The organism is Paenibacillus sp. FW104-T2 (genome assembly GCF_058789975.1).
The window spans coordinates 115,343-173,013 of record NZ_JBYTCE010000009.1; the positions used below are offsets into that span (position 1 = coordinate 115,343).

Here is a 57,671-nt window from a genome sequence, read left to right on the forward strand (position 1 = left end):
CAGTCGATCATGCGATCAGTTGTCCCGTCCTCCCAGCCGTACAGAGGATTATAGTTCATGAAATCGAAGCCGCGGATGGCCGGATATTTACCGGATAGATCATGAATCCATTCGAACTCCAATTCGGTATCTCCATTATTTCCGCCTCCGTAAATCTCTTGCTGTCCCGAAATAATGTGGTTGCCGTAAACATCGGTCAAATAATTCATTAGAAGCTGGGTTTCCGGTGTAGCTTGAGGATCGGTGAGGACAGGCTGCACATCTAGAGGATCTAGATCGGCATGATCCACAGTGAAGGTGTCAAAATAAGTGAAGCCCCAGCCTGCTTTAACTTGTATGGTGTTGGTTCCCTGGTTCAGCTTATGAAATCCAAAATCGTATTTGGACCATGTTGTCGAGTAGGGGAGCATATACGAGCCCTTGGTAACGCCATTAACAGTTAGGTATTGCAGCCTGCCATCAGGACTCAGTTCTTGCATGTACTGAGTGGAGATAGCGTACATGCCGGTTTCTGGAACAGTCACATTAAATGTGATCGTGCCGGAATTCTGCATCCAGACAAATCCGCTTCCGGAGAAGCCTGGTTTGGGTTGTCCGTAAATTTCAGTAACGACATGCAGATCGGACGTCAGCTGAGCGTTTTCACTTTCCATGGTGAAGAGTGGAGGGTCTGCATGAACAGGCATGTTCATCCATCCGAACAAGAGGGTAAATGCCAACAGCATTGCGCTTGCCTTTGTGAGCTGATTTTTCATTCCCATCTCCCTTTTCATGTGAAATAAGATCAAGAATTCTCAATAAAACCAGTAATGGATGCGCTTTCATAAAAAACATAACATAGGAAACAATTTTTGTAAATATATGGAATATAAAGTTGGAGTTTGACTTGTTTTTGCGTTTATTAGTTGGTCCTTGTGCACATCAGTGACACGTGATCTTCGTCCATTCCAACTTGTGGTGGTATAATACAAAGGTTGCAGTTTTTAATTCAATAAAGGAATGATGATTACATGACAGATTCGCTGAGACAGGACATCCGGGATCGATTAGCCCAAAAGGATTACCATTGCGAGAAAGAGTATACGTTATCGATCCTTAGCGGCAAATGGAAAGTAGTTATTTTATGGCATTTGGGAGTCGAAGGACCTCATCGGTTTAGCGATTTGCAAAAGCTCTTTCCTAAAATTTCACATAAAATGTTGACAAGCCAGCTGCGTGAGCTAATTGAGGATGGCATAGTCCATAGAGAAGTCTATCCGGATGTCCCTCCCAAGGTTGAATATTCGATGACAGAAGTAGGAATGAGCATACTGCCCATCGTTGAAATGATGTATACTTGGGGTCTGAATCGGCTAAGTCAGCTTAAGGATGAAATCAAGTAAATGGATGTGGCAGTTACCGTTTGGTAACCACCGCACCAAAAAGTGCATGCTTTTCATTTAAAGTAAGGGCAGTTAGAATGGAATAGAAGTTGAGAACGATTGTTTTTAACTCTAGGTTTTAATTCAATTTAACTTATCTAAGATTCAAAGGAGCGAACAATAATATGCAGTCCATAGCAGGAAAAGTAGCATTAATTACAGGAGCGGGTCGCGGGATTGGTCGCGCGATTGCCATTGCATTTGCACAAGAGGGCATTCACGTAGGCCTTGTAGGCCGTACGCTTGAGAATTTGCAAAAGGTCAAGGAAGAACTTAAACCGTACAATGTGAACGTAGCGATTGCTGCAGCTGATGTGGCCGATCTGGATTCCATTACAGCAGCAGTAGAGTCTGTACGGGGAGAGCTCGGAGCGATCGATATTCTAATCAACAATGCGGGCATTGGCAAATTCGGCGGATTCATGGAGTTAACACCGGAAGAATGGACCAATATCATTGATGTCAATGTGAAGGGTGTATATTACACGACCCGTGCGGTATTGCCAGAGATGATGGAGCGCAACGCAGGTGATATCATTAACATTTCATCTACGGCTGGACAAAAAGGGGCGCCGCTTACGAGCGCGTATACTGCATCTAAAGCGGCTGTGAATGGACTCACCGAGTCCTTGATGCTTGAAGTACGCAAGAAAAACATTCGTGTCACGGCTCTGACTCCTAGTACCGTTGCTACGGATATGGCAGTCGAGCTCAAGTTGACGGACGGCAATCCGGACAAGGTGATGCAGCCTGAAGATCTTGCAGACCTGATTGTGGCACAACTGAAGCTGCACCCACGCGTATTGTTGAAGCATGCGGGTCTATGGTCAACAAATCCGTAAACGGATAGAAGCAAAAGTGCATTGTAAAAATTAAAACTGTACACTAGGAATACAAAAATAAGTCGCTGCTTAAGCGGCTTATTTTTGTTTTTGCAACGTTCTGGCCTAGTCACACAAATACCCGATAATATTTTCTACTGTACAAGGTGTTCCAGTTCAGGCTGCAGTTTATTTCGCAGCATAAACATCATGGCCGCACCAACGAGGAAAGCAACAGCATCCGCAATAACAAGTGACCAGACCACGCCATGGAAGCCGTTCATATGACTCGCAATGAAAAGCACAGGAATCAATGTAACTCCTTGAATAATGGACATAACAAAAGCAGCGGTTCCTTGGGCAGTTGCCTGGAAAATGCCTGTGAACAGCGTCGTCATTCCTGAGATGAACAGGGACAGAAATGTCACATGCAGAATATAGCTTCCCATTTCAATGAGCTGCGGATCACTCGTGAATAGTCCGATTAAATGATCAGAGATCAGATAAACGATGATGCCGAACCCGGCGGCTAGAACGAGAATGCTTTTAATCGTAAATCCAATGGTTTGTTTCATACGCAGCTTGTTTGCCGTAAACGTGAAAGCAATTAATGGCACAACTCCTTCACATAACCCCATTAGAATAAATTCAGGAAACTGCAGCAAACGTGATGCTATCCCGTATCCAGCTACAGCCTGATCCCCATAGTCGGCAAGAAAATGGTTTAAGAAAAGCGACATGGCCCCCAGAAAGATACTCATGATAAAGACAGGAACACCAATTTTGAATACATTGCTCAGGATGTCTTTGCTTGCCTTGAACCATTTGGCGGAAATGGTTAGTAAACGGCTTCTATTCCCCATATGAAAGGCATAGAATGCACTCGCAACCAGGTTGGAGATCACGGTAGCAGAGGCTACACCAATAACGCCCCAGTGAAAGACGTAGATGACTACCGCATCAAGTATGATATTAACGACAACACTGAGGATCATGCCGACCATCGACGTGATGGCCGCTCCTTCGGAACGTACGATATTTTCCAGTGTGAAAAACAGGATTACGAATGGCGAGCCAATCAGCATAACGGTGACATACTCTTTTGTGAATCCAAATGCTTCTGTTGTTGCGCCCAGGCCATGAACGATGGGATCGACCAATGGAAGACCGATGGCCATGACCAGCAAACCGAGAGCTAAACTGCTGTAGAACGCAAAGGAAGACACATGTTTTACGTCTTCATATTTCTGCTCGCCCAGCAAACGGGAAATAAAGGTGCCACTCCCTATGCCAATCAAGTTACCTAACGCCATGATGGCGGCAAACAAAGGCAAGGTTAGCGCAAGAGCGGTTAACATCGCAGTATTGCCCAGCGTACCTAGAAAATAGGCGTTCAAGATGGAGTATATAACGTTCATTGACGTGCCGAGCATCATGGGGATGGCAAAGTGAGCTACGGCTTTGGTGATTGGTGCCTTTTCGAAATAATGGAGGTTTTCTGCATCCATGTGGGTCACTACCTTCTTCATGTAATTTGGTATTGCTGACAATCTAACAGTGTTAGTTTGTGCCTTACAGTGTAAGATGATATCATGAGCGTATGAACCTGTAAAGTAAAACTTACACTGTTAGATAAAGGGCGGATATAAATGAAAAAACAACAGCCACAAATTTCGGAAGATAAAATATTGGAAGCCTCGTGGGGACTTTTGGGAGAAGAGGGCATTGAGAAATTCAGCATGAGACGATTAGCCGATCGTCTGGGGATTCAAGCGCCTTCTATTTACTGGTATTTCAAGAGCAAACAGAATCTCTATCAACGACTGGCTAACCAGATATCGAAAATCATTCTGGACGAGTTCAATTCGGAGGGGAATTGGAAAGAGCAGTTGGAGGAATTAGCCATAACCATGCGAAGAGTGTTGAGTCATTATCCCTGCTCAACGCAGCTCATGATGATGACGCTGCCCCATGAACCTGACATGATTCAATTCACCAACCGTATGTTGCTTTGCGTGGAATCGACCCCACTTGAGCAAGAGCAGAAATTGCAAGCCGTTATAACGCTTACAAACTATGTGTTCTATTTCGTTCTGGATGATTATCAACATCAGCGTAATATTGCCGTGATGCAGGAGGACGAGGTAGAATTTCCAGGCGGGCAAATGAACGAACTTCTGGACTCTATGACAGAGGCACAAGCGGGACTTTTCCGAGGAATGTACAAAAGCGGACTTTTTGAGGTCATGTGGACCGATCAGGCTTTTGAATTTGGTTTGAAGCTGATTCTGATGGGGATTGAGCAGGTAATCAAGGAGCATGAGAAGTAAATCGATATTCACTGCTCATCTGGGGATGAAGTTGCCCCGGCAGACCTTACGATGCGCTGCGCATAACGTGCAACGAAATAGAGACAGTCTATATTAGAGAAGTGACTGCCAAGGTACATTCCCTTGTTGGATTGTAAACTGAAAAAGCTGATGCGGGTGATAAGACCGTATCAGCTTTTTTTATGTTGAACGCCCATAATTCGACTCTTTAATGAGTGTCCGCAACCAATCGTTAACAGCAGAATCCCTTTTCAACCTTACCGTTTAATGCCCTTTTCGTGGACAAATTTCTTCAGTACCGAAAAATCCTCTGTCACCTTCTTAAAAGGCAAAGTTACCAGCACTTGTTCCCGGTAATTCTTCCTGGCTGCTGCGCTAAGACGAGAGTCAAGGATGCTGAGCACGCCAAGGTCCGTTTCGCTGCGAATCAATCGTCCCGTTCCTTGCCGTAACCGAAGAAGCATGTCCGGTACAAACACGTCCATGAACGAATTGTCCGATAAAGTGGACTTATACTCATAGATGGGATCGGACGGAACAGGGAAGGGCAGACGAAAAACAATGACTTGTGACAGGTCAGGACCTTCGATATTTACACCTTCCCAGAAAACGCCTGTACTAAGCAGCACACCTTTACTTCCCCGGAATTCAGCGATTACTCCATCTTGGGAAGATCCCTCCTTCTGAACATGTAGCGCCCATGGATATTTACTCTTATCTGAGATCAACTTCTGATGAACATACTTCATGTCTTCCTTGGCAGAAAAAAGGACTAGTGTTCTACCTTGGGTTAGATTACAGAGTTGAATCATTTCGTGGTAGGCTGCTTCAAGATACAGCTCGCGCTGATCGTAATGATAGGTTGGAACCTTGTTCGAGATGTACATCATGGCATGGTTCGTGTAATCAAATGGAGAGGGTTTGCGGTCCATATAATCGCCCCTGTAACCAAGCGATTGTGTTAAATAAGAATATTGTTCCTCCAGTGTTTCTCCGCCTTGACACATCGTGGCCGACGTGAGAATCACAGACGTCTTGCCGTTAAATAACGTGTGTTTCAGAAACTGGCTTATATCTTTGGGACAGATGCTGATCGTGGTTGCGCGAAGTGTCCTGCTTGCCCAACTAAGATGATTTTCCTCTGTGTTAGCCAAGACATCCATAAGAGATATAAGCCCGTTCATAGCTTCATAAACTTCGTCAATCTCCCGCTCGTTGCGTGAGGTCAGAACCGCTAAGCGAAGACTAAGGTCCTTCAAATGTTGGGAGACTTGGCGAAATGGTATGCCTTGCATCTCAGAAATCTGGATACGGTCACTATCCTGTTTGGCTTCTCGGAGCAGGTCAGCGTCGATTTGTTTGAAAATATGCTGAGCATATCTTTTGATAAATTTGGATTGGGAAAGGAGAGTCTTGTCCATAGACTGCTTCATGAGCAATTGCACAGCGTCGTCCATGGTACGGCAGATGCCTCTTAACGTGAACTCGAGCGTTCTTGCGTCTCTAACTTTGGCCTCCAGATTATGAGCTTCATCAATAATGATTAGAGCCGGTCTTTCGGTAATGATGCCCCGTGTTCCTTCTTTTTTCTTCATCAGATCCCGGATAAGCAGGTCCTGATTCACAATTATAAAATCAATCTCGCTTGGCCTTGCATTAATTTTGGCACGCATTTCGTAAAATAAGCATCCATTTTTATGATGACAACGTTCGAATTGGCAATCATTTACGGACACGTTAGACCATTCAGTATCACTAATTCCACCTTGGATGTCTGCTCTTTCATCAATTTCATAATTGATTACTCGCTGAGCAAGGGCGGACAAGGGGGAATTTGGATCATCTGGCTTGAACAACTCCGCAGCCCTGTTTCGGCAAGCATACTGGCCCATGCCTTTCCCTACGACAGAGCGAACTGTAGTGAAGCCGAGCCGGCTGCCGATGACGCGAAGATCCTTATGTATCTGTTCCGAAAGCTGAATGGAGGATGTGGCGATAATAATGGGCTGTTGTGAAACCTGATTAATGAGCAGACTGGGGATGAGATATCCAAAAGACTTGCCTATACCCACGCCAGCTTCAATCATGGCATTACGCCCGTTAACATAGGCATCCGTTATATCCAGAGACATATCCTGCTGCCCAATCCGCTCGCGAAGACCCATTCGGGGAAAACGGTCATACACCCGAAAGATGCCTTCCACAAGCGAGCGTTCGAGGTCCTTTTTCGGTTTGCGTTTCTGTACTTTAGAGAGTTCATTTAACCAGTTCAAAACAATCACCTCACTTCCAATGTAAAATCTTCCTCTTCGGCTATTTTTAGTGAAACCCTAATTATCTTAGATGCGTCATTTACAGTCAAGTGTACATAAGCGATGATTAAGTCCATGGCTATAAAACGCAACTAAACGGATATCAATAGCGTCTATTTATCTTACATAGAACAGCAACAGGAGTGAAACAAATGCAGCTAAAAATGATAGGCATATTCGGCGCCGTTCTCGGCTCTATGCTCATATGGGCGGGGAATGCAGCAGCGGAAGAGCGGTTTAACGACCTACAGTATTCGAAGTGGGCAGAAGACGGTATTGAATATATGGCGAAGCGGGGAACTGTCGCAGGGTATGGAGATGGGAAATTTAAACCCGCAGGGCTTGTCACAAGGGCCCAAGCTGTCACCTTCCTGGTGCGGGAGCTATATCCGGAACAGCTTGAGAAGCCCGCTGAAGGTACGACTTACTCGGATGTTCCAAAGACACACGCCTTTAATAAAGAAATAGCGATAGCTTCTAAAAATGGACTTGCCAGCGGATTCCCGGACGGCTCCTTCCGTCCGGATGCACCGCTAAGCCGCGCTGAAACTGCAGCTTTCTTAACACGCGCATATTCTCTATCGGAAGGCAAGCAAACCGCCAATTGGTCCGATACGGAAAATCATTGGGCAGCAGCGCCCATCCTCGTCATGAGCTCCAATGGTTTGGTCGGCGGATATTCAGATGGCACCTATCGTCCGAATCAAACGGTCACGCGAGCAGAATATGCCGTATTTATGTCACGATTAATTCAGTTCGAACGCCAGTCAGCCATTCAGGCACAGGATTGGGAAAAGCTGATTTCTTATATGACCGTGAGTGAGCAGGTCGGTCAAATGCTCATGCCTGACATTCGGCAGTGGAATGGTAGAGTGACCACGACAGTTAATGAAGGGTTGAAAAGCAGCATCCATAATCAGGATCTGGGCGGCTTAATCCTTTTTGATAAAAATATTGTAGACACTCGGCAGGTCACAACATTTACGCACAATCTGCAAATGGAAGCTGGGGACATTCCGATGTTTCTTGGCATTGACCAGGAGGGAGGCGTTATTAAGCGAATCCCTGGCGGCACCAATTTGCCGGGTCAAATGGCTCTAGGCGCAACCGGAGATTCAGCCCTGGCCGAAGCGGCCGGACAGCTGACGGGAGAAGAGCTGAACGCACTGGGGCTGAGCATCAACTTTGCGCCAGTACTCGATATTAACAGCAATCCGGACAATCCGATCATTGGAATGCGATCATTCAGTTCAGATGCAGATTTGGTCACCAGACTTGGTCTCGCAACGATAACAGGGCTGCGTCAATCGGGCGTCATTGCAGCAGTTAAACATTTTCCAGGACACGGGGACACGACGGTGGATTCCCATCTCGGATTGCCAGTCCTGACGCATAACCGCGAGCGGCTCGATGCGGTGGAGCTGAAACCTTTTCAGGCTGCAATCGAGAACGGCGTGGAGATGATCATGACTGCACACATTGCTTTTCCTGCCATAGATAGCGAACAGGTCACATCGCTTAAAGACGGACAACGCGTGCCTGTTCCTGCCACGTTATCCAAAAAGGTATTGAATGGTCTGCTTCGGGAAGAGCTGGGATATGAGGGGATCATCATTTCAGACGCGTTCACTATGGATGGGATAGCGGAGCATTTTGGCGAAGACCTAGCGGTAGAACGGGCGGTCAACGCAGGTGTGGATATCATTCTAATGCCGCAGGATTCTGCAGCTGCTCATCAAACACTGGTGAACGCGGTGAAGAACGGAACGATTCCGATGGAAACCATCCATGCTTCAGTCGAGCGTATTTTGGAGCTGAAAGCGAAGTATGGCTTGTTTGAACGCAGTGAAAGCCTTACGTCTAAGCTGGCCGAGCTTAACAATGTTATCGGTTCACAGGGACATCGCGAGGTGGAGCGGGAAATTGCAGAGCGAGCAGTGACCCTGTTGGCCAGCCGTGACGGTATGCATCCGGATTCATTCCAACGAGGAGATCGGGTTGTCATTGTTGCAGCGGAGGAAGAGCAAGCCAAGCAGCTTGAGAGACAGTTGAAGCAGGCTTCAAGTAACCTGTTGTTAAAGACGGAAATTGCCCTAATTGGACAAGCACAAATGAAAGAGACGGTTGCCAAAGCCGATTATGTCATCCTGACTTCCTACCAGTTCCGTAACGTGGCCAGCCAGTTTGGATGGACCGCTTATCAAGCCTTAATCAATGAGATGAACACTCGAAATCAGCGCTACACATTGTTGTCACTCGGCAACCCTTATGAAACGATATATCTGAAGAACATTCGATCAGGACTTGCTGTCTATGGCAAGCAGGAGCCCAATACGGAAGCAGGAATCAAAGTGCTGCTTGGGCATCAAGAAGCTACCGGCAAATTGCCAGTGAAAACGAATTAAAAATACTGATAATTATCAAAAAAAATCAAAAGACGGATTCCAGCATACGGAGTCCGTCTTTTGATTTTTGATCTTTGGATTCACCAGTGGAAATGATTAATTGATATTTTTGTAATAAACCAAATGGTCCGTCCATTCATCATATTCGTGTATGAAGCCTTTACGTATACATTCAAATTCCATACCTACGTGTTCAGCAAGTTTTATCGAAGGGGTATTATCCAAGTTAATATGGGCTTCTATACGGTGAAATTTCAAATGTTCAAATGCCATATTCAGAGCTTCTTTTACTGCTTCTTTGCCGTATCCTTGCCTCCAGTATTGATTATGGATTGTATAGCCGAAGCTTGCCCATTGAAAATTAGCTCTTGCTAAGGTTGCAATATCAATTGTACCCAGATGTGTACCATCTTCCTTTCTAAACACCCCAAATACATAAACCGCATCCGTGCATGCTAGCTCTTGATGTCGATCTACCAGATGATGGAACCAATCCCGTGTACATTCAGTCATGTCCACTTTCCCTTGATCATGACGGTGTTGGGAGGGGAGGCGGTGTTCGAATTCATTCAACCAATTGATATAATCGTCTTTCTGTAAAGGTCTGATGATTAATCGCTCTGTCTCTGATCTATAATCAAATTTCTCCATAGTCAATTTTAATGTGACATCTCCTTTTAGATTGCATTGCTGCTTCCATGAACGATTTTGTTTAGAGAATCAAGTTTATATGCCATGGTCATCACACCTTTCAGACTTTAACCAGATCAAGCAAAGCCAGTTTATCACAGGATGGATCTGTTGAGAACAAGGTTGTAAGGATAATTGTTAACGGAAGATATGAAGGGCTATTTATGGTGAAAACATGAAAAAGGTCTAAGAAGAAAAGTTAATTATATGACTGTTTTTTGTGTTTGGATAATAATGACATTGACATCTTCGGCATTTTCCAAAATAATAGAACGTAATTGAATACTGGTACCTTTAATTCAGTCCAGAGAGGCTGGCAAGGGCAGCGGATTTTTATAATCACGCGTGAAACAGGGCATATTCCGTTCAGGGATGCTCTGCGTCTTCGCGCGGGTTATGATGCAAAAAAGAGGCTACTTGTCAGTTTTGACCTGACGAGTAGCCTCTTTTTTCTGCTTTTTGGTATCAGGACACTTTAAGTTGGGGGTATTCTGATGAGCAAACAAGATCAAGAATTTTCATGGCAGGCAGTGCCAAAAACGCAGAGAAACCATTTTTGGAAGACGTTGTCCGTTATGCTGGGGTTCACGTTCTTCTCAGCAAGCATGCTGGCAGGAGGGACGCTTGGTGTTAGCTTAACGTTTATGGAGTTCATTGGTATCGTGCTTGCGGGTAATTTGGTGCTCGGGATCTATACGGGAGCACTGGCACATATCGCGGCGAAGACAGGCTTGTCCACACATTTGCTGGCCAAATATGCATTCGGTGAGAAAGGGTCGTATCTGCCTTCCTTCCTGCTCGGCTTCACACAGGTTGGATGGTTCGGTGTCGGCGTAGCGATGTTCGCAATTCCCGTCGCCAAAGCGATGGATTGGAATGTGTACCTGTTAATCTTTGTGTTTGGTCTCGCTATGACGGCATCTGCAATCTTCGGTATGAAGTCACTTGTCATTTTGGGTTATATCGCGGTTCCAGCCATTGCCATTCTAGGGAGTTACTCCATGTTCGAAGGTGCAGACACGCTGGGTGGTCTGCAAGGATTGTTTGATTACACGCCGGCACAGTCGCTCACTGCAGCAGCTGCACTTACCATTTGTATCGGATCATTTATCAGCGGTGGAACATTAACGCCTGACTTTGCCCGCTTTGCCCGTACGTCACGCCAGGCAGTTACCGCAACTGTCATTGCATTCTTCCTGGGCAACTCGCTCATGTTTCTGTTCGGTGCAGTCGGCGCCATGGCCTATAACCTGGCAGACATTTCGGAAGTCATGTTCCTGCAAGGGTTGATCATTCCTGCGATCATCGTTCTGGGATTGAATATCTGGACAACAAACGACAATGCTCTGTATGCTTCGGGACTTGGTTTTGCCAACATCACTAAAATTTCGAAAAAATTCTTCGTCGTCGTCAACGGCATCGTGGGTACCATCTTTGCAATGTGGATGTACAACAACTTTGTTGGTTTCCTGAATGTACTCGGCGCAGCCGTACCGTCTATAGGAGCCATCATCATTGCAGACTACTTCTTCGTGAAGCGCAGAAATTATAAACCATTTGCCGAGATGACTTTTAAAACGGTAAACTGGATAGCGATGGTCGCTTGGGCGATCGGCGTGGCATTCGCTCAATTGGCACCAGGAGTAACGCCGTTGAATGCACTTCTTGGTACAGCGGTGGCTTACATTGTACTCATGTTGATCGTTTCTGCGAAAGAATCCAAAGAAAAGGGGAAAATGAATGATTATACAGAACGCGAAATTGCGGGGTAAAGACGGTCTATGGAATATCGTTGTAAAGGACGGAAAATTCGAACAAATCACGCAGGAGCCAGCTGCTACTGCGAATGAGGAAGTTATCGACGTAGGCGGTTCGCTTGTACTGCCACCGTTCATTGAGCCTCATATTCATCTGGATACAACATTAACGGCAGGTGAGCCGGAATGGAATTTGAGCGGTACGCTGTTCGAAGGCATTCAGCGGTGGTCCGAACGCAAAGCATTTCTGACGCAGGAAGACGTTAAAACACGTTCCAAAACGGCGCTGAAATGGCAAATGGCGCAGGGCATCCAGCATGTGCGGACACATGTGGACGTAACGGATCCAAGCCTGACGGCAGTTAAAGCGATGCTTGAAGTAAAAGAAGAGATGGCGCCTTACATTGACATCCAGCTTGTCGCTTTCCCGCAGGAAGGTATTCATTCCTATCCCAACGGTGTGGAACTGCTTGAAGAATCGCTGAAAATGGGCGTTGACGTCGTGGGAGGCATTCCCCACTTCGAATTCACACGAGAATACGGCGTCGATTCAATGAAGGTTGCATTTGACCTTGCTGAGAAATATGACCGTCTAATCGACATTCACTGTGATGAAATCGATGATGAGCAATCCCGTTTTGTAGAAGTCGTTGCCAAGGAAGCCTACGAACGTGGACTGGGTTCCCGTACGACAGCGAGTCATACGACGGCAATGGGGTCATACAATGATGCATATACGTACAAGCTGTTCAGATTGCTGAAAATGGCTGACCTGAACTTCGTATCCAACCCGCTGGTTAACATCCACCTGCAGGGACGCTTTGACACGTATCCGAAAAGAAGAGGACTGACTCGTGTCAAAGAGCTGCAGGAAGCAGGTCTGAACGTGTGCTTCGGTCACGATGACATCTTCGATCCATGGTATCCACTCGGTACGGGTAACATGCTTCAGGTGCTGCATATGGGTATCCATGCTTCGCAGCTGCTTGGTTACGATCAGATCGTGAATTCCATTGACCTGATTACCAAAAACAGCGCAAGAACGCTCCACATCGAGGATGTGTACGGCATTGAAGAAGGCAAGCCAGCCAACTTCATCGTTCTGGAAGCAGAGAATGAATATGAAGCCATCCGCAAACAAGCTGGCGTGCTCTACTCGTTCAGAGGCGGCCGCAAAATCGCGGAAACGAAACCACGGGATACGTCGATCATTCTTGAAGACGGTTTGGAGAAGGTAACATTTAACAAATAAGCAATGAGAATGTAATGAAATAGGAAATAGGCACATTATACATTAAGCAATGCCTAGCATTAATCAAAAAATCCCCTCGGGGTGACAGGATCAATCAGAAAGCACACGTAATCGTGAATTCTTCCTGCCACACATGAGGGGATTTTTTACTGTTAGTAAAGAGACAGTGCCTCATGATGAGACTAGTCCGTTACAGCTTTTTGTAATCTCGCTACACCTTCCTGTATTTGTGCATCTGACAAATGGGCAAATGATAAATAAATACCAACCTTTATGCCATCCGAGGTTGAGCTGCTGACTTCCGAGTAGTGGACCCCTTCCGATCTGGCGGATGCCCGAAAGGCTTCATAAGCTGAGGCTTCTCCTCGCCACCAGCCGAATACGTGCAGACCCGCTTCATTTTCCACCCAATCAAACCATGTAGAGAGCTGCTGGTTCAACAGTTTGAGTAACATATGGAACTTGCGGCTGTACAGACGATTCATCCTGCGCAGATGACGTTCATACTGACCGCTTGTCATAAATGATGCGAGCGCCCGCTGTTCAATTAGATTGACAGGTCTTGGCTCATATAAAGCCTGAGCCTTTCTAAAGGTATCTGCCAGGGTGGGAGGGAGGACCACATAACCCAGCCTTACTTCAAAAGGCAATGTTTTGGTGAAGCTTCCAAGGTAAATGACGCGCCCTTCTTTATCGAGTGTTTTCAGAGGTTCAACATGCATACCGCGGTATCGGAACTCACTGTCGTAATCATCTTCGACAATCATGGCATCCCGGCGATGCGCCCAGTCCAGCAGGGTTTGTCTGCGTTCAAGACTAAGCATTTCGCCTGTTGGAAATTGCCTTGACGGCGTGACAAACAACATACGTGCATCCCAGTTTTGGGGGACCAGTCCCTGACCATCGAGACTCGCTTCAATCAACTTGGCGCCTGCAGCCATAATGGCTTGAGAAATCCCGACATAACAAGGGCTTTCCGTCACAACATGGTCGCCAGGGTCTGCGAGCAATTGAGTGAGCAGCGCTATAGCCTGCATGGAACCTGCAGTAACGGCGATATGATCCGCATCTACATGAATCCCCCGCATTCTCCGCAGGTAGGCAGCAATGGCTTCTCTTAATTTCGGGTCTCCTGTTGAGCTAACAAAGGCGGAAGCATGGATAACGTTCTCCTCACGATGCCGTATCTCTGCATACAATCGATTATTCCATTCATCGTAAGGGAACTTGGAAAGATCCGGCTGATATTTGCTGAAGTCGATCACTTCCCTATTCTCTTTGCTATGATCACGAACCTGTACCGTTTGTTGAGGGGTCTGCTGCTCAAGCTGCTGGATACGGTTTCCCCAAGCTGACAAGTGATGAGTACAGGATTTTACCTGGTACTCCTCATGGCTTAAATCCGCTTGATAAGCAACAAAGGTACCTCTTCCGTGCTCTGACTGAAGGTAACCTTGGGCAGTTAACGTATCATAGACCTGATTCACGGTTCCTCGGGAAATGTGATATGACGCTGCTAACTCCCTTGTGGAAGGTAACTTTTCGCCGTATACGAGATTACCATCATGAATAGCGTCCCGAACCGCATGATAGAGAGCCTTCATTTTAGTATATTGTCGGTTCAAATATGAACTGTACGCTAGATGAAATTGCATAGATCCTCCAATGGTAGTATAAAGTGGTTCAATATATTCAAAGTGGTACAATAAAATCCGGTGATATTGGATCTTTTTATGTATCCATTCTCATTTTATACTAATTCATAGTTTAAGGGGAAACAATAGTGGCATCGAAAAATAGATCATTTACTTTGTTGAAATAAGATGTCCTTTTTGAAATTATCAAAAGTTAAACTGGGAGGATTACAATCATGCAAACAGGTACAGATCGTGTTAAAAGAGGAATGGCTGAAATGCAAAAAGGTGGCGTCATCATGGACGTCATGAATGCAGAACAAGCTAAAATTGCGGAAGCGGCTGGGGCAACAGCTGTTATGGCTCTTGAGCGGGTACCTTCTGATATTCGCGCAGCCGGCGGTGTAGCTCGCATGGCAGATCCAACAATCGTTGAAGAGGTTATGAAAGTGGTATCCATTCCGGTGATGGCCAAAGCGCGTATCGGTCATTACATCGAAGCTAAAGTGCTTGAATCCCTTGGCGTGGACTATCTCGATGAGAGTGAAGTACTGACACCTGCAGACGAAGTATTCCATATTGATAAACATGAGTTCACTGTACCATTTGTATGTGGAGCCAAAGATCTGGGAGAGGCTCTTCGCCGCATTGGTGAAGGAGCATCCATGATTCGTACCAAAGGTGAGCCTGGAACAGGCAATATTGTGGAAGCTGTTCGCCATATGCGTCTGATTAACAGCCAAATCCGCAAAGCCCAAAACATGTCCAAGGACGAATTGTATGCTGAAGCGAAAAACCTGGGTGTATCTTATGAGCTTTTGCTTGAAGTACATGAGAATGGCAAACTTCCAGTCGTTAACTTTGCTGCAGGCGGTGTAGCCACTCCGGCAGATGCTGCACTTATGATGCATTTGGGCGCAGACGGCGTATTCGTTGGATCCGGTATTTTCAAATCGGATAGCCCTGAGAAATTCGCTCGTGCCATTGTCGAAGCGACAACACATTACACGGATTACAAACTGATTGCCGAAGTATCCAAAAACCTGGGTGCGCCAATGAAAGGGATCGAGATTTCCAAACTGTCTGCGGATGAGCGCATGTCCGACCGCGGTTGGTAAGATATAAGGGATTTCGATAAGTAGTAGGTAGTCTGAATAGTGAGGAAAAAAGCTGATCAGTTGAGTATAATTGATCGGCTTTTTTGTTATTCTTAAAGAACAACGTACGGATGTTCCAAAAGGCAGACAGTGAATGTAACGGACGTGAAATTGACCTGCACATTGATATCTTCAAAATGCTGTGTCTATAATAAGCGGTATGAAGGAAGGTGCAGACCATTCGCTATCTATATGAGTTTATTCAACATCACGACGATCTGCCTATGAAACTCTTCGTGAACTCAGTAAAACATATTGATTTCCATTGGCATAAGGAAGTGGAGGTTGTCTATGTTCTCCATGGTTCAATCAACATGTATCTGGACCAGCAGCAGTATACGTTGCATGAAGATGATTTGATTGTGGTAAACAGCATGTCCGTCCACAAGATAGAACGAACCAATCAGGACAACGTGTTATTAACATTGCAGTTTGGTCCGGAGTTGATGAACAATAATGCTTTTATCTCCTGTAACTCTGCCCTGAACGTGGAGCAGGACGTTCCCCGGCTGCTTAGCATCAAACAACATCTCGCGCAGATGGTGTGGGAGATCAACAAAAACACGCCGGGGTATCAAAATTTCACCATGGGCAGATTACAGATGTTATGCGGCTTCCTGCAGAGGTATTTTTCAAATGGAACGAATCCGACGTTGGAAGAAGGAAGCAGGGACTATGACTATAAAAGGCTGAACAGGGTCCTCACATATATTGATATTCACTATAATGAGAAGATTACGCTGCAGGATATGGCAGATTCCGAGCATTTAAGCTTGCATTATTTTTCCCACTTTTTTACGGACAAGATCGGGATACCTTTCCAAAAGTATCTGACCCTCATTCGCCTGGAGAAAGCTCAGGCGCAACTGGCAGCAAACGATAAAAATATTTCGGAGATCGCGCTGGATTGCGGATTTGCCAATGTGAAGCTGTTTAACAAATACTTCAAGGAAAAGTATGGCTGCACGCCCGGTTCCTATCGGGAAGCTTCGCGTACACCGGAACCTCATCAGTTGAATGTGAACCGCAAGCCCAAAACGTATGAGGAATCTTCTAGCGGAGATTATTACGAGATGGAAACGTTGAATGCGATTGGCTCGTTGTATCGATATTTGGATCCCAAAGGCGACGCAGATCAGGAGATGCTCCCTGTATCACCTGCACATCTGTCAGACCAAACTAGCATCGAGGTTCGTGCGGATCAGACATCGTTCGTCTACGAAAAGCACTGGAATATCACCATGACGGCGGGAAGAGCCATCGAAGGTTTGCGTGAAGATTGGCGGAAGCAGCTGTCTGCTTTGAAAGGCAAAGTACCTTTTAAGTACATTCGATTTCACGGCATATTTAATGATGAGATGATGGTGTACAGCGAAACGGATCAAGGCACTCCTATCTATAACTGGTCTTATGTGGACAAGTTGTATGATTTCCTGCTGGATCAGGGAGTTCGGCCATTCGTGGAATTAAGCTTTATGCCGAGCCAGCTGGCGAGATCCAAGGAAACGTTGTTTTGGTGGAGGGGGAATATTAGCCCGCCATCCGACCCCACCAAGTGGCAGGCACTTGTTCGTGAATTCATTAGGCACTGCTTGAATCGTTATGGGGCGGAAGAAGTGAAGAAGTGGTACTTTGAAGTCTGGAACGAGCCTGACCTGGCTGGTGTTTGTTGGGCAGGAAGCAAGGAAGAATATTTCGCTTTTTACGAATTGACCGCCCATGCCATCAAAACGGTATTGCCCGATCTGAGAGTGGGAGGCCCAGCTATGGGTTATGGATCTCTTTGGAACGACACCTGGGCTGAGGAGTTTCTATCATATTGCAGGAAGCATGAAGCTGCTCTCGACTTTTTCTCGTTCCATATCTATTCGGAGTATCCCAAGCTAAAAGTTGAAGAGGATCGATTAACTCAAATCATGCCGCCTTCTTTCTATAAGGAAAGCATTGATCTTCTTCGGCAGAAAATGAAGGCGTCTTCGTACGGACATGCTGAACTCCATGTCACCGAGTGGAATTTTTCGCTGTATGACCGTAACTTGCTGCACGATACCATGTTCATGGCTCCGTTCGTCATTTATCACACGATGAATACACTCGGTGATGTGAAAGCCATGGCTTTTTGGTCTTTTACCGATGTATTCGAAGAAAGTATCGTTCCAACTTCTCCTTTCTATGGGGGCTTTGGCCTGATCAATCGCGATGGTCTGAAGAAACCTAGCTATTATGCATTTGAGCTTATGGAGAAGCTGGGTGATGAGCTGCTAATCAAGGGGGACGGTTATGTCGGAACGCGAAAAAGTGACGGAAGCATGCAATTTCTGTTCTATCATTATGTGCATGTAGATCAGTTGTTTGCGAGTGGAGATTGGTCCGAATTATCCTGTTCAACCCGTTATGACGTATTTGAGGAGAAGGGCAGCAAAGCCTTTGAACTCACGCTTAACAAGCTTCCAGGGCCTTATAAATGCACCAGTTATCAACTCGATCGGGATCATGGCTCCGTTTTTGATGAGTGGACACGCATGGGATCACCATACTCTTTAACGGAAGAAGAGATCTCTTATCTGGAAGGCAGGAGCGGACCCTTCATGAGGACAGAGATCATTAGGGATGAGTGTTGGCGCAGGGAGATTTTGCTCCCGCCACATGGCGTGTTGCTGCTCATTTTGAATAGACAATATTAAAAAAAGTATCCTTAAGGCATCCTTCCAGAAATGGAGGGATGTTTTTTGTTGTTTAATTCTTGTACAGGCAGGCAAGCTAGAAAGAAGGATTAGAAATGGGCAAAAAACGAACCATGAAGAGGCAAGTTCCAACAAGAAAGCGTTCACACAAATCGATATACTATGGTTGTGGCAGCAAAGAGGAAGACAGGGGGAGTTTTGGATGAAGCGTTTCATGAAATGGATGACAGATTCGTTTGCGCCAAGATTGGAGGCGTTTACGAACAATATTTGGGTTTCTTCGATTCAAGAAGCCATCATGGTCGCCATTCCGATGATTTTCATCGGTTCAATTATTACATTGATTTCGATTTTGCAGGATTTCATTCCTGGTATGCCGGACCTGACACCGATCACGACATTCAGTTTCGGTTTGCTTGGGTTGTTTATTGCTTTCTTGACGCCTTATGTGGTGATGGAAAAAAGAGAAAGACACAAAATCAAGCTGCTGGCGGGAATGACGGGGATATCTCTGTTCGTCATGCTGCTTAACCCGACGGTAAACGAAGACGGTACCATTCAGTTCATCCTTGAACGATTTGGGCCCTCGGGGATGATTACAGCACTTCTGGTAGGTGTATTCGTCGCTCTTGTCATGATCTTGTGCAACAAATTTTCGTTCTTCAAAAAGGGATCTTCACTTCCCGAATTCATTATGGACTGGTTCGATTTTCTCGTCCCGATCGCCCTGGTATTAACAACAGGATGGGTGCTTGTATATCAGCTTCATTTTGATATTTTTGGCCTGATCGTGAACGTATTTGAGCCAATCAATGCCGTGGGACAAAGTTTAACCGGATTTTTATTGTTCAACTTTATCGGCGTCGTGCTGTATTCCTTCGGCGTAAGCCCGTGGGTCATGACACCGATCTGGTATGCAATCTGGATACCTGCAATTGAAGAAAATGCAGCTCTTGTCGCAGCGGGACAAGATCCGGTCAATATCAACACATTTGAAACCTTTTTCTCCGGCTGGCTTGGTATTGGCGGTATGGGTGCGACCTTGCCATTAGTTGTTTGGTTCCTGATGGCACGTTCGAAAAAGCTGAAATCTGTCGGCAAGGCGACTATTATCCCGTCCTTGTTCAACATTAATGAACCTGTCGTGTACGGAGCACCGATTGCCTTTAATCCATTACTCATGGTGCCGATGTGGATTAACGCACTTATCACGCCAGTGATTGTTTACTTGGCTCTCGACTGGGGTTGGGTACGAATTCCGAGCCAGATCTTCCAGTTATGGTATACACCGATCGGCCTGTCCACCTACATTATGTCCGGATTCAATGGGCTTATCTTGCTGGCGGTTGTCCTGGTGATTGTATTTATTGTCTGGTTTCCGTTTTTCAAACTGTATGATGCACAGGAACTGAAGAAAGAACAGGAACAAAATTGATATCAGAAGGGTGAGTACTATGGATAAATCAATTAATGAATTGTTATCGGAATTGACGCTGGCCGAGAAAGCTTCACTCTGCGCAGGCTTGAATATGTGGATGACGAAAGGAATTGAGCGGTTAAACATTCCGCCAGTTCATATGTACGATGGGACAAACGGCATCCGTAAAACGAACAGCGATGAAGAAATGGGTATTACAACGGAAAATGTCCCCGCAACCTGTTACCCTACGGGTTCAGCCATCGGTTCTTCGTGGAATACGGAATTGTTGTATGAAGTCGGTGTGGCACTGGGACGTGAATCAAAAACGATGGACGTCGAGCTTCTGCTTGGACCTGGTGTAAATATGAAAAGAACGCCGCTTGGCGGAAGAAACTTCGAATACTACTCGGAAGACCCATACTTGACGGGCGAGCTTGGTGCAGCGTTTATAAACGGGATCCAAAGCGAAGGCGTGGGCGCTTCTGTCAAACACTTTGCCGGCAACAATCAGGAGTTCGAGAAAATGGTGACCAGTTCGGAAATCGACGAGCGGACGCTTCGCGAAATTTACCTGAGCGCCTTTGAACGGATTATTAAGAAATCCGACCCATGGACGGTCATGTGTTCCTATAATTTATTGAATGGAACATATACGAGTGAGAACGAACATTTGCTGCATGACATTTTGAGAGAAGAGTGGGGCTATGAAGGTGTTGTCCTATCCGACTGGACAGCTGTCAATGATCGTATACGCGGACTGAAGGCCGGGCTTGATCTGGAAATGCCGGGTCCCGCCAATTACAATGCCAAAGCGATTATTGAAGCGGTTCAGAACGGAAGCCTGTCTGAAGAACAGTTGAATCAAAGCGTGAGTCGTATTTTGAAGCTGGTTGAGCGGGTAACGGGCAAAAAAGACATGGATTCTTCTCCAGATGCGGACTATCATGCACTCGCACGTAAAGCGGCAGCCGAAAGTATTGTGCTTCTGAAAAATGAGAACGCGATTCTTCCCCTGCAGCCGGAATCGGTGGGATCCATTGCCGTGATCGGACGGTTTGCCAAAAAACCGAGAATTCAGGGAGCGGGCAGTGCGAAGGTAACACCTACAAAAGTTGATATTCCATGGGACGAGATAAAGAATCTGGCTGGTGATGCCATGACCATGAACTATGCAGAAGGGTACCCGGAGGATGACTCTATCAATGATGAGCTAATTCAGGAAAGCGTCTCATTAGCTATGAATTCCGATGTTGCTGTTCTGTTTGTTGGGCAACCGGAATATGCCGAATCAGAGATGCATGATCTGCAAGGCATTGATCTTCCTGAGCATCAGGTAAAATTGATTCTTGCGGTAGCCGCGGTTCAGCCCAAGTGCATTGTTGTGACGAGCAGCGGCTCCGCACTGGCGATGCGTCCATGGGTACAGCATGTACCTGGGGTGATTCATTCGTGGTTGTCGGGTCAAGGCATGGGTAAAGTGATTGCAGATGTATTGTTCGGACAGACGAACCCATCAGGCAAGCTGTCTGAGACTTTCCCTGTCAAACTGTCGGACAACCCTTCACATATGCGAATTCGCGGAGAGAACGGCAAGCTGTATTATCGCGAAGGCCTTTTCGTGGGTTATCGATATTATGACCGGAAAGAACTGGCACCTCAATTCCCGTTTGGACACGGATTGTCTTACACATCGTTTTTGTATACGGATCTGGAAGTGGCTCAGACCCATACCGGTGTTACGGTGTCCTTCCAATTGAAAAATACCGGTAAGCGCAAGGGGAAAGAAGTTGTTCAACTGTATGTTCACGATGAAGAGTGCACATGGACCCGTCCAGAGAAAGAATTGAAAGCTTTTGCCAAAGTTGAACTGGAGCCCGGTGAAAAACGCAAGATTACTTTTGAACTGGAAGAGAGAGATTTTGCATACTACAACACCAAGTATAACCGTTGGGTGGCAGAGACCGGCTTTTTCCAAATTTCACTTGGCAGCTCGTCCAAAGATCTCCGAATCACAGAACGATTGCATTGTGACTTTGGTAAGGAAGAAATCACGTTCCACAAATTCAGTCTGCTCAGTGAGTGGATGAGTGATCCTGCAGCGAAAAAGGAATTGGAGCATTGCCTGAATGAAATGAACGAGCACGTTACGGACAAGGTATATCTTAACGAGGAGTTTGTGGGGTTCTGGGCAGATTTCCCGATGATCAAAGTATTCCAAATGTTCGGTCAACAATGGATGGATGAACGTTCCCCTGATGAAATTATTCATGAACTTATCGCCAAGGTTAACCAGGCACGGAAATAATAGATAAGGTAAAGAAAAACCAAGTTCGATCCCGTAAAAAGGACATGAACTTGGTTTTTCTATCGTTCCGGGACATACCGTTTACGAGCAGCCGAATGTTATGCAGAGCTTGGTCGATTCACGATGTAAATGCCGATCGACACGAACAGGAGGGCAACCAGATTCTTCAGTTCCATAATACTTTCTCCCAAAAATAGAGCAGAAAGTAATGCGCCAAACACGGGGATCAGGAAGTTATACACCGACACTTTCCCGACTTTGTTGTATTTCAGAAGCAGATTCCATAGACAGAATGCCGCTGATGACAACAGAACCAAATAAACTAAGTTACTGGTGGATTCCAGGGTGAAATGTGTAACCTGTCCGCCAAGCAAGAGGCCCAACAGACCAAGCATCAATCCGCCGACAAACAAGCTGAATCCCGTAACGACCAATACATCCATGGAAGATGTTAGATGCTTTGCGTAGATGGCCGTAATGGAAAATATAAAAGCAGCCACAATCACGAAGCCTTCACCTGTAAATGTAAAAGAAAATGCAAATAGATCTGTGTTGAAGTTCACAATGATGACTCCGATAAATCCAAGCACAGTTCCCATGACTTTTTTATTGCTTAGTTTGTCATTTTGATATAGGAAATGGGCTAACACCACACTGAAAAAGGTTGCTGTCGCGTTCATAATGGAGCCTTTAACACCGGTCGTATTGGATACACCTATGTAAAAAAACATATACTGCAGTCCTGTTTGCATGACGCCCAGCATAGAGAGGCTGGTCCATTGTCGTCCAGATAGAGCAAACTTTCGTTTTCGAATCAAGCGGTATAGGGTCAGGAGCAGCAAGCCTGCAAGTACAAATCGATATCCAGCAAATACAAACTTGGAGGCAATATCTTCTGGCAGGATGTCAAAAGCAATATACCCTAGTTTAATGGATGGGAAAGCACTTCCCCACAACAAGCAGCATAGGCTTGCGATTAGGGTTACAACCAATGGATCTGTTAACCTGTTCGGTTTCTCAATTGCGTTACTGTCGTTCACGTTTAATCTTCTCCTCAAATTGTAGTGCGTATGTGATGCAACAAATACATTCTAGACCATATCACATTTCCTGCGGCTTGTATCCAAAAGTTGAATGGACTCTGTTTAAGCAGGAAGCTGTATGAAGGATGTGGAATATATATACAGATTCACTGTAGAGGAGGTGGTTAGATGGTCTTTCCAACGCATATTGTATCGGCAGGCGGGATTGTAGAAGACGGACACGGAAATGTCCTGTTAGTAAAGGCCCATGACGATGGCTGGGTCTACCCAGGCGGGATTACTGAAGTAGGAGAAAACCTGATTGATGGCGTGATCCGTGAGATCAAGGAAGAAAGTGGGATAGACGCCAGTGTTAGTCATTTGATTAGTGTGGTCTCGAATACAGCAGTACATAAGTGGTATGACGGTGTGACGGATGTCCCGACAAAGGTCATGTTTGATTTTGTGTGCAAATTAGAAGGTGGAGAATTAGCTGCATCTGAGGAAACGAGCGAGTGCAGGTGGGTTCCCAAGGAACAGGTGCTGGATTATATTACACTACCTGCTATCCGCATGCGTTATGAAGCGTATCTGAATTTTCAAGGTTCAGTGAATTACGTGGAGTATGTCACTGCGACAATATCGGAGTGTAACACCAAGCTTCATCGACATGTTTAGCTGTACGGGTGCTTGCCGTTGAATAAAGTTATGTGCAGATGCTCAAGCGTCAATTGGTTGAACAGCTGTTGATTGGACACAGGAGAGCAGGCGATTCGTTGGATCGACTGCTCTTATTCATACGGCCGGAGACTGATGTGATGATTTCAATATTAATGATAGATACGAAGTTTCATAAAATTCAAAAAGTCGCTCTGCATCGAGCCCAGCGTAAGGATCTTCCTGGGAATCATGAATTTCCATCGCCGGCCTTGAACATGGAATGACCATGTTGCAGACAATAAGGTTCCAGAATGATAGGTTTGATCTTGTAATTCAGCTGTTTGGAATTCAACGTTATGAACGACTTTAGTCGAAAAAAAATTGAGGAAGAGAATAATTAATTTATCCTCATTCATGAGCAATATAGCCCGGCTTGTCTTCGCTGACCAGCTCTGCGGAGTGGAATAACATATGAACATGTTAGATTCTCTATGAGATTGAGTTAGTCGATCCAATAATTTTTTGGTAATAAAGATCATGATTCAATGCCCCTTCTGTTGTGATATCTCATTTCTGTAATCCGTTCCTAAAAATTCCGATCTAACAAAACCCCTACTTGTTCTGCAATAACCTGAGTAGGCTCAGAAATTCCATTGGTAAGCCACCCTTCGACGATCTCCACGATTGCCGCTCCAAAGAAATTAAGAATGATCTCCTTGCTTAATCCCTGATTTATTCCTTCGGTTATATTCACTTCTCCCTCTAATTCTTCAATAACAAATGCAAGAAAATGATGACGAAATACAGAGGCGCCCTTGCTTGATAACATGGCTGAAAAGAAGGGATGATGATGTTCAAAGTATTCAAACCAGAGGAAATTTCCCTCTGCAAAACTTAAGTCAGTTGAGGCTTCGCATATTCTTCGTAGCTCGTTAATGTGTTCTTCAATAATTTTGTCGAGCAAATCAAATTTATCCATGTAATGATCATAGATCGTTCTTCGACCGACGTTTGCTCGATTGGAGATGTCCTGAATCGTAATCTGATCCAGATTTTTCTCAGACATCAGTTGGGTGAATGCATTCTTAATGGCATCTTGAGATTTTTGTACTCTTCGATCCAATTTCAATTTGGACATGGGGTTCGCACCTTTCCTGAGGGTAATCGCACATTATTTCAAATTTGTGCAATATCGCACGAATGAAGACGGTTTGTTTATTGAAGCTGAATCACTTAGTATATATATTATACACATGTGCGGTAACGCATCAATATGTATTATCTCAATCATTGATGTTTCCTTTACTGAAATAACTGAAATAATAGAAGAGAAGATTAAGGGAGGCGAGACGCATGGATCGAATCGAAAAGAGCAAGGAAAAATACCAGGAACTATTTGGTGAGGGCGCACCTTCTTCCTATGCAACAGATCCTGAATTTCAGGACATCCTAAGCCGTTTTAACTTTGGAGAAGTGTTCGATCAAGGTACGCTGACGGACATTCAGCGGGAGCTGCTGACACTGGTGGTCCTTACGGTCAATCAGACATTACCTCAGCTTAAGGCTCATGTAAGTGCGGCATTGAATGTTGGGGTGACTCCGGTAGAAATTAAAGAAGCCGTTTACCAGTGTGCCCCATACATCGGTTTTCCGAAAACATTAAACGCCATTCATGAAGTGAATGAGGTGTTCACGTCCCGTAATATTGCATTGCCTATTGAAAGCCAAAGTCAGGTTTCAGAACATAGTCGTTTGGAAAAAGGGCTTGCTGTACAGATTGAGATTTTTGGTGATGTCATTGAAAAAATGAGAGCAAGTGCACCTCCGAACCAGAAGCATATTCAGGAATACCTTTCGGCTTTTTGCTTCGGTGATTTCTATACCCGTGACGGACTTGATTTGAGAATCCGGGAATTGTTAACTCTGGCTATGGTTAGTGCATTGGGAGGAGCCGAAGGCCAAGTTAAGGCACACGTACAGGGAAATATTAATGTGGGAAATGACAAGGAAACGCTGATTGCGGCGATCACACATTGTCTGCCTTATATGGGTTTTCCAAGGACACTAAATGCACTTGCTTGCATCAATGAAGTGATTCCAGAAAATGAAGAGAAATCATTTTAATCAACAGATTGGAGAAATCAGATATGACGAAACATGAAGAGGTAAAGAACGGCGTTATTTTTCCGGTAGGAGAGAAGAATGAAGCTTATGCCCAATATTTTGTGGGACAAAGCTATCTTCAAGCTCTGGTTGCAGATCCGAAAGTGAATGTTGGCGTAGGGAACGTGACCTTTGAACCGGGCTGCCGAAACAACTGGCATATTCACCGTGACGGATTCCAGATATTGTTAGTTACGGGTGGGGAAGGGTGGTATCAGGAGGAAGGCAAGCCTGCCCAATTCCTGAAAGCTGGCGATGTTATTGTTACGCATGATGGTGTAAAACACTGGCATGGTGCCGCAAAAGACAGCTGGTTTGAACATATAGCGATCACTGCAGGTACACCTGAATGGCTTGAACCTGTCACGGATGAAGTTTACGATAGTGCGACGAAGTGAACCACCAGATTCTCATGAATCAAAAGTTTTGAGTAAACAAAAAAGACACCCGTAAGGGTGTTTTTTGTTGCTTTTATAGAAATCTATTGTGTTAATATAAAAGGGTTTTACAAACCAGTGTAGAAAGGCAATGGATAAAGGTTTAAATCCATATTTTCGTTTAGGAGGAGTCAGCTGCTTAAGGAAATTGATACATTCTCAATTGGTAGGCATATTGACTTTCATCTTCTGTTTGCAGATAACATGGCTTTGTATCTAAAGAACGGATATAAAAGAGTTGAAAATCGAGTAAAGTGGTTGAAGATTAATGACGAATTACAAATGACGAACGGAATAGGTTAAGAGCCGATAAGCGAAATCATGATCAAGGAAGTAAGTGAGATGAGTTGGGATGAAGGGGAGCTGGACTTGCTAGGCTATCTTTACTAGAATTGCGCTCGCAAATGGATATCGTACATAAAATTATAGGAGGATATAATGCAATCTAATGACACCAGAAATACCAGACTCTCCATTACATGTGAAAATATTATCCTTCGGGAATATCGACTTTCCGACCTTGAGGGTATTCATGCACTCACATGGCAACCTGAAATTCATGGCTATTTACCAGGGTGGAATGTTCCAAAGGAAGTTCGCCAAGAATGGCTGATAAATTACGAAATCCCAACCAACAATGAATTTATTCAACGCGTGCAAGAGGGCAAACCTGTGGAGGAACTCATTTTAAGATTAGGGATTGTTTTGAAAGAGACAGGAGAACTTATCGGATGGTGTTGTTCTGGTATAAAAGATGAACTACCGAATCCGAATAGAGAAATCATGTACGCAATATCGAAAGAACATCGAAATCGAGGTTATGCTTCTCAAGCTGTTAGAGGGATTGTTCAATATTTATTCGAAAATACAGAAGTTGAACAATTAAATGCAATTGCACTCTTAGAGAACGGGTCGTCTAATAAAGTCATTCTGAAAAACCATTTTCTCTTCATTGCTGCGATTGAAATTGAAGAGGAGAAGTACAACCATTACCAGCTTCGCAAGGCAGATTGGTTAAATCTCTGAAGTCTAACAAAATCGTTTTCAACTGGGCTCGATTCTGAATCTGTATTTCCTGGGCGAAACACCAACAAATTTCTTGAACTGCCTCATAAAATGGGTGTCATTCTCATATCCACATGCATCCGCAATCTGATTAACGGAGAGCTCACTGTGATCCAAAAGATATTTGGCATGATCAAGCCGTGCATGAATCATATCCGTCATTACCGAACAACCAAATAGCTCTTTATAGATGTGTTGAAAGTAGGATTTGCTCATATTTAATCGTGAAGCTTGTTCTGTTACGGTTACGTTTTGCTGAGGAGAGCGATAGATATCGTTGCGGAGTTCAGTAAATTGGCTGTAATAACGGCTAAGTTGGTGGGGAGTAGTTCTTGCTCGCAAGTCACTCAATTTCATGAAGAAAGACTGAAGGTCGCAATCGATAATTTTCTCACGCAGCTTTCCATCCAGTCTGTAACAATTCTGAAGTTCCATGATGCTTCTGGAGATCAACAAGGGATCTGAAGCTTCCATAAGCGTGTCCATAGGAAATTGAATACTTAGGAGAAATTCGTGGAAATCGCTGCCATTACAGTGGAACCAATCATTAATAAATGGACTCTCCAGCTCACGGTAATAATGAGGCGTTTGAGGTTGAAACAAAATGAAGGTATTCTTCTCCACTGTGCTTGTATTGTCATGCAATCTCACTTCTGCTCTGCTATTAAAAAACACAAAGGTATAATTTCCCGAACCATTTGGCCGGTTTCTCACAATCCCTTCATGGTGAATGGTACGATAGCCGCAAGAAAGTAACGTAAGCATGCCTTATCCTCCTCAGCACAATAGGTCAGTTTTTGATGATTATAGTTTATTGTTCACGTCTAAACAACCATCTATAATTTCTAAAAATGTTTATTTTGAAGGAGGAGGAGAAAGTGTCGGTTGACAGAAAGTATTGGGTCGATACGTTGGTTCGCATAGCGCATCCTGTGCTCTGTTCCTTATCGGAAAGCAGACTGGTTATCGATATGCCTGTCGAATCAAAGGGGGGAGATCGTACCGACTACGCCTATTTGGAAGCTTTGGGGCGGACTTTGGCAGGAATTGCACCATGGCTAGAACATGGCCCTCGTTCAGGTGAGGAAGGGGAGATTCGAGCCAGAATGGCAGATCTGGCCAGGCGTGCAATCGGAGTAGCGACAGATCCAGCTTCGCCCGATTTTATGAATTTCACGCAAGGCGGCCAGCCTGTTGTTGATGCTGCTTTTCTTGCGAATGCGGTGCTTCGGGCTCCACATGAGCTGTATGAGCTACTGGACGAGAAAGCAAAAGATAATCTGAAATCAGCCCTGCTCGCCACACGGATTATACGCCCTGTGTTCAGCAACTGGCTGTTGTTTAGTGCCATCATTGAAGCGGCCCTTGCCCGAATGGGTGTAGAGACTTGGGATCGCATGCGAGTGGATTATGCGGTAAGGCAGCATGACCAATGGTACATGGGTGATGGTGCATATGGTGATGGGCCTGACTTTCATTGGGATTACTATAACAGCTTTGTGATTCAACCCATGCTCGTGGATACATTGGACGCGTTAGGAGATCAATTCGACGATTGGAAGGCGATAAGGATCAGGGTGTTAGACAGAGCCATTCGCTATGCTGCCATCCTGGAACGAATGATTTCACCAGAAGGCACCTTCCCGCCCATTGGGCGATCACTTGCCTATCGTTTCGGAGCATTTCAGCATTTATCTCTCATGGCACTCCGAGAGGAACTCCCGGTAGAAGTGGAGCCAGCTCAAGTTCGCTGTGCCCTTACGGCTGTGATCCAGCGGCAGATTCATATGCCAGGGACGTTTGACGATGCCGGATGGCTGCGAATTGGATTCGCCGGAAGTCAGCCGGAAATCGGTGAAGCTTACATATCAACGGGCAGTTTGTATCTGTGCACGACCGTATTCCTTGCGTTAGGACTCTCACCTGAGGCTGATTTCTGGCAGGGAGAGGCCGAGTGGACTTCACGGAAAGCATGGTCCGGAGGAGAGGTCAATCTGGATAAAGCCTACCAAGATCAACAGTTTAAATGGGGTTGAGGAACGTTTTTGGCAATCATATTGATCATTTGTCCGTGCAGCCTCTTGAACGGATGTCATGGAGAGGAAAGAATAGAACTGTATGGTGAGTCGCTGTAAAGCGGCTTTTTTGTTCTCAACGTAATGATATTGATTATTGTTCTCATTTACACACTCCGACATTTACTGTATACTGACAATAGTTATTTTACATAATGGTCAAAAAGACAGACGAGAACGGAAAAGGGAGAGGTTATTTACATGTTGGTGTCCGTAAAAAAAGGGATGTTTCTTTGTTTGATTACTGCAATGATTCTGGTGCTTGCTGCGTGTTCAAGCGGTGGCAGCGACGGTGCCAAGGGCAGCTCACAGCAAGCTGCGGAGAGCAGCGCCACGAATGCGGCAGCAGATGGGGAACAGACTGATGCTGATGCTTCAGCTGCAGCTGAAACAACTTACCCGGTAACCGTGTCGAATTATACAACAGAGAACGGTACTTGGGTCGCCAAGGAACAAACATTTGACAAGGCACCTGAACGCGTTGTTGCCAATACCCAAGGTGCAGCCGAGCTGATGATTCGCCTTGGATTGACGGACAAGCTCGTGGGAGTAGCGGCTTTGTTTGGCAGTGTGCCTGAAGATATTGCTGATGAGTTTAAGAAAATCCCTGTTCTGGCCGAAGGATATGTTGGGAAGGAAGTGACCATTGGCGCTTCACCTGACCTGATTATGGGACGTGGCGGGCTGTTTGAGGATGCCGACTGGGGTGTGGGTACAGTCAACAGCTTGAATGATATGGGTATCAAAACGTTTGTGCAGAGCACGAGTGTTACTGATGCTTCGTTGGATAGTCTGTATAAGGATATCACCGAGCTAGGCGAGATCTTTAACGTACAAGCTAACGCGGCGGCCTATATTGAGGAACTTAAAGTACGCGAGGAAGCATTGAAGGCTCGTGCTAGCGCTGAAACGATCAACTATGCATCCTTCTCTGATAATGGTGATGGAACCATTGCGGTATACAACGGAAATGGAGATACATTTATCGAAAGTGCAATGTCTTTAATTAACGTACATAATATGTTGATTAATGAAACAGGCACACTCAGTCTGGAGAAGCTCATCGAGATCAATCCGGATGTGATGATCATTTCCAAATATGCTGGCGGTATTGATCCGCAAGAAACGATTGACAAGTTGCTAGCCAACAAGCAGGTGCAAAGTATTAACGCAGTGAAAAACAAGAAAATCTATGTTATTGATTTCAACAATTTCTGGGGTTACGGAGATTCCATCTTCACAGGTGTTGAGAACCTTGCTGATGATATGGGGTTGTAAAATAACCTAATTTATATGATTCATGTGTTACTATATTATATCTTCACATTCAAGTAGGAGCCAACTTTCGGAGTTGGCTCCTTTTCTTGTCTCATTATGAGTACGATTAGCAATCAAATTCAATTGAATGTATTTGCTATATCAATTAAGGTTTGGTAATCGTATAACGGTTCAAGATTGTTATTTTTTCCTGAAATAAGAGAGTAAGTTAGACCCTCGTTTCTCCAATAGATGGCACTCACATGTTCGTTTCCTTGGTCCCATGTTTGCGAACCGTTAGTTAATTTCAAACCTTTCTTCCCAGTCGGAGGTGTATCAATCTGTGAGTTTGTAATCATCATGATGAGATTCATTCCTTCGTCGCTATTCGCATACGTAATTTCAATTGCATCAAATTCTCCATTGGTATCTAAAATCCTTGCTGATTGTTGAGTAATATGGAAAGGAACTGACGGTTGTTTGATTTCAAATGGAACCTTAGCTTCCGCTTCTTCAAATGAAATATTAACCGGGGACTTCAGATCTGAAGTATTAGTCGGTTGATTCCTTTCCGAGTTTTGTAAGCAGGCGGACAAGAAAAGAGGAATCATACATAGGAACAGTAACTTCGTTACAGCCTTCATTTGAATCACCTCGATATCTGAATAGTTACTTCTATTACGCACTATTAGCTGGGAAGGTGCATAATCTAGCCTATTTAATCCAAAGAAAAAATGTTTCTCAAAGCTGATCAATGACACGGGTAGCAAGCAATAGTGGTATAGTGGTTCGATAATATAAAAATTTCAACGGATCTAACCGGTCTCCATGCAGTTTAGGGTTTGAAACATGCGTTTCATCCCATTTCCCCCTGAAATGTATGATAAAGTAGTATATTTGAGAGTGAAACTCAGAATTGTCGTCAAATGAAGGGCGGATGTTCTATTATGTTTAATGTTGCCATTTGTGATGATGAGGAGAAACAAAGAGAGCTCGTGAAAGCGATGCTGATTTCCTTATCTCTGAAAACGAATATTGATTTCCAAGTTGCCTTATTTGCATCCGGTGAAGAGTTGATTTCTCATTACAAAACGGCTGGGGATACCTTCCATATTCTCATTATGGATGTGGAGATGAATGGGATGAACGGCATACAGGCGGCCAAAGAAATCAGAACGATGAAATTTCTGGATGTGCAAATCATGTTTCTGACCAGCTACCCGGAGTATATGGTAGAGAGCTTCGATGTGGTTACTTTTCAATATCTGATCAAACCGATCCAGACACATATCTTCGAGGAGAAAATGATTAAACTATGCCAGTACTTGAGATCAATGGACAAAAAGTTTGTATTAATCAAATCAGCTTATGAAGAATTGTTGTTGAAATACGATGATATTCTCTGGATTGAAGTGATGAAGAGTTTAACGATCAAAAACAAACTGAATTTTGTGACCACCGAAAGCACGCATGAAAGTAAAGGCATTATTTCGAATTATGCGGATGCGTTGAAGGATCATGGCTTCTTGCAAATTCATCGCTCGATTATCATTAACCTGTTGCATGTCCAGAAGTTTAGCGGCTCCCAGGTCGTCATGTTAAATGGTGCTGAATTGCCCATCGGCCGTTCCAAAATCAAGGAAGTCAAGGATGCTTACACCAAATATATGATTATGAGGATTCAATGATATGGAACCATTTACAATCTTGTCTGTCATCGTCGTTACGCTGCTTATGGCATTCCAGGTGAATTTTTATTTCAATTCGGTACTGGGCAAGTCCAGGCAAAAGCCGAACAGAGTGGTCTATTTTGTCCTGTTTATTGTCTTATGTTTTTTCTATCTGGCTTCTACATTGCCTTCGGTCATCTCGTCGCTGGTTGTCTTAATATTTATCTTCAGTCTGGCGCAATCCTATGACGTGGAGTTGAAGCTAAAACTGGTTTTCACGGTCCTATATGCCGTACTGGTCACCATGGTGAATTATATTGCTGTATATATTATGAGTGTCTGGGACGCTACGGATTACACCACATGGGATCACTTCAACGAGGGTTATCATGGGGTGTTCTACAAGGTGATGCTGCTTGGCTGCAGTCTCATGTTTATTGTCATTCAGGTCGTTCGTCTTATTGCCAAACGCAGAAGTTTCGCCCTGCACTATCGCTATTATCTTTTATTTCTCATTGTACCGATCATTACGTTATATCAGATTAATGTGGCTTCGAACTACAGTGAGAAAAACATCTTTTATATCATTTCCGTGATGGGCTCGCTGTTTCTCAATGTGTTCATTGTCTATGTATTCGATAATATGGTGGAGAAGGTTCAGCTTGCGAATGAGAATGCCCAGCTGCAGCGTCAGATGGATTATCAGGATGCCAACTACGAGAAGACAGTGCACAGTTTCAAAAATGTGAAAGGCATCATCCATGATATTCATCAGCAGTTTCTGTACATTGAAGAATGTATCAAGCAAAACAAACATGAAGCGGCTTCTGATCATATAAAGCTTACCTTGAATAAGATTGAAGGCGTGTACCAGAGGGTAAACTCGGGCAATCTCGTGATCGATGCGCTTGTCACCAATACCATTGCCGTAGGACAGGCAAACGGAATCAAGATTGACGCCCGCATTCAGCTTCATTCTCAACAGGTCCATATCGATCGTTATGATCTCTGTGTTGTACTTGGCAATATGCTGGATAATGCAGTCGAGGCTTCCAAGAAAGTCAGGCAGGCAGAAGACAGGTATATCCTGATCGCCATTCATTCTACTGCATCTGCGATTGTCATCCAGGTGTTGAATCATGTAGAGCAATCACTAACCAATTTGAAAAGTGAGAAGCCCAATCCGGAGTTTCACGGAATCGGCCTTACGAATATATCAAGGATGTGCGAAAAGTACGGTGGGCATATGACGATTGAACATCATCATCGGACATTCAATAACATGGTCGTGCTGCCCTTTGAAGTCAACAGTCTCTGAACATGCCGTTCAGGGATTGTTTTTTTCCATTCAGGGTTTGTTCACGTTCAGAGTGTCTCTTCCCAGATATGATGAATTCATCTTATCGAAAGTACTGAGGGAGGAAGCTGAGGATGAAGAAACTGTTCAGTGTGTTATTTACAGCGGTGCTTGTGATCACTCCGATGACAGACGTCAAGGCAGAGGCGAATAAGAGCACTTCAATTGAAAAGCAGGTAGAACGAATGGCCACAAATCTGGTGCAAAATTATGGAGTCACAAGTCTACAATATGCGATTAGGGATCAGGGAGAAATCATATTGTCGGGCAGCACTGGTTTTCACGACAAAGCATCCGAGACACCGGTCACCAAGGAAAGTATGTACGGCATTGGCTCGGTGAGCAAGATGGTTGTCACCGCAGCCACCATGATGCTGGTGGATTCCGGGAAAGTAGATCTGGATGAGCCTCTTACTACCTATATTCAGGACTTTGAGATGGCGGATGCCAGGTACACCCAAATTACCCCGCGTATGCTGATGAATCATTCATCGGGTCTCTACGGTTCACATTACGGGAACAGCATGCTGTTTGACGACAATGACATGCGCAACCACGATGAACTATTGCTTAAACTCAAAACTGAAAAGTTAAAATCGAAACCTGGTTCATATTCCGTATATTGTAACGATGGCTTTCAATTGCTTGAGATCCTGGTTGAACGAGTAAGCGGTTTAAGCTACAGCGATTATGTTGCCAAGTATATCAGCAATCCGTTACAGCTGGAAGCAACCAAAACACCGCTGGATTCATTCGATAGAGATCAATTGTCTGAAGCGTATTGGCCCACGATTAAAACCAAAATGCCAGTTGAAAATGCGAACATTCTCGGTACAGGTGGGATATACTCCACATCCGAAGAATTGACCGAATTTGCTGAAGTATTGATGGGTAATAGACCGGACATATTGTCCGAATCCTCGGTCAAGTCTATGCAAAATCATGAATATCGACAAGGAATATGGGTATCAGATGAGCGAAACACGTTCAATTATGGCCTGGGATGGGATGCTGTGGATCTTGCCCCGTTTAGCGATTATGGTATTACTGCACTTGCCAAAGGTGGTGACACCATGATGTATCATGCATCACTAATCACTATACCTGAGCATGATATTTCAATGGCCGTTCTGTCCTCAGGTGGGTCCTCCATCTACAATCAGATGTTTGCGAGCAAAGTACTGCTGGAGGTATTGGAGGATCAGGGTGTCATCAAGAAAATCAAGGAAGATCAGACATTCTCTCCACCCGTAAAAGTGAAGATGCCTACGGAGCTCAATGCATATTCGGGTCTATATGGTACAGTAGGTACAACACTGGATATTGTAGTCAAAAACGACGAAATCACACTGCCAGCTTTGCAGGGCGGAATCATTCCAGAGCAGAAGTATGTCTACACTGGAGAGGGCCAATTCACAAGTACGGATGGAAGTGTGAAGGCCAGTTTCGTGAAGGAACAAAACGGTAAAGTATATGTTAAGGTGCAGGCAGTGATTACATTGCCGGGTTTAGGTCAAACGATGATGAACACGTATGATTATCAAAAATTGGAACCCAACCCTTTGAACACAGCCACAGAAAAGAAATGGACAGATCGCAGTGGCTCCAAATATTACGCACTAGATGAAAAAATCACATCGATTTTTTATCTGCTTCCTTCGATGCTAATCAAAAATCTGAGCGTTGATCCGGAGAACGGTTATGCAAACGGCACTCAAATTGTAGATTCAGACCATGCAGTGAATGTGGCAGAGATTCCCGTGATGAACGGTAGAGATGCTTTCGATCTGCAATTTTACACCAAGAATAATGCTGAGATTTTGATTCAGGATGGGCAGGAATATATTGCAGAGGATGCGATTACACCGATCTTTGGCGGCAAGACAGGTAAGGCCACCATACCAGCGAGCGGTCAAGCCCGTTGGTTCGCTATCGATTCTCGTTCTGCGAACAAATCGTTAACTGTAGTTTCGCCGAATGGCGGGGGGTATGCGGTATATAATGAGCAGGGCGAAGTGGTTCACTTTTCCATTGCAACCCCTCAACGATCCATTGAGCTTCCCAAAGGTGGCTTTATCGTCTTTGGTGGTGAAGCTGGAGATGTCTTCAAGATCCATTTAAAATAAACGCGGGTAACATTATACGAGTTCAATAGAATTAACAGATCACGAGCACACGCTGCCCGGGGTCTGTTTTTTTTATAGTAAGTATATGGAATAATCAGGAAGGATTTCTGAGGTGAATAAAGAAGGTAGTGATATGCTGTGCTTAAGATATTCTAATTCAAAGGAGACCTGATGACAGATGAAACATGAAGAACGGTTTTCAAACCGGGTTGATTCCTATACGAACTACCGCCCGAGTTATCCGAAAGAGGCCATTGATTATCTGTACAACTCCGTTGGTTTGCATGCGAACAGTAAGATCGCAGATATTGGTTCAGGGACAGGGATTTTCTCGAGATTACTTCTGGAACGTGGAAGCTATGTTATAGCCGTCGAGCCGAATCAGGCCATGCGCGCAGCCGCCGAGCAGATGCTAGAGAATGAACCGAACTTTCAGACGATATCAGGCTCTGCAGAATCTACGGGATTACCTAATCATTCGGTAGAATTTATTGTGTGCGCACAGGCGTTTCACTGGTTTGACCGCTTGGCAGCGCAGACCGAGTTTAGGCGAATTTTACAGCCGGGAGGTAAAGTGGTATTAATCTGGAATTCCCGTCTTACTAGCGGTAACTCGTTTCGGGTAGAATACGATCAGCTGCTGCATGCGTACGGAACCGACTATGAAAAAGTGAATCATAAGAATATTTCTGAGTCTGTACTTCATTCTTTTTTCAAGGAAGGCACGATGCAGAAAGCGAACTTTCAAATGAGTCAGGAGTTCGACTTCGAGGGCTTGAGAGGCAGATTGCAATCATCTTCCTACAGTCCTGTGCCCGGTCATCCCAATTATACGCCGATGATGTCTGAGCTTCAGAACATATTTGATCGAAATAAACGGGAAGGAATTATTCTATTCGATTATGAAACGGAGATATTTTGGGGAGAAGTGTGATCAGGTTATGTTCATAAGAACTGACAAAACTGAAATTAGAGGTGCGGTTCATGATGAGAAAAATGGCATCACAATCCTTACTTGTGCTTGGAGCAATTTTTATTATCACTGCAGCTCTTCCTCTATTTTTTTATGATCCATATCGTGATGGACCTCATTCTGGTCCTTCAAACATGTGGGAGTTAGTTCAAATGTTTGCTCATGACTCGTGGGCGTCACTTTTAATAATGGGCCTCCTTTTGTCGATAGCTTCTCGTTTCGTGTTTCGGCCATAAATGTAAGTATCGTTTCATGTAGATGATAGCGTTCATTAAAAAAATAATCTGCAGCCGTTCACAGAGAACCTGAGAGCGGCTGTTTTTTGTGAAATACCGGTAGAACTGCGGGAACTCTCCCATAGGTCGTTTGGCGAGACAAGAACCTTCATGAAGATATGTCTCTTAATCTTTTTGCAGCAATAAAGGTTCGATCGCTAGCGCTATACGAATTCGTAGACTTTCAGCGGGATCTTTGAGTCTTACATCCAGGAGTCTTTCACACTTTTCCAATCTGTACACCACCGTATTCCGATGTACGAAAAGCTGTTTGGATGTTTCGACAAGCTGGCATTGTGTTTCATAAAATGCATTCAAGGTACGGAGCAGCTCTTTTCTTTCGGATTCGTCGGCGATTTGCAATAATCCATCTAGAGTCGATTCATAAAATTGTTTTAGTTCGTCGTGAGGAAGCATATGGAATAAATATTCGATATCCTTGGCTTGATAGGATTGGACAAATTGTTTGCGTTTAAATCGATAGCCGAATTGCAGCGCATTGACTGCTTCTGTGTAAGAATGGCGAACGCCAAGCACATTCATTGCAGGTTTGCCGATGCCAACCGACATGTTCATTCCATTCTCATGATGGAGGTGTTTAAGCATTCCAGTGAGATGCTCGGTGAGCTTCGCCTCGTCCCAGCCTGACTCCGGGATGGATAGCAGAATGCAGTAGGTATCATGTTTGGTAAACATGGTGAAAGAATGCTCCAACGCACCAAAATGACGTTTAATATGCTCGTATTGCTCCTCGTGTTCGGTCAAGTTGTCTCCCTTTAGAGCCGCCTCCTCGTCGTTACGAATAGCCAGCACGACACAAGAATAACCCTTTCTAAGCCCGTATTTCTTGCCGCGGTTCAGCGCTTCCTGCTCGAAAGTAATATACCCCTCGATCAAATCGGAAAAAAACTCGTTTTTATGCCTGCGCGAACGTTCCTTGACTGCTTGGGATTTGGTCAGCTCCATTCCAATGACGTTGGAGGCTTGTTCAAGCGTTAAACCGTACAGACCAGTCCATTGATCTGGCGTATGAAAAGATAACAAATAGCCTTCGTGACGATACGTTTTTACAGGATATACTAGCATGCAGCTGCGTTCCCGAAGAGATGAGTCGATTAAGCACAATGAAGTCGGGCTGGAGGTATCGGACAAGTTGTGAAGTGCAGTAACTGCTGCTGCGGTAAGCTCAGTAATAATTGTATTTTGATTGGTGGCAGCAATGGTTTTCCATTTGTTGTTTAGCAGGATGACTGGGGAGGAGAGCAGTTTGGATAAGGACTGGATAATGCCGGAAATTCCTTTGCCGCGCATGATCATTTCGGAGAATTTTTTGTGAATGCTAAGTGCATATTGAAGTTCGTCGCTCTTATTGTTCAGAATAACACTGGTCGATCGTTGCAAAATCTCACCAAGGGATAGACATACATCGGAAATTTCAATGATAGGAAATTCGATACGGTCGGCTTCATGTAATATTTCATCAGGGATCGGAAGTTCAAAACGCTTGGTTTTGATGGCCAAACCGGAGCAGCGAAGCCGCTGCATGTCCCTGATCAGGTGAAAGAACACCTCAGGTTGCTGTTTCATGAAATAGCCGTTGGTCAGCAAGAGCTCGTTGGGCCTCAAAAACCGTATGATATCTGGACAGTCCATAATGTTAACGGTTTGAACCTCGCGCGTAAGACCCTTGTGCCCAGTAATCACTCTGGCATCATCGTAAATGCCGTTATTGAGCAAATCTATCAGCAGCACATTGACCCATCCCTTTCTGGAACAAGTTAAACTATTGTTAAGTAATATAACATTATGATCCTTGCGAGTAAATATCTTTGGCTTGTTCGTCCAATAATCCAAATTATTTTTATCTTTATCATCCAATGACTTCCCCCTGCAGAGTGGAATATGCTTGAATTGTTTTCAATATGTAATAAAAGCGTACATGATTGGAGGGCTGTCATGGTTGATTTGCTTATCACCGATACCGTGTTATCCAAGGATGGAAGGCGAATGGATGTAGGGGTATCCTCAGGTAAAATTGCATTTATCTCACCATCCGGTGAAGGGATATCGGAAGCGATGAATGTCGTTCAAGCCAAAGGAGGCTTGCTGCTGCCCGGCTTTGTCGAGCCGCATATTCACCTGGAAAAAGCCTATTTACTGGATGTCATGGATCGGGATGCGGATTCTCTCCAAGACGCAATTCAGATAACGGCTAAACTGAAAAATTCTTTTACAGACGAGGACATGTACAAGCGGTCGCTTGCTGTCATTCGTCAAGCCGTCCGCAACGGTGTTACTCATATGCGCTGCCATGCCGAGGTTGATCCGATTCTGGGTCTCAAGGCAATGGAGTCGGCTCTCCATCTGAAACAATCTATAAGAGATCAATTGGATCTGCAGGTGGTTGCCTTTCCGCAAGAAGGCGTATTCAGTAGTCCTGGGACGGAAGAGTTAATGGAGGAAGCGCTGCGTATGGGGGCTGACGTCGTCGGAGGAATCACGTATCAGGATGAATGCCTGGAAGATCACTTGGATTTTACATTTGGTCTGGCAGAAAAATACGGAAAACCGCTGGATTTTCATACGGATTTTTCGGACAATCCCATGGACCGTGCCATCGCGGACATAGCCAGAAGAACACTCATCACAGGAATGCAGGGACGGGTATCTGCCGGACATGTAACCTCGCTCGGTTCTCTGCCTGAGCATGAAGCCATGGATATCGCGGAACTTCTGCATCGTGCCGGGATCAGCGTTATTACGCTGCCGATGACCGACCTGTTTTTGAATGGTCGAGGAGATGCGGAAGGGCCGCGCAGAGGCTTGGCGCCAGTGCAATTGCTGCAGGAATGCAGTGTGAATGTAGCAATTGGCGTCAATAATGTCCGCAACGCATTTACACCGTTTGGCAAAGCGGATCCGTTAGAGGTTGCCTGGCTTCTGGCCGTAACTTCGTATATGGGCGGGGAACGGGATGCCCTTGCGTTGATCAGGATGCTGACGTATAACGCAGCTCAGGCTTTGGGTATTGAAAATTATGGAATAAAGGTAGGCGCTCCGGCAGATATGGTGTTATTCCAGGAACAATCCGAAAGGGATGTGCTGCTGGATAAGCCGGAAACCCGAATCGTTTGGAAATCGGGTGTGCAGGTCGGTAGTGTGGTTCAAAAGCAATAGAATGGCTGCGGGAATCACAAGCTATAGATATTGGAACACGAGTGAAGGGGATGAAGCTATGGAGAAACAGTTCACCATTATTAAAAACGTCAAATGGGCAGATGATCTGTTTGATCTAACGATTGATCGAACGACAGGAACGATCATCAGCATTGAAACAGCTGCAGCCGATGCGGAGTTTGCATCTGGAGGTACCAACCATAACGGGGCAAATGTCTTCGAAGCGGGAGGTCTGCATTACGTTCCGCCCATGGCAGATATGCATATCCACCTGGACAAACATTTTCTTGGCGAGCCGTGGAAGACACTGCAGCCCTTTGTCACCCTGCCTGGCCAATTGGAATTCGAGAAACGCATGCTGGGAGAACTTCCGACCGGAGCAGGAGAACGCGCTAAACGGTTGTTGGATTTAATGCTGGCCCAAGGTACAGCCAAGATCCGAACGCACGTTGACGTTGATCCGCAAATCGGTCTTTCGCATCTGGAGGAGATATTGGAAGTTCGTGAATTATATCGGGGCCGCATGGATATAGAGATCGTTGCGTTTCCTCAACAAGGACTACTTCGATCCGAATCGGTAGCCGTCATGCGGCAAGCACTCCGCGCTGGAGCCGACTATGTAGGCGGTGTGGATCCGGCCGGGCTGGACCGCCGAGTGGACGCCAGCCTGGAAGCGATGTTTGAGCTAGGGGCAGAATTTGCTGCGGGAATCGACTTACATCTGCATGACCCGGATCACCTCGGAACATACACGATCGATCGTTTCGCTGATTTAACGGAACAAGCAGGCATGTCCGGCCGCACTTCAGTGAGCCACGCCTATTGTTTGGGTCAGGTTACTGAAGCAGAGGTACGTTCATTGGTAGAAAAGCTGTGTGCGACAGGCGTATCCATCATGACAAGTGCACCTATCGATAGACCTATGCCGCCCATTAAGTTATTGCTGGAAGCGGGAGTAGCTGTACATGTCGGTTCAGATAATATTCTGGATTCGTGGAGTCCATTCGGCAATGGCGATATGCTCTCACGTGGGTCACGTCTCGCTGAAGCATCCGGTTGGGTAGAAGATCACTGGTTACTTGAGACATACAAGCTGATTTCCAATGCGCCGTTAACTCCAAAAGTGGGTGATCGCGGCGATTTCTCCTTAGTACATGCCTTGAATGCGATGCATGCGCTGGCAGCGGTACCTCCTCGAGAAGCGGTATTCTCGGGTGGTGTGCTTGTTGGAGGCCGTGCGTTTCCAACCAGCAGGAAGATGGCAGAAATTCATTCATAACTATTTTCTGCTAGGAGTAATTAAGCAGCGCGTCCTTGATGCGCTGCTTTTTTGTTTGCTGAAGTAGGATGTATGAAAAACTAGACATGTTGTGTTTTCACGTAATCATTGTTGACACGATGTCGGGATAGAGAGTTCCTTTTGGTGTATCAGTCCAAGATGCGTTGAATTTTTTAGACGATAACACCAATGACTAGGGGGTGTTTACAGCGTATTATTCTTGTAAGAAGAAAATAGCGTTAGATAAACTTACACGAAAGAGAAAAGGGGGGATATATTTGATTTACGACACCAAGTATCGTTACGTAGAAAAGGGGGAGAAGGGCATGCGTCGTAGTACCTTTGCATATCGCATCCAAAACATAAAAAGGCATTGGCTGCTATTGGTCATGATCTTACCAGGTATCGTCTATCTGTTCATCAACAACTACTTGCCGATGCTTGGCATTATCATTGCGTTTAAAAATGTCAATTTCGCAAAGGGGATATGGGGAAGCGACTGGGTAGGTCTTGAGAACTTCGCCTACCTGTTCCAAACGCAGGATGCCTGGGTGATTACCCGAAACACATTATTGTACAATGGTGCGTTTATCGTGCTCGGAACGATACTCTCCATAGCCGTAGCGGTGTTGCTAAACGAAGTAAGAAAAAGATTCGTCTCCCGCTTGTATCAGAGCATTATTTTACTCCCTTACCTCATCTCTATGGTTATAGTCGCTTATTTGGTACTAGCCTTGCTAAACGAGGAGAACGGGTTCGTCAACCATTACGTGCTTCCTTGGCTGGGGATCGATTCGGTGTCGTGGTATGCAGACGCTGGGAAATGGCCTTACATATTAAGTGTCGTGTACCTGTGGAAAAATGTTGGTTATACCTGCATCGTCTATCTGGCCTCCATCGTAGGCATCAGCCAGGAGTATTACGAATCAGCTACGCTGGATGGAGCTTCCAAGTGGAGGCAAGTTTGGAGCATCACCCTTCCTCTGATTAAACCCACAATGGTCATTATGGTTCTCCTTTCAGTTGGACGCATTTTCAATTCCGATTTTGGACTGTTCTATCAGGTTCCGTTGGATTCAGGTGCACTGCAAACTACTACGGATGTCATTGACACTTATGTTTACCGCGGATTGATGACTTTCGGGGACTTCGGGATGTCATCTGCAGCAGGACTATACCAGTCCATCGTCGGATTTGTGTTAGTCTTGACGACCAATGCGTTCGTTCGTCGAAAAGACAAGGATCTGGCTCTGTTTTAGTAAAAGGGGGTGGCCAACTTGTATTCAAATCGAGTGTATCAAATAACGGTTCACTTCGTGCTCATCGCGATGGCAATTGCTGCAGCATTTCCGTTCCTGCTCCTCATATCCGCTTCGCTTACCGAGGAACAAGCCATCATTAGAAATGGATATAGCTTGATTCCAGATCAATTCAGTTTCGACGCTTATGTGTACTTGTTCAATCAGTATTCATTGATTCTGCGCTCGTACGGAATTACCACGTTCATCACCATTGTGGGAACCATTCTTGGCCTTCTGATTACAACCCTCATCGCTTATCCATTATCGAGAAATGTGCTTCCGTTTCGTTCGTTCCTGTCCTTCTTTGTATTTTTCACTCTGCTTTTCAATGGCGGGCTCGTGCCCATGTACCTGGTATATACGGACCTCTTTCATTTGAAAGACACCATCTGGTCCTTGATCATCCCGAATTTACTGACTAATGGCTTCTACATTTTATTGATGCGCAGCTTCTTCTCCACGTCAATTCCCGGTGAAGTTGTGGAGTCGGCTTACGTGGATGGCGCGAGTGAATGGGTCATTTATTGCAAAATTGTTCTCCCGCTAGCGCTCCCCAGTCTGGCTACGATTGGTCTGATGCTCATGATTTCGTACTGGAACGATTGGTTTAACGGTCTGATCTTCATCAATGACGGAAGCCTGTACAGTATTCAGAACCTGCTTAACCGGATGTTGTCGGATGTTCAGTATTTACAGCAGAACAGTTTGTCCGGCCAGACGGCTGTCGCTTCATCCGTACCTCTTGCAAGCGTGAGAATGGCTATTGCCGTCATCGGTGTACTGCCGCTTATCGCAGCCTATCCGTTTTTCCAGAAGTTCTTCGTTAAAGGGTTGACCATTGGAGCTGTAAAAGGCTAACAGCGCTCGGCATCCAATAGGTTGTTCCAATAGCAAACATGGGGGAGTGAAGAAAGATGTTTAAACAAAGTAGGTTTGTGGGTTGCATACTGGTGGTTTCCTTGTTTGGTGTTTTACTAACAGCATGCGGAAATTCGGGCAGCGAGGAAGAATCGGTACGCGGAAATGATGCAGAAACCGGCTTGTACGAAGTGGTCATGACGTATCCAGCTTTTGGTGACGTGACGGATGTCAAGGAGGTCCAGGAGGCCATTAGTGAAATTACAGCTGAGAAAGTAGGTGCAACGGTAAAGCTCCTGCCTGTAAATGGCTCCAATTATGCGAATCAGATGAACTTGATGCTGGCTGGCAGCGACAAACTGGATCTGGTGTATACCAGTGTGTGGTTCGGTCTGGAGTCCCAGATCAGCAGGGGGCAGCTGCTGCCTATGGACGAACATTTGAACGAATTCGGTCAAAAGATTCTGGAGACCATTCCGGGAGAAGCGGCGGAAGCCGGAAGATTGAATGGTGAAACCTATGGCGTTCCAAGCATCAAAGCCTGGGCACTATCTCCAAGTTTTGTGATGAGCAAGGAACTGGCTGATAAGCATGGTATCGACCTTGCGTCCATAAAGACATGGAGTGATATCTCGGGTGTGCTGCAACGTATCAAGGATGAAGAGCCGGGAGTCACACCAATCGTCAGCTATACCTCGCAGGAAACTCCCGGACAGGCCATGCTGAATTTCGATCCATTGGGAACAGCGCCTGGCGTACTGGATTTCAATGGAACGGATTACACCGTTCAGAATCTCTTTGCCACCGAACGCTTCTCAACGATGGCTGATCTGATGCGCGAGTGGTACGAGAAAGGTTATTTCAGCAAAGATGTTGCAACATCCCAGGAAACGGGATCCAACCTGATCAAGGCGGGCAAAGCCTTCTCCTATATCCGGAATATCAATGAGTGTTACTCGGAATCGCTGGCGGCAGGGACCGAGCTTGCATGTGTTCCCCTGGAGGATTCGTATATGACGCGAAATAGCGTTGCTTCCAACATGATGTCTTTGGCGAGAAATAGTGAGCAGCCGGATAAGGCAATTCAGGTTTTGGAACTGTTCTACTCGGATGAAGCGGTCATTAATCTGTTCACGAATGGAATCGAGGGCAAGCACTATGTTAAACAGAGCGATGGCCTCATTGCCAAGCCGGACGGTGTGAGCTCATCAGGCTATGATTCCAATCAATACGCAGTTGGCAACAATTTTCTATCCTATATCTGGGAAGGGAATGACCCTGATATGTGGGAGGTGTTAAAGAGTGAAAATGAAAGTGCCGTAAAATCAAGGGCGATGGGATTCAGCTTCGATATCAATCCGGTCAAAACGCAAATTACATCGGTAACCAATGTCCAGAATCAGTATGACGCTGGATTTCAGACAGGAACGTTTGACCCGGCAGAATTGCCAGCTTATATCGAAAAATTAAAGAGTGCAGGCGTTGACAAAATATTGGCAGAAAAGCAAAACCAGCTAAACCAATGGCTTGAAAACAAATAAAAGGAGCTGATCATATATGTTTAATCCCGTTATTGATGTGCATCATCATATCATTTCTAGAGAAATGCAAAGGAAACAGAAGGAGCTGGGCATAGAGATTCCGAGTTTTATGCCGAAGTGGACGCCCGAGATTGGACTTGAGAAAATGGGTGTAGCCGACATTTCGTTTTCGTTTCTTTCGGCCCCGTCAGATCTGACATTCATTGACCAGCCATCTGCCAATACGCTTGCGCGGAAAATGAATGAAGAGCTTGCTTCGTATGCTCAGCAGTATCCAGAAAAGTACGGTGCATTTGCTACGCTGCCGCTCCCTGATGCCGAAGCTGCCCTGGAAGAAACCATATATGCGCTAGATATTCTTGGACTGGATGGAGTTGCAATGCTCACTAGTTATCAAGGGAAATATTTAAGTCATCCGGATTACGCTGAACTGCTAAGCGAGTTGGATCGACGTAGTGCGGTTGTGTTTCTTCACCCGATTCTCATTCCCCAGAAAATTGCCGGACTGAGTCCTGCGCTGCTTGAAGGAACCTTTGATACGACGCGTGCTGTCACTACGATGGCGGTTCATCGCATTTTCGACCAATACCCTTCAATTAGGTTTATTCTTCCTCATACAGGAGGCATGGTTCCGTACATCAAATGGAGGATTGCCCTTGCAGCCATTGGGCAGGATTCCATCCAAGTGGAAGCAACGCCGGAACTATTCGAAGCCGAAATGGCCAAATTGGACCATCTCTACTATGATTCCACGCTGAACCTCGGCACAATCCAAAAGTTAATTGGGCCTGATCGGATTCTATTTGGTGCGGATATTCCCTGGCCGGCAGACAGCGTACTTCGCATGCAGCGGGAGTCAGTACTCCATGAAGCCATGCAGATTAGCGAAGATAACATGAAGGCTATTGCTTACGGGAACGCATTTCGTCTCTTTCCCCGCATAAGTAAGTTTTACGAAAAAGTGACACTGAACTAACTACAGAACGACTCTAAACTGTACCGAATGAAGAATAGAGGGGTATATCTGTTGGAAATGAAAAGAGCAGCTTGCCAATGGGCAAACTGCTCTTTTTCAATAGGTTAAAAGAGATCATTTTCAGTTACTTGAATAAAATTGCCAGATGGGATATGAAGTGATAAAATATAAATAACTTGATTTGAAAAAGGTAACCTAAATCAAAAAAGGAGGGGATTATTATCAACAATAAAAATATAAAAATAGGAGTTTCCAATAAGGAGGGTCAACTAGGTTTCGTGTTTTCTAAAGGAGGGTTGCGTGAGGGCTCTGGTAGGAAGAGCATAGGGACAACCAAGAAAATATCGTTAACCTTAACCGATGATCTATGGGAGAGACTTGAGAAGGACTGTGTTGATAACAATCAATCCCGTTCAGAAGTGATCCGTAAAATGGTTGAATCCTTCTATGCTAACTAATTTCATGAGGAAGATAGGTGGAACCTTTGTTCATCGATATCCAAAAGGATTCTCTCATCAGCGCTCTGCAGCTTGTATTAAGAGCTGTACCCTCAAACAACCTATTACCTATCTTAGCAGGCGTACATATTGAGGTACGAGCATCCGAAATCATCTTTACTGCAAGTAATACGAGAATGACAATACAGTACAGGTTAATACTGGATGCTCCTTCTTTGTTAATACATAGAACAGGTGAGATTGTTGTACCTGCACGTCACTTCTTCGAAGTTGTTCGTAAACTTGGCGAGGGAATGATAACATTAGAGATGAAAGAAGGTTTAGACCTCACCATTGTTTCAAGCGAATCACATATTCGGTTACGGGGTATGGACCCCCAAGAATTCCCTTCCATTCATTCTAAAGATGATCATTATCGTGCAAAACTTAGAATAAATAATGCCTTATTGAAATCAACCATTAAGCAGGTGGCCATTGCAGCTTCGTCGTCCGAAGCACGTCCGGTATTAACGGGAGTATTGTTCAATTACAATCGAGATGGGTTGAACTTAATGGCTACGGATGGAATTCGTCTGGCTACCCGAACGATCATTATTGAAAGTGATCAGGACATTGGCGCAACATTTGTGATTCCTGCTCAAAATCTAGTTGAAATAACAAAACTGCTGAAAAATGATACGGATACTACTGAAATTGTTACGTATGCGAATCGAGTAAGATTTACTTCAAATGATGTACAGATAGAATCTGTTTTAATTGAAGGGGAATTTCCATCATTATCGAACGTCATTCCTACATCTTATATATCAGAAGTATTGCTTGAAGCAAATCGATTATTAAATGCAGTGGAATGTGTCTCGGTTTTAGCAAGTGAACGTGTCATTAAGATAGCAGCAACGAAACATAGCTTACTATTGTCCTCCCAGACAGCCGATATCGGTGATGTTCAACATAAAGTACCTTTTGCCCAAATGAAAGGAGATGATTTTAACTTTTCGCTTAATGTTAAGCTTCTGGTTGAGATCCTTCGATCTATAGGAGGTGGGAATATTAGATTAAGATTTTCCGGGAAATTAAGTCCTATTATGCTAATTCCTGAACATACTGATCCATCTACCATCTTTATAATTACACCCGTAAGAACCCAATAAATGTATAATAATATATAATGTAACCGAGGGAGATGCAGCTATGTCACAATCACTTATATTTGATATGGATGGAACGTTGTTTCAAACAGATAAAATTTTAGAATTATCACTTGAAGATACGTTTAATCATTTAAGAGCACGACATGAATGGTATACTTCTACACCCATTGATCAATATCGAGAAATTATGGGGGTGCCGCTGCCTAAGGTATGGGAAACGTTATTACCCCAGCATTCTGCAGAGGTGAGGGAATTAACGGATGCGTATTTCCTAGAAAGATTAATACATAATATAAGAAATGGTAAAGGGGCTCTATACCCTAACGTAAAAGAAATATTCGCCTACTTTAAAAAGAGAGATTTCTCCATTTACATAGCAAGTAATGGTTTGACTGAATATCTAAGAGCCATTGTTGCGTATTATCGCTTGGATCATTGGGTTACGGAGACGTTTAGCATTCAGCAAATTCAATCGTTGAGTAAATCAGATCTTGTCCAGCAGATTATCGTAAAATATGGAATTTCGAATGGAGCCGTAATAGGGGACCGCCTATCGGATATTCTTGCTGCTAAAGACAACGGTTTGGTAGCGATCGGATGTAATTTTGATTTTGCCAAAAGTGACGAGCTTTCACAGGCTGATATCGTTATCGATGATTTAAACGAGTTAAAAGAGTACTTTTCTCACTGATGGTGTTGTAAACTCCCTATCGAAACGTATGCATTCTGCCGATAATGAAGGTGCATATATTTTTACTTCAGGAGGAATCATCGATGAAAAAAACGGTCATCTTGTTAACAAGTCTAGCGCTAATGTTAGGCACCGCTGGAGGCACAGCCTCAGCCAAACCAGGAAACACTCCACCCGGAAAACCAAGTAAAGAAGTATCATCAAAAGCACCTAAGGACAAGGAACGGCAAGTGGAGGAGAAACAGACCGAAGAAATTGATCCTTCTGAAACGGCCCGCACGGAAGAAGATGAAGTGAAGGAGCCTTCAGGATCAGAGGCAGAGAATACAGAGAGTCCTACAACCGATTCATCTGAACCCGGTAAAAAAGGACCAAAAGGATACAAAGGGTTGTTAAAAGCCATTCAAAATGTAAAAGACAAGCCGGCGGGTACCGTTTTGGCCGATATTTTGCTCACAAAATATGCAGCTGAATTGACGGACGAACAGAAAAAAGAACTGGAAGCTATCATGGAAGAGGATAAGGCATTGGAAGCCGCAGCAGAGATGCTTGAGAATAATGGTAGTGTAACGGATGCTGTGTATTTGCAGGAAGAAGCCATAAAGGCTAATTTCAAAAACCTGGATCTGTACAAAACATTGGGGAAACTGAATGAAAAGGCAGGTAAAAAGAATGGAGTGAAGCTGTATGTGAATGGTGAAGGGACAGATGCCGAACCGTTCATCAAAAAAGGTAACACATTCGTTCCTTTTCGCGCCATTGCCGAGACTTTGAACGCCGAAGTCACCTGGAACCCTGAAGAGCGCTCCATAACTGTCACCAAGGATGGAGTAAGCATCAAACTTGTGGTTGACAGTAAGACCGCAACTGTCAATGGTCAAAACGTATCATTGGATGCGCCAGCCACCATCACCAAAGGGAGTACTTATGTGCCTGTTCGTTTTGTGAGTGAGGCATTGAGAGCAACTGTCCTATGGGAAGAGCAAAGCAGAACCGTTGTAGTCTATGAAGAATAAATAGGGTAGGGAAAGAACGATTAGCATACAATCGGAGCACATCTAGGATAAGAAGCCGCCATGAGGCGGCTTTTTTGCGTTTTTTCTGCACACTACATCAATGTAACCTAATCATTCAAACTTGGATGGAGGCACGTTATAGTATTTTTTGAAAGCTTTCGAGAAGGTAAATGGATCCGGATAGCCCAGGAAGCCGGCGATTTGTTGGATCGTATACTTTTTCTCGTAGAGATAATCCCTCGCCCGATTCATTCTGATCTGGGAAATGTACTGACCCGGGGTGATCCCGACGGTTTTCTTGAAATAGGAAATAAAATACTTCTCGGAGATCCCTGTCATCGCTGCGAGATCGTTCATTCGTATGGGACGATGCAGGTTCGCATCGACATATTGAAATACGTCTTGTAATACGTCCAGGCTACCTTCAGATTTTCTGGGTTTCTTGCCGTTCAGGAATTGACCCACATAGGCGCCCTGACCGTAAAGCTCGATAATCTTTGCGATAACGGCAAGAAGAGAGGCTTTTAAGTAGAGTTGGTTCCCTGACGTGCCGTTCTCCTGTTTCAATCGACGAAATGTCCTGGTGAACAGCATGGTTTCCTCTTGAATCAGGTTGCCCGGCACAATTCCCGGAAGTTGAAAACCGCCCAGAATTCGCTGCTGCTCGCCGATGCCAAAGTCGAAATGAATGTATATGAATCGGCAAACGTCCTCGGACGTCGAGGCGATATAGGGCATATCCGGATAAAAGAATATGGCATCTCCCGGGACTGCCGTATATTCGAACCCATCGATCATCATTTTAATGGAGCCCTCTTGAATGAACCAAAGATCGTAATCAGGATGCGATTTGTGTTCAGTCCAGTTTTGATTGTGAGTTTGTTCTAGATAGGAGTTCATCCGGAGATGAATATATTCCGAAAGTTCGTTAAGGATGCTCATATTCAATCTGTTTTCACTCATCCGCTTTCCTCATCCACCTTTACCACATGACATCTTTAAAAATTAATTCATTATATCAAAGGTTTTACACGTTGTTAAATATCGTACGATATGACATGTATTGAAAACTATTGCACATTCCGATTATTAGCCACTCTTCTATAATGAACTTATATCACATGAGGAGGGTTATTCATGAACACGACGAACATGCCGCAGCCTAAGGTTGTCGTTATCGGAGCAGGGAGTCTATTCTTTGGTCGTCAGTCCATATGGCAGATGGTTCATTCCCCTTACTTGAACCAAGGAACGCTTGCTCTGGTCGATACGGACGAAGAGCGGCTGGCAAAAATGGTGAAACTTGCGGAGATGGTTGCTCGGGAGAACAATGTATCCTTGAAGATTGAGGGCTCAACAGACCGAAGACAGGTGCTTCCGGGGGTCGACTTCGTTGTACTCAGCTTCGCAGAGCAATCGGTGAAATATCGGGGGATTGATTGCGAGGTATCGTTGAAATACGGCATCCGTATGTGCTCGGGGGATACGATCGGGCCAGGAGGAATTTTCCGTGCGATGCGGGAATTGCCGATCATTATGGAATGCGCCAAAGACATTGAGGAGCTCTGTCCCGATGCCTGGGTAATTAACTATATCAATCCGTCTACCGTCCACGGTATAGCGCTGCACCGTTATGCACCGAAGCTGAAATCATTTGCACTCTGTGACAGTCATCATATGCCGCATAAGAAGGCTTATTATGCTGTGCGAGCAGGGATCATCGGCGACAGAAAAGAGTTTACCGAGGAAATCGATCGGAAGTTTGATTTCCGCATTGCTGGGGTCAATCATTTTACGTGGCTTCTAAAAGCGGAGTTCGAAGGCAAGGACGTCATGCCGACGATTGCGGAGGCTATGCGTAAATCGGCCGGTGAGGAGAACAACGGTGGTGACCAAGGTGCCAAAGCTCTCCATAACGACGCCATTACGTATGAGTTGTACGATATTTTTGGATCTATCCCTACATGCACTGCACATACGAAGGAGTATGTCCGTTATTGGCAAGGTCATGGTAAATCGCCAGATCGTATCCCGCCACTATCGATCTGGGAGACAGAGGACCGTTATCAGCGTCACGACGAGATGTGGAACCAAGTCGACGGCTTCCTTTCAGGGAAAATACCCATTGCCGATTATATGAGTACCTTCGGCCCCGATCATGCAACAGACATTATTGAAAATATGGTGGGCAATCTGGGGAAACGCTTCTTCGTGAATACGCTCAACAATGGGGCAGTGACAAATATGAATGATGATTCGTTCCTGGAGCTGTTATGTGATGTAAGTATGGAGGGAGCGAAGCCGGTTCATGTTGGTGAGATGCCGAGAGGAATTCGGGGGATGCAGGAGCTTGTACTGGATACCCATGAGCTTACGGCAGAGGCCGTTGTGGAGCAGAGCTTTGAGAAGCTAAGAAGAGCGATGTTGACGGATCCGCTTGTCAGTTCCATCGGTGACGCGGACCAGATCATCAAAGAACTTCTGGAATTGGAACGTGAGATGATCCCAGGTGTCTGGTATTCGGATGGACTGATCAAAATTTGAATTCTCGGATGACTCATAGAAAAGGGTCTGGTTTTTAATCCTAAATTGTTTGCGAACTACCGAAGAAAGTCGCTCATGTGGCGGCTTTTTTGGTGTGGTCTGATTCCATAGGCATATGGATTTTTTTATTTATCAAGTAGGTAGTTACAAGGAACCGAGTTGTGACCTCAATTTGCCAGCAATTCGGTTTTTCTTTATTTTGGTGGGCCATCATCATTTGTTTGACTAAGTCAAATAAAATAGGGTAAGGTGTATATATTTGACTCAGTCAAGTAAATGAACCGAGTAAATTATGTTCTGTATGTCAGGAGGAAACCATGAAATCACTAACATCGATCATTCCAATTATTCGCGAATTTAACCGTTTTTACACCAAGATACTGGGGCTGCTGGACAAGCATCTGCTCGACAGTGAGTTTTCTCTCTCGGAGGTCCGGGTTCTTTACGAAATAGGCAATGCCCAACAATGTACCGCAAGTGTGCTCACGGAGCAACTGGGACTTGATCCAGGGTACCTGAGCCGTATGTTGAAGAGGTTTGAAAAGCTCGGACTAACCTACCGTGTTCAATCCAAGGAGGATGCAAGATCGTCCTTGCTGTATCTCTCGGAATTCGGAGAAGAAACCTTGGCTCGAATGAACGCCTTATCCGATGATCAAATTCGTAACATGATTATCAATTTGCCTGACAAGAGCCGGATAGGTATCGCCCGAAATATGACTGCCATTCAGAACGAATTATCTGGCCATCCCGCAAAACCCAGAATACAATTCCGGACCGAACTAAAACCAGGGGATGCCGGGGCATTGATTCATCTGCACGGTTGGGTATATGCCGAGGAATGCGGCTACAATCATATTTTCGAAGCATATGTCTGCAAGACGTTTTATGAGCTGCTGCAAACCTACAGCCCGGACAAAGATCGGTTCTGGCTGGCAGAAGCCGATAACGAAATTGTCGGCAGTATTGCGGTGATCGGTCATTCAGATAAAAGAGCTCAGATTCGCTGGTTTATCTTACATCCGGATTGCAGAGGCATGGGGATCGGAAAGAGGCTCATCCAGGACGCCATTGCTTACTGCAGAGAAAAAGGGTACCGGAGTGTCTTTCTGGAAACGACGGAGGACCAGGAAACGGCCATAGCCATGTATACCAAGCAAGGTTTCGTCAAAATAAAGGAACAAGAGAACGATGCCTGGGGAGTTCACCACATTGAACAAACCTATGAACTTGAGCTTTAATGAAAATAGCCGCTGAATTAAGCGGCTTTTCTTGATTGAAGGAAACACGAACGAGTTTGTATGAGTCAGGGGGATATTAACTTAGTTGATCATGTGTGGATATTTTTCAGGTGTCGTTGTTTTTCTTGCGGCATGTATACACGAAGACGGGTGGGAAATTGTAGGGGACAAACTGGATGTTCTCCATAATCACCTCTTCAGCCAGAGTTTGCTTCATATGAAGTGAGTACTGATATAAGACCAACCTGCCGCCTGGCCGGAGAGCTTGTGTCATTTGAGCAAGAATGTGTTCTCTCATTGTCTTGGAAAAATTAAAAAAAGGTAATCCGCTAATAATGCAATCCAACTGTAGAACTTGCTCCTGATTCATTTTCTTTACTAAAGAGGAGGCATTGGAAGCGAGCTTGAAATGAGGATATTCTTTTTTTAGAGCTTTCCTCATTCTTCGGTCTCTTTCAAATAAAAGTACTGCTGCAGAGCTCGGTAAATGGGCTTCCATGATGCGTGTTATAGCACCCGTTCCTGCCCCAAGCTCTGCTATGGCTTGAACATCATTCCAATACACGGACTGAATAATTTTACGTGCCCGAAATGCAGAACTGGGGAAGATGCTTCCTACTCTTTTCGGATTCTTAAGGAAAGCTAGCAGAAAAAGAAGAAAGTTGGGTATTTTCAATCATTCATCCTCCATTGTTGTAAAATCTATCGGATGCCGGAAGGCAACCTTAGCCGAAACCTAAATACATTATCCTCATGCTGAAGGGTTAGGGTGCCATGATGCAGCTCTGCAATATTTCTCGCAATCGAAAGGCCGAGCCCGGATCCCGATTGAATGCCTTCGCTGCTTCTTGAATAATCCACCTTATAAAACCGGTCAAACAGCTTGTCCATCTGTTCTGCCGTTAGGGGAGTTCCTTTATTTTCAACTTCAATGATTACATGTTCAGGCTGCATGGTCATCCGGATATGAATCATACCCGGTTTGAAGGAATACTTCAGGGCATTCATCAACAGATTATCGATGGCACGAGCCATTTTATCACTGTCGATATAGGTCATCATTGGTGAATCACCGATATCTTTCTCGATGTGGATGCCATTTTCCATGGCGAGAGGTTCAAATTCGAATAACATCTGGTCTAAAAGTTGAAATAGATCAATTTTTCTCAGATCCAATTGGGTATCGACGGAGGTAAGGCGAGTATACTCAAATAGATCATCCAGCAATTTTTTCAAGTGCGTCGCTTTGTTATAGGTGTTCTCTACGAATCGTGTATATTCCGCCTCGTCTTGAAAGGAATTGGTTCGAAGAAGTTCAATATAGCCAATAATACTCGTAAGAGGCGTACGCAGGTCATGCGAGATGCCTGTGATTAAGTCCATTTTGGATTTTTCCAATTCACGTTCCTTCATAATCTGTTGCTGCAGCTGCTCCGTCATGAGATTAATGTTGGTAGCGACCCGTCCCAATTCGTCTTGACGATTAACGGCTACCCGATAATCCAGATGCCCCTCCGATATGAATTGAAGACCTTGTTCCAAGGAGACCAGATCTCTGCCAATTTTTCGCGTGGCAATCAAAAAAGTGAATGTAAAGATCAATATAAAAATAGGCGTAATGAAATAAGGGAAAAAGGTAAGAAGCCAGTGCCATTCTAATCCATCACTGATTTTGGAAACCGTCATAATAAGAACATTATTCACGCACACCGAACCAACTATTGAAATAACAAAACTGATCACCAATCGATTGAGGATGTGAAGCTGTATCTTTTTTGTTTGCTTGGATTGCGGTTTAGTCAACTTTGTAACCTACTCCCCATACCGTTTTAATATATTGAGGCTCTCTTGGGTTCGCTTCCAGCTTCTCGCGCAGATTACGAATGTGGACCATAACAGTATTATCCGAATACCCGTAAGGTTCTTTCCACACGGTTTCGTATATCTTCTCGGAGCTGAATACCTGTCCGGGGTGGCTGGCAAGCAGCTCAAGGATCGAAAACTCCAGCGGCGTTAGCGAAATTTCGTTTTCTTTTAACTTCACGGAATGTTTACTTTTATCGATGACAAGATCTTTGATAAGGATCAGAGAATTGTATTCTGCTTTTCCAATCAGGGTTTGACGCCGCAGCTGGGCCCTGACACGAGCGAGCAATTCCAATGGATTAAACGGTTTAACCATATAGTCGTCAGCTCCGGTAGTCAGGCCAGTGATTTTATCAATATCTTCTTCTTTGGCCGACAGCATGATGATCGGAGTGTTGGATACTTCGCGAATTTTAAGACAGGCTTGAATTCCGTCCAAGACGGGCATCATCACATCCAGAATGACGAGTTGAACCGATGTTGTTTTTATAATTTGAAGTGCTTCCAGACCATCGGCTGCTTCAATGACGTGATATCCTTCGTTACGTAAATAGACATGAATGACATCGCGGATATCGGGTTCATCATCGACAACAAGTACGGTGTTCATAAATCTAGCTCCTTTATAAGTCCAGTCTATAAATCAATATAATGAATTTGTGACATCTATTAGTGTAATCCATCGTCCAGAATGTTTAAATTGTTTCCTTTTTGCGACAGACATAAACAAACGCAGGAGGGATATTCAATGGCACGATATCGATGTTCTCGATAACAAAATGTTTGGAAAGTGTCTTTTTCATCTGAAGCGAATATTGAAAGGCGATGAATAAACCTCCAGGTTTGAGAGCCTGATCGATTTGGTCTACCAACGTGTTTCGGAGCTCAGGCTCAAAGTTGAAAAACGGCAATCCGCTAAAGATACAATCTAATTGCTGAACGCCTTCTTGCTTCATCGAAGCTACTAATTGAGCAGCATTCGGATAGAAGGAGAATGTGGGAAATGCCTTTTGTAAATTGGTCCTCATAATCTGATTCGACTCAAACACGAATACGTTGGTAGAATCCTGCACCTGTTTTTCAATATAACGGGTGATGGCCCCTGTGCCTGCACCTAGCTCTGCGATGGCCTGGAATTCATCCCATGGTGCATGTCTGACCATTTTGCTAGCCAGGAAGCGAGAACTTGGTATGATGCTGCCTACATGTTTGGGATTCTTTACAAAGCTTTTCAAAAACAAAATCGTTTCATCGGAATTCATGAGTTAAGTTCCTCCAAGGGTTTCGTATCGATTTTTGCAAATGCAAGACGGACTCAAAAGCGTAATAACTGAAGCACAGACAGAAGGGGATCTCCAAAGTAAATGCCTGCAGCAAAATACGTTAAGGTCCAGAGTAAAGCACTGGAATAGGTTATCATTGCAAATCTTCTGAAATGTACCCCGCTCAGCCCGATCACCAGAGGAAGAACATATCGTACGACTGGAATAAACAAACCGATTGACATCGCCCAATGGCCCCGTTGGTTCAGCATTCGTTCGGCTTTGATAAAATGTTTATTATGTTGAAATCGGTATAGGTTCTTGGCGCCGTACAATTTACCTGCAACATAGGCAGCAGTGATCGCTGTTAAAAGTCCGGATAGAATACAGAAGTAAGTGATCCCGGCATTGATTGCACCGGTGTGGCTCAGGATGGCCCCGCTGATAATCGTGATCTCATTCGGAATGGGAATTCCGAACGGACCCAGGGAGAAGGCAAAATAAAAAATCAGATATCCATACTGATGAAGCAGCTCTAAGATTGTATTACTGACCATGGTTTTACCTCCTCGCTTGTCGATAGCAAAATCATAATGAAATAAACTAAGGAATTAATGAGTATATTTCTAAAGAAAATCTAAAGATTGTTTAAGTAAGTTAACAACTTATCTCCATTCAACCTAAAAAAGCCTTGCCAAAAAGTTGGCTAGGCTTGATTTGTTTTAATAGAAACGATGGTCATTGAGCAATTCTCGCAATTGGTATACTGCTGCATACATTTTGCGTACAACCTGCATGTATTCTTCCTTGTCCTCTTGGGATATCGATTGGATTAGCTCAATGTTCCTGATCAATTCTTCCAAAGCAATAACCACATCATTCGTTAAACCTCCAAGCCATCTCCAATTGGCGCTTTCGTCCTTACACGTCTGTGTCACCAGTTCCTGGAATTGATCCAATTCTTCTGAAATAAGGTGTACATCACTTTCCGAAGCCGCGATATCCCTAACCATGCACCAAATCACCAAACCGTATAAAAAAA

The 57,671-nt window shown here is 44.7% G+C and carries 48 protein-coding genes and 1 pseudogene (1 of these 49 cut by a window edge); 32 read left to right on the forward strand and 17 right to left on the reverse strand.

Annotated elements, in window-relative coordinates; translation table 11 throughout:
- A pseudogene (locus AC3WQ3_RS13585) lies at positions 1–755 on the reverse strand (glycosyl hydrolase) (its annotated part extends 820 nt beyond the left edge of the window); the annotation flags it as partial.
- A 255-nt stretch (positions 756–1,010) separates the two neighbouring features.
- Here AC3WQ3_RS13585 and AC3WQ3_RS13590 point away from each other — a divergent pair.
- Positions 1,011–1,382 carry a winged helix-turn-helix transcriptional regulator gene (locus tag AC3WQ3_RS13590; protein WP_492472506.1) on the forward strand — a complete coding sequence of 124 codons (372 nt, stop codon included), beginning with the start codon at positions 1,011–1,013 and terminating at the stop codon, positions 1,380–1,382.
- 164 nt (positions 1,383–1,546) lie between these two features.
- Positions 1,547–2,263 (forward strand): 3-ketoacyl-ACP reductase, encoded by a 717-nt coding sequence (locus AC3WQ3_RS13595; RefSeq protein ID WP_127536782.1) that lies wholly within the window; start codon positions 1,547–1,549, stop codon positions 2,261–2,263.
- A 134-nt stretch (positions 2,264–2,397) separates the two neighbouring features.
- Here AC3WQ3_RS13595 and AC3WQ3_RS13600 read toward each other — a convergent pair whose 3' ends face one another.
- Positions 2,398–3,750: an MATE family efflux transporter gene (locus tag AC3WQ3_RS13600; RefSeq protein ID WP_492472507.1), complete on the reverse strand. Its 1,353-nt coding sequence runs from the start codon at positions 3,748–3,750 to the stop codon at positions 2,398–2,400.
- A 141-nt stretch (positions 3,751–3,891) separates the two neighbouring features.
- On the opposite strand from AC3WQ3_RS13600, the gene AC3WQ3_RS13605 reads away from it, so the two are divergent.
- Positions 3,892–4,572: a TetR/AcrR family transcriptional regulator gene (locus tag AC3WQ3_RS13605; protein ID WP_492472508.1), complete on the forward strand. Its 681-nt coding sequence runs from the start codon at positions 3,892–3,894 to the stop codon at positions 4,570–4,572.
- Between the two features lie 257 nt (positions 4,573–4,829).
- Here the strand turns inward: AC3WQ3_RS13605 and AC3WQ3_RS13610 are convergent, their stop codons facing one another.
- Positions 4,830–6,854 carry an ATP-dependent DNA helicase gene (locus AC3WQ3_RS13610; RefSeq protein ID WP_492472509.1) on the reverse strand — a complete coding sequence of 675 codons (2,025 nt, stop codon included), beginning with the start codon at positions 6,852–6,854 and terminating at the stop codon, positions 4,830–4,832.
- Positions 6,855–7,036: 182 nt separating this feature from the next.
- Between AC3WQ3_RS13610 and AC3WQ3_RS13615 the strand changes: the two genes are divergently transcribed.
- The gene (locus AC3WQ3_RS13615) at positions 7,037–9,289 is read left to right on the forward strand and encodes a glycoside hydrolase family 3 N-terminal domain-containing protein (RefSeq protein ID WP_492472510.1); all 2,253 of its coding nucleotides are present in this window, start codon (positions 7,037–7,039) and stop codon (positions 9,287–9,289) included.
- A 96-nt stretch (positions 9,290–9,385) separates the two neighbouring features.
- On the opposite strand, the gene AC3WQ3_RS13620 is transcribed toward AC3WQ3_RS13615, so the two are convergent.
- Complete coding sequence (locus AC3WQ3_RS13620; RefSeq protein ID WP_492472511.1) at positions 9,386–9,940, reverse strand: GNAT family N-acetyltransferase; 555 nt, start codon at positions 9,938–9,940, stop codon at positions 9,386–9,388.
- 533 nt (positions 9,941–10,473) lie between these two features.
- Here AC3WQ3_RS13620 and codB point away from each other — a divergent pair.
- Positions 10,474–11,751 (forward strand): cytosine permease, encoded by a 1,278-nt coding sequence (codB, locus tag AC3WQ3_RS13625; RefSeq protein WP_336781919.1) that lies wholly within the window; start codon positions 10,474–10,476, stop codon positions 11,749–11,751.
- Positions 11,720–12,988 (forward strand): cytosine deaminase, encoded by a 1,269-nt coding sequence (locus tag AC3WQ3_RS13630; RefSeq protein ID WP_492472512.1) that lies wholly within the window; start codon positions 11,720–11,722, stop codon positions 12,986–12,988. Before codB ends, AC3WQ3_RS13630 begins: the two co-directional genes overlap by 32 nt.
- Positions 12,989–13,170: 182 nt before the next feature.
- Here AC3WQ3_RS13630 and pdxR read toward each other — a convergent pair whose 3' ends face one another.
- On the reverse strand, positions 13,171–14,643 hold the full coding sequence (gene pdxR / locus AC3WQ3_RS13635; protein ID WP_492472513.1) for a MocR-like pyridoxine biosynthesis transcription factor PdxR: 1,473 nt from the start codon (positions 14,641–14,643) through the stop codon (positions 13,171–13,173).
- A gap of 215 nt (positions 14,644–14,858) precedes the next feature.
- Here pdxR and pdxS point away from each other — a divergent pair, with 215 nt between their 5' ends.
- The 4 genes from pdxS (at position 14,859) to AC3WQ3_RS13655 (ending at position 22,188) form a co-directional block, all read left to right on the forward strand.
- Positions 14,859–15,740 (forward strand): pyridoxal 5'-phosphate synthase lyase subunit PdxS, encoded by an 882-nt coding sequence (pdxS, locus tag AC3WQ3_RS13640; RefSeq protein ID WP_095286539.1) that lies wholly within the window; start codon positions 14,859–14,861, stop codon positions 15,738–15,740.
- 275 nt (positions 15,741–16,015) lie between these two features.
- The gene (locus AC3WQ3_RS13645) at positions 16,016–18,463 is read left to right on the forward strand and encodes a GH39 family glycosyl hydrolase (protein ID WP_492472514.1); all 2,448 of its coding nucleotides are present in this window, start codon (positions 16,016–16,018) and stop codon (positions 18,461–18,463) included.
- A 202-nt stretch (positions 18,464–18,665) separates the two neighbouring features.
- On the forward strand, positions 18,666–19,898 hold the full coding sequence (locus tag AC3WQ3_RS13650) for a PTS sugar transporter subunit IIC (protein WP_492472515.1): 1,233 nt from the start codon (positions 18,666–18,668) through the stop codon (positions 19,896–19,898).
- 19 nt (positions 19,899–19,917) lie between these two features.
- Positions 19,918–22,188, forward strand: coding sequence for a beta-glucosidase (locus AC3WQ3_RS13655; protein ID WP_492472516.1), 2,271 nt, complete (start codon positions 19,918–19,920; stop codon positions 22,186–22,188).
- A gap of 98 nt (positions 22,189–22,286) precedes the next feature.
- On the opposite strand, the gene AC3WQ3_RS13660 is transcribed toward AC3WQ3_RS13655, so the two are convergent.
- Entirely contained in the window at positions 22,287–23,228 is a 942-nt protein-coding gene (locus AC3WQ3_RS13660) for a DMT family transporter (protein WP_492472517.1), read from the reverse strand.
- Between the two features lie 171 nt (positions 23,229–23,399).
- Between AC3WQ3_RS13660 and AC3WQ3_RS13665 the strand changes: the two genes are divergently transcribed.
- Complete coding sequence (locus AC3WQ3_RS13665; RefSeq protein WP_492472518.1) at positions 23,400–23,888, forward strand: NUDIX hydrolase; 489 nt, start codon at positions 23,400–23,402, stop codon at positions 23,886–23,888.
- A gap of 568 nt (positions 23,889–24,456) precedes the next feature.
- On the opposite strand, the gene AC3WQ3_RS13670 is transcribed toward AC3WQ3_RS13665, so the two are convergent.
- Entirely contained in the window at positions 24,457–25,008 is a 552-nt protein-coding gene (locus tag AC3WQ3_RS13670) for a TetR/AcrR family transcriptional regulator (protein ID WP_492472519.1), read from the reverse strand.
- 215 nt (positions 25,009–25,223) lie between these two features.
- Here AC3WQ3_RS13670 and AC3WQ3_RS13675 point away from each other — a divergent pair, with 215 nt between their 5' ends.
- The 3 genes from AC3WQ3_RS13675 to AC3WQ3_RS13685 all read left to right on the forward strand — a co-directional run bounded on the left by AC3WQ3_RS13675 (position 25,224) and on the right by AC3WQ3_RS13685 (position 27,496).
- Positions 25,224–25,994 carry a carboxymuconolactone decarboxylase family protein gene (locus tag AC3WQ3_RS13675; RefSeq protein WP_492472520.1) on the forward strand — a complete coding sequence of 257 codons (771 nt, stop codon included), beginning with the start codon at positions 25,224–25,226 and terminating at the stop codon, positions 25,992–25,994.
- A gap of 23 nt (positions 25,995–26,017) precedes the next feature.
- Positions 26,018–26,431 carry a cupin domain-containing protein gene (locus tag AC3WQ3_RS13680; protein WP_336781910.1) on the forward strand — a complete coding sequence of 138 codons (414 nt, stop codon included), beginning with the start codon at positions 26,018–26,020 and terminating at the stop codon, positions 26,429–26,431.
- Between the two features lie 477 nt (positions 26,432–26,908).
- On the forward strand, positions 26,909–27,496 hold the full coding sequence (locus AC3WQ3_RS13685) for a GNAT family N-acetyltransferase (protein WP_492472521.1): 588 nt from the start codon (positions 26,909–26,911) through the stop codon (positions 27,494–27,496).
- An 18-nt stretch (positions 27,497–27,514) separates the two neighbouring features.
- Here AC3WQ3_RS13685 and AC3WQ3_RS13690 read toward each other — a convergent pair whose 3' ends face one another.
- Positions 27,515–28,300, reverse strand: a complete 786-nt coding sequence (locus tag AC3WQ3_RS13690; protein ID WP_492472522.1) for a helix-turn-helix transcriptional regulator — start codon at positions 28,298–28,300, stop codon at positions 27,515–27,517.
- An 86-nt stretch (positions 28,301–28,386) separates the two neighbouring features.
- Here AC3WQ3_RS13690 and AC3WQ3_RS13695 point away from each other — a divergent pair, with 86 nt between their 5' ends.
- Together AC3WQ3_RS13695 and AC3WQ3_RS13700 are read left to right on the forward strand one after the other, a co-directional pair.
- Positions 28,387–29,571 carry a DUF2264 domain-containing protein gene (locus AC3WQ3_RS13695; RefSeq protein ID WP_492472523.1) on the forward strand — a complete coding sequence of 395 codons (1,185 nt, stop codon included), beginning with the start codon at positions 28,387–28,389 and terminating at the stop codon, positions 29,569–29,571.
- Between the two features lie 276 nt (positions 29,572–29,847).
- Positions 29,848–30,888, forward strand: a complete 1,041-nt coding sequence (locus tag AC3WQ3_RS13700; RefSeq protein ID WP_492472524.1) for an ABC transporter substrate-binding protein — start codon at positions 29,848–29,850, stop codon at positions 30,886–30,888.
- Between the two features lie 119 nt (positions 30,889–31,007).
- Here AC3WQ3_RS13700 and AC3WQ3_RS13705 read toward each other — a convergent pair whose 3' ends face one another.
- Positions 31,008–31,511, reverse strand: coding sequence for a hypothetical protein (locus AC3WQ3_RS13705; RefSeq protein WP_492472525.1), 504 nt, complete (start codon positions 31,509–31,511; stop codon positions 31,008–31,010).
- 303 nt (positions 31,512–31,814) lie between these two features.
- On the opposite strand from AC3WQ3_RS13705, the gene AC3WQ3_RS13710 reads away from it, so the two are divergent.
- The 4 genes from AC3WQ3_RS13710 (at position 31,815) to AC3WQ3_RS13725 (ending at position 36,954) form a co-directional block, all read left to right on the forward strand.
- Positions 31,815–32,555: a LytR/AlgR family response regulator transcription factor gene (locus AC3WQ3_RS13710; protein WP_492472526.1), complete on the forward strand. Its 741-nt coding sequence runs from the start codon at positions 31,815–31,817 to the stop codon at positions 32,553–32,555.
- Between the two features lies 1 nt (position 32,556).
- A complete protein-coding gene (locus AC3WQ3_RS13715) occupies positions 32,557–33,855 on the forward strand; it encodes a GHKL domain-containing protein (protein ID WP_492472527.1) in 1,299 nt (432 codons plus the stop codon).
- A 113-nt stretch (positions 33,856–33,968) separates the two neighbouring features.
- Entirely contained in the window at positions 33,969–36,020 is a 2,052-nt protein-coding gene (locus tag AC3WQ3_RS13720) for a serine hydrolase domain-containing protein (protein ID WP_492472528.1), read from the forward strand.
- Positions 36,021–36,198: 178 nt separating this feature from the next.
- Positions 36,199–36,954 carry a class I SAM-dependent methyltransferase gene (locus tag AC3WQ3_RS13725; RefSeq protein ID WP_492472529.1) on the forward strand — a complete coding sequence of 252 codons (756 nt, stop codon included), beginning with the start codon at positions 36,199–36,201 and terminating at the stop codon, positions 36,952–36,954.
- Between the two features lie 440 nt (positions 36,955–37,394).
- On the opposite strand, the gene AC3WQ3_RS13730 is transcribed toward AC3WQ3_RS13725, so the two are convergent.
- Positions 37,395–39,020, reverse strand: coding sequence for a PucR family transcriptional regulator (locus AC3WQ3_RS13730; RefSeq protein ID WP_492472530.1), 1,626 nt, complete (start codon positions 39,018–39,020; stop codon positions 37,395–37,397).
- A 204-nt stretch (positions 39,021–39,224) separates the two neighbouring features.
- Here AC3WQ3_RS13730 and AC3WQ3_RS13735 point away from each other — a divergent pair, with 204 nt between their 5' ends.
- From AC3WQ3_RS13735 to AC3WQ3_RS13780, 10 genes are all read left to right on the forward strand, one after another.
- The gene (locus tag AC3WQ3_RS13735; protein WP_492472531.1) at positions 39,225–40,445 is read left to right on the forward strand and encodes an amidohydrolase family protein; all 1,221 of its coding nucleotides are present in this window, start codon (positions 39,225–39,227) and stop codon (positions 40,443–40,445) included.
- Between the two features lie 58 nt (positions 40,446–40,503).
- Entirely contained in the window at positions 40,504–41,724 is a 1,221-nt protein-coding gene (locus AC3WQ3_RS13740; RefSeq protein ID WP_492472532.1) for an amidohydrolase family protein, read from the forward strand.
- Between the two features lie 326 nt (positions 41,725–42,050).
- A complete protein-coding gene (locus tag AC3WQ3_RS13745; RefSeq protein ID WP_492472533.1) occupies positions 42,051–42,983 on the forward strand; it encodes an ABC transporter permease in 933 nt (310 codons plus the stop codon).
- Positions 42,984–42,992: 9 nt separating this feature from the next.
- Positions 42,993–43,883 carry a carbohydrate ABC transporter permease gene (locus tag AC3WQ3_RS13750; RefSeq protein WP_492472534.1) on the forward strand — a complete coding sequence of 297 codons (891 nt, stop codon included), beginning with the start codon at positions 42,993–42,995 and terminating at the stop codon, positions 43,881–43,883.
- Positions 43,884–43,939: 56 nt separating this feature from the next.
- Complete coding sequence (locus tag AC3WQ3_RS13755; protein WP_492472535.1) at positions 43,940–45,424, forward strand: ABC transporter substrate-binding protein; 1,485 nt, start codon at positions 43,940–43,942, stop codon at positions 45,422–45,424.
- A 16-nt stretch (positions 45,425–45,440) separates the two neighbouring features.
- Positions 45,441–46,400 carry an amidohydrolase family protein gene (locus AC3WQ3_RS13760; protein ID WP_492472536.1) on the forward strand — a complete coding sequence of 320 codons (960 nt, stop codon included), beginning with the start codon at positions 45,441–45,443 and terminating at the stop codon, positions 46,398–46,400.
- 278 nt (positions 46,401–46,678) lie between these two features.
- Positions 46,679–46,858 (forward strand): ribbon-helix-helix domain-containing protein, encoded by a 180-nt coding sequence (locus AC3WQ3_RS13765; RefSeq protein WP_492472537.1) that lies wholly within the window; start codon positions 46,679–46,681, stop codon positions 46,856–46,858.
- Positions 46,859–46,875: 17 nt separating this feature from the next.
- Positions 46,876–48,009: a DNA polymerase III subunit beta gene (dnaN, locus tag AC3WQ3_RS13770; RefSeq protein ID WP_492472538.1), complete on the forward strand. Its 1,134-nt coding sequence runs from the start codon at positions 46,876–46,878 to the stop codon at positions 48,007–48,009.
- A gap of 40 nt (positions 48,010–48,049) precedes the next feature.
- Complete coding sequence (locus tag AC3WQ3_RS13775; RefSeq protein ID WP_492472539.1) at positions 48,050–48,700, forward strand: HAD hydrolase-like protein; 651 nt, start codon at positions 48,050–48,052, stop codon at positions 48,698–48,700.
- Between the two features lie 83 nt (positions 48,701–48,783).
- A complete protein-coding gene (locus tag AC3WQ3_RS13780) occupies positions 48,784–49,716 on the forward strand; it encodes a copper amine oxidase N-terminal domain-containing protein (protein WP_492472540.1) in 933 nt (310 codons plus the stop codon).
- A gap of 111 nt (positions 49,717–49,827) precedes the next feature.
- Here the strand turns inward: AC3WQ3_RS13780 and AC3WQ3_RS13785 are convergent, their stop codons facing one another.
- Positions 49,828–50,679: a helix-turn-helix transcriptional regulator gene (locus AC3WQ3_RS13785; RefSeq protein ID WP_492472541.1), complete on the reverse strand. Its 852-nt coding sequence runs from the start codon at positions 50,677–50,679 to the stop codon at positions 49,828–49,830.
- A gap of 174 nt (positions 50,680–50,853) precedes the next feature.
- Between AC3WQ3_RS13785 and AC3WQ3_RS13790 the strand changes: the two genes are divergently transcribed.
- Positions 50,854–52,260 (forward strand): family 4 glycosyl hydrolase, encoded by a 1,407-nt coding sequence (locus tag AC3WQ3_RS13790; protein ID WP_492472542.1) that lies wholly within the window; start codon positions 50,854–50,856, stop codon positions 52,258–52,260.
- A gap of 317 nt (positions 52,261–52,577) precedes the next feature.
- Positions 52,578–53,501, forward strand: a complete 924-nt coding sequence (locus AC3WQ3_RS13795) for a helix-turn-helix domain-containing GNAT family N-acetyltransferase (protein WP_154893908.1) — start codon at positions 52,578–52,580, stop codon at positions 53,499–53,501.
- Positions 53,502–53,607: 106 nt separating this feature from the next.
- On the opposite strand, the gene AC3WQ3_RS13800 is transcribed toward AC3WQ3_RS13795, so the two are convergent.
- The 6 genes from AC3WQ3_RS13800 to AC3WQ3_RS13825 form a co-directional block, all read right to left on the reverse strand.
- Positions 53,608–54,177, reverse strand: coding sequence for a class I SAM-dependent methyltransferase (locus AC3WQ3_RS13800; RefSeq protein WP_492472543.1), 570 nt, complete (start codon positions 54,175–54,177; stop codon positions 53,608–53,610).
- A gap of 26 nt (positions 54,178–54,203) precedes the next feature.
- On the reverse strand, positions 54,204–55,187 hold the full coding sequence (locus AC3WQ3_RS13805) for a sensor histidine kinase (RefSeq protein ID WP_492472544.1): 984 nt from the start codon (positions 55,185–55,187) through the stop codon (positions 54,204–54,206).
- Between the two features lie 109 nt (positions 55,188–55,296).
- Positions 55,297–55,977: a response regulator gene (locus AC3WQ3_RS13810; protein ID WP_095357484.1), complete on the reverse strand. Its 681-nt coding sequence runs from the start codon at positions 55,975–55,977 to the stop codon at positions 55,297–55,299.
- An 85-nt stretch (positions 55,978–56,062) separates the two neighbouring features.
- Positions 56,063–56,629, reverse strand: a complete 567-nt coding sequence (locus AC3WQ3_RS13815; protein WP_492472545.1) for a class I SAM-dependent methyltransferase — start codon at positions 56,627–56,629, stop codon at positions 56,063–56,065.
- Between the two features lie 53 nt (positions 56,630–56,682).
- Positions 56,683–57,186: a DedA family protein gene (locus AC3WQ3_RS13820; RefSeq protein WP_127536822.1), complete on the reverse strand. Its 504-nt coding sequence runs from the start codon at positions 57,184–57,186 to the stop codon at positions 56,683–56,685.
- Positions 57,187–57,351: 165 nt separating this feature from the next.
- Positions 57,352–57,642, reverse strand: coding sequence for a PEX11 family protein (locus AC3WQ3_RS13825; RefSeq protein ID WP_336781885.1), 291 nt, complete (start codon positions 57,640–57,642; stop codon positions 57,352–57,354).
- Positions 57,643–57,671: the final 29 nt, after the last annotated feature.

Excerpts from the sequence above, each read along its gene's own strand:
- AC3WQ3_RS13680 (WP_336781910.1), top strand. The coding sequence starts at position 26,018 with ATGACGAAACATGAAGAGGTAAAGAACGGCGTTATTTTTCCGGTAGGA.
- AC3WQ3_RS13605 (WP_492472508.1), top strand. The coding sequence starts at position 3,892 with ATGAAAAAACAACAGCCACAAATTTCGGAAGATAAAATATTGGAAGCC.
- AC3WQ3_RS13805 (WP_492472544.1), bottom strand. The coding sequence starts at position 55,187 with ATGACGGTTTCCAAAATCAGTGATGGATTAGAATGGCACTGGCTTCTT.
- AC3WQ3_RS13795 (WP_154893908.1), top strand. The coding sequence starts at position 52,578 with ATGAAATCACTAACATCGATCATTCCAATTATTCGCGAATTTAACCGT.
- AC3WQ3_RS13825 (WP_336781885.1), bottom strand. The coding sequence starts at position 57,642 with ATGGTTAGGGATATCGCGGCTTCGGAAAGTGATGTACACCTTATTTCA.
- AC3WQ3_RS13735 (WP_492472531.1), top strand. The coding sequence starts at position 39,225 with ATGGTTGATTTGCTTATCACCGATACCGTGTTATCCAAGGATGGAAGG.
- AC3WQ3_RS13815 (WP_492472545.1), bottom strand. The coding sequence starts at position 56,629 with ATGAATTCCGATGAAACGATTTTGTTTTTGAAAAGCTTTGTAAAGAAT.
- AC3WQ3_RS13790 (WP_492472542.1), top strand. The coding sequence starts at position 50,854 with ATGAACACGACGAACATGCCGCAGCCTAAGGTTGTCGTTATCGGAGCA.
- AC3WQ3_RS13650 (WP_492472515.1), top strand. The coding sequence starts at position 18,666 with ATGAAGCGTTTCATGAAATGGATGACAGATTCGTTTGCGCCAAGATTG.
- AC3WQ3_RS13685 (WP_492472521.1), top strand. The coding sequence starts at position 26,909 with ATGCAATCTAATGACACCAGAAATACCAGACTCTCCATTACATGTGAA.
- AC3WQ3_RS13745 (WP_492472533.1), top strand. The coding sequence starts at position 42,051 with ATGCGTCGTAGTACCTTTGCATATCGCATCCAAAACATAAAAAGGCAT.
- AC3WQ3_RS13695 (WP_492472523.1), top strand. The coding sequence starts at position 28,387 with ATGTTTATTTTGAAGGAGGAGGAGAAAGTGTCGGTTGACAGAAAGTAT.
- AC3WQ3_RS13760 (WP_492472536.1), top strand. The coding sequence starts at position 45,441 with ATGTTTAATCCCGTTATTGATGTGCATCATCATATCATTTCTAGAGAA.
- AC3WQ3_RS13780 (WP_492472540.1), top strand. The coding sequence starts at position 48,784 with ATGAAAAAAACGGTCATCTTGTTAACAAGTCTAGCGCTAATGTTAGGC.
- AC3WQ3_RS13690 (WP_492472522.1), bottom strand. The coding sequence starts at position 28,300 with ATGCTTACGTTACTTTCTTGCGGCTATCGTACCATTCACCATGAAGGG.
- AC3WQ3_RS13595 (WP_127536782.1), top strand. The coding sequence starts at position 1,547 with ATGCAGTCCATAGCAGGAAAAGTAGCATTAATTACAGGAGCGGGTCGC.
- AC3WQ3_RS13715 (WP_492472527.1), top strand. The coding sequence starts at position 32,557 with ATGGAACCATTTACAATCTTGTCTGTCATCGTCGTTACGCTGCTTATG.
- AC3WQ3_RS13725 (WP_492472529.1), top strand. The coding sequence starts at position 36,199 with ATGAAACATGAAGAACGGTTTTCAAACCGGGTTGATTCCTATACGAAC.
- AC3WQ3_RS13785 (WP_492472541.1), bottom strand. The coding sequence starts at position 50,679 with ATGAGTGAAAACAGATTGAATATGAGCATCCTTAACGAACTTTCGGAA.
- pdxR (WP_492472513.1), bottom strand. The coding sequence starts at position 14,643 with ATGCAATTTCATCTAGCGTACAGTTCATATTTGAACCGACAATATACT.
- AC3WQ3_RS13820 (WP_127536822.1), bottom strand. The coding sequence starts at position 57,186 with ATGGTCAGTAATACAATCTTAGAGCTGCTTCATCAGTATGGATATCTG.
- AC3WQ3_RS13600 (WP_492472507.1), bottom strand. The coding sequence starts at position 3,750 with ATGGATGCAGAAAACCTCCATTATTTCGAAAAGGCACCAATCACCAAA.
- AC3WQ3_RS13620 (WP_492472511.1), bottom strand. The coding sequence starts at position 9,940 with ATGGAGAAATTTGATTATAGATCAGAGACAGAGCGATTAATCATCAGA.
- AC3WQ3_RS13590 (WP_492472506.1), top strand. The coding sequence starts at position 1,011 with ATGACAGATTCGCTGAGACAGGACATCCGGGATCGATTAGCCCAAAAG.
- AC3WQ3_RS13665 (WP_492472518.1), top strand. The coding sequence starts at position 23,400 with ATGGTCTTTCCAACGCATATTGTATCGGCAGGCGGGATTGTAGAAGAC.
- AC3WQ3_RS13670 (WP_492472519.1), bottom strand. The coding sequence starts at position 25,008 with ATGTCCAAATTGAAATTGGATCGAAGAGTACAAAAATCTCAAGATGCC.
- AC3WQ3_RS13755 (WP_492472535.1), top strand. The coding sequence starts at position 43,940 with ATGTTTAAACAAAGTAGGTTTGTGGGTTGCATACTGGTGGTTTCCTTG.
- AC3WQ3_RS13705 (WP_492472525.1), bottom strand. The coding sequence starts at position 31,511 with ATGAAGGCTGTAACGAAGTTACTGTTCCTATGTATGATTCCTCTTTTC.
- AC3WQ3_RS13615 (WP_492472510.1), top strand. The coding sequence starts at position 7,037 with ATGCAGCTAAAAATGATAGGCATATTCGGCGCCGTTCTCGGCTCTATG.
- AC3WQ3_RS13775 (WP_492472539.1), top strand. The coding sequence starts at position 48,050 with ATGTCACAATCACTTATATTTGATATGGATGGAACGTTGTTTCAAACA.
- AC3WQ3_RS13740 (WP_492472532.1), top strand. The coding sequence starts at position 40,504 with ATGGAGAAACAGTTCACCATTATTAAAAACGTCAAATGGGCAGATGAT.
- AC3WQ3_RS13720 (WP_492472528.1), top strand. The coding sequence starts at position 33,969 with ATGAAGAAACTGTTCAGTGTGTTATTTACAGCGGTGCTTGTGATCACT.
- AC3WQ3_RS13675 (WP_492472520.1), top strand. The coding sequence starts at position 25,224 with ATGGATCGAATCGAAAAGAGCAAGGAAAAATACCAGGAACTATTTGGT.
- AC3WQ3_RS13810 (WP_095357484.1), bottom strand. The coding sequence starts at position 55,977 with ATGAACACCGTACTTGTTGTCGATGATGAACCCGATATCCGCGATGTC.
- AC3WQ3_RS13655 (WP_492472516.1), top strand. The coding sequence starts at position 19,918 with ATGGATAAATCAATTAATGAATTGTTATCGGAATTGACGCTGGCCGAG.
- pdxS (WP_095286539.1), top strand. The coding sequence starts at position 14,859 with ATGCAAACAGGTACAGATCGTGTTAAAAGAGGAATGGCTGAAATGCAA.
- AC3WQ3_RS13630 (WP_492472512.1), top strand. The coding sequence starts at position 11,720 with ATGATTATACAGAACGCGAAATTGCGGGGTAAAGACGGTCTATGGAAT.
- AC3WQ3_RS13710 (WP_492472526.1), top strand. The coding sequence starts at position 31,815 with ATGTTTAATGTTGCCATTTGTGATGATGAGGAGAAACAAAGAGAGCTC.
- codB (WP_336781919.1), top strand. The coding sequence starts at position 10,474 with ATGAGCAAACAAGATCAAGAATTTTCATGGCAGGCAGTGCCAAAAACG.